Here is a 57,671-nt window from a genome sequence, read left to right as displayed (position 1 = left end):
CCTCCACCGCGTTAGCCACCCAAGTCTCTCGTGTGCGCAGCTCGGAGCCGGGCGTGACACGCATCCGCAAAATCCTGGACAAGCTCTCGCGGAACGTCGAAGGCCTTCCTGATCTGTCCGCCTTCACCTCCTCCCTCTCGTCAGCAGCAGAACCACCGAAGCCCGGCAGCCCAGAGGCGATCGGCGTGTGCGTGGCGTGCTGCTTCCCGCAATTGATCGCCCGGCGCGTCGTAGACAACGCGGCGGAAATGACAGACCGCGTGCTCACCGTCGGCGGCACTGGCGCGGCCTTGAGCCGCGAGCTGCTGGCCGCGACCAGTGGAAACGCGCAACAATGGTTCGCCGTGGCAGACATCGCTCGCGCTCATACTAAGGACGGCACGGGAGCTCGTGTTCGCAGCGCAGTGGAGATCTCGGAGGAGGTAGCGATTGCGGCGGGAGGTGGCGTCGAAAAGGAAAGAACAGCAACCTTTGACCCACAGACCAAGAAAGTGCGCGTGCGGGAGGTACGGCGGCTGGGCGTGATCGAGCTGAGCAGCGCGCCAGCGCAGGCGACAAAGGAGGAGTCCGTGCGAGCCGTCCGGGAGGCTCTGAAGGAGCACGGCGCAGAGCTGTTGCCATTGAGCAACGACGCGCGCAATCTGCTGGCGCGGATGTCATTTCTGCATGCTCACGGGGTGGAGGGCTACCCGGATGTGTCGTCTGACCTGCCGGAAGAGGTTCTGGAATTCGCGGCCAGTGATCTCGCTGCGGGGCGCGCCCCGGACGTGGCGGGTGTGCTGCGCGGGCTCATTCCGTGGGACCGGCCGATTGACCAGTGGGCACCAGAGCGCATGGAGCTGCCAAGCGGCAGGAATGCGGCGGTGACGTATCCGGCGGAGGATCCGCACGCCGCGCCGATCATCGCGACGAAGCTGCAAGACGCCTTTGGCTTGCACGAATCCCCACGAATCGCGGGTGTGCCGGTGCAGTTTCACCTGCTATCTCCCGCGGGTAGGCCGCTGGCCGTCACGGATGACCTGCGGAGTTTCTGGCACGGGCCCTACCAGGGTGTACGCAAGGATATGCGCGGGCGCTACCCCAAGCACAAGTGGCCGGAAAACCCATCTGAACTGGTCTAACCGGTCACTCACAACGCGCTCTAAACGCTAGCAACTCAAAACGCTAGCGCCTATCCACCGTCACTTCGGCCAACCCAGCGCTGACACGCACCGTCACCGTCGGCAGGTCCTTCCGCGCAGCATCCGCAGCACGCTCCTCCCAGTCCGCGCCCCGCACGTCAAAGCTCGTGCCCTGCTGGCACACCGATTCAGACATAAACGTGTCCGTGCACTCTAGTTTCACCTGGTAGCTGGCAGCGGTGGTCATCTCTGGGATGAGCAGTTTCACTCCGGACAGGCGCGCGTTCAATTCCATGTCTTGGAACCCATCCCGCTTGAGCACACCAGATTCGGCAGACAACGTTCCGAGGTCGAGTTCCACGTCGGACATCCAGAACCGGTACTGCGCACTCTGCTTATCCGGGTCTACCGGGAACGTTCCGGACGTCGCAGCGTTGAGGTTGGATTGCTCCGATCCGCCAACCAAGTCAGACCCAACCAATCCCAGCACCGCAGTACCGCTCACGGCAACGAGCACCACCATCGCGATCACGAACCGTCGGATCGCGCGCCCGAATCCTCCCCGCTTCCGCGCCCCCGAGGCACTGGCGTGGCTCTGCGCAGGCGCCTCGTCTGGATCAGGCAAGTTCCACGCGAACGGCGCAGTGCCCAATGGGTCCCAGCTGGGTGGCGTGGGGATGTCCGCCCGCGTCTCAAATCCTTCTGCTGCGGTGTACGGCGCGTCGTGTTCAGTGGTTGACGTGGTGTTTTCCTTCCCGACGCCATACTCACCGCCCGCCGCAGCACCTCCCGCCGCAGCACCTCCCGTGGCATCCGCTGCGTCCGGATCCGGGTATGCCGTGGCGTAGAAATCCTCCGGTGGCTCCGGCATCCGCTGATGCAACAAGTACGCGGCCGCGGCGATGGCCAGCACACCGATGATGTCCTTGGTGCTCAGCGCGCTGCCGGTGCCCAACGCGTTGATGATAAGGATGATGCCCACGATCCAGCCGATCGTCCGCTCTGTACTGTAGCGCGGATCCCGGCGGTTGCGGAATACCACCTCCGCGGGGCTGAGCGGCACGGTGTAGCGCGGCAGGATCACCAGCAGGGTCAGATACAGAAGCAGGCCCATGCCGGCGAAGAAGGTCAGTGCGACGAATCCCAGGCGGATCAGCACTGGGGAGATTTGGTAGCGCACGGCGATGCCCTCGGCGATGCCAGCCAGCCATGCTCCAGAGTTTTGGCGGGAAGGAAAGCGCACGGGGCGGGTGCGCCACATATCGGAAAGAGTGCTGCTGAAGTCTTGCGTGTTGTTCGTCATGCTTGCCAGTGTCTCTTCCCGCTGCCGTGTCCCACATCGGGGAAAACCCCTCATCCTGTGATTTCAGGGTAAACCCTGATGATCCCTGATGTTCTCAGCTGGCACACTACTGTTATGACCCGCTCCACCCCGGAAACTCCGAGCCCAGGACAAAGCCCCGAGCCATCACATCCCGGCCCGAGCCGCGGCCTGTGGCCGTGGGGCCGGAATAAGTCCTCCGGTCGCAAGGCAGGCAGCCAGCAAGTAGGCGCCCCGTACCCGGAATTTCACCGCGTCCGGGAAAACCGGCTGCTCGGCGGCGTATGCACGGGTTTGGCCGCACACCTTGGGGTGGATTTGCGGTGGGTGCGCGTGGCTTTTGTCATCCTGCTGATCGCTCCGAGTTTGGCCATCCCCTTGTACGTCGGTCTGTGGATCTTCACCGATTCGGTAAGTGAAGCGGAAGCCGGCATGGCGGGCACCACAAGGACCAAGATCTACGAGGGATCGCGCTGGATTAAAGGGCCAGAAACCATCAATCGACCTGCGACGATGGCTGATTGGGCGCTGGTCGCCGTGGGCGTGGTGGTGCTGATTGCCGGTAGTGCCCTGACTGCCGAGCGCACCCCGGTGACCGTGGGCTTGGCCGTGGCGGCCGTGGGTGTGTTCTTGGTGTGGCAGACCTTCGGTGTACGCGATGTGGCGAGCGGCGGAACGCTCACGCCGAAGAATCGGTGGCTGCACCTGAGCAGCCTAATTGGTGGTGTGGTGCTGCTGATTTTGGGGCTGGCCGGGACCATTGTGGTGCTGGGAGTTTCGGATTCGCAGCAGTCGCAGTTCTCGCTGCTTGGCCTGGCTTTTCTTACGGTGTTGCTTCTCATCGTGGGTTTTGTGGTGGTCTTAGTGCCGTTGTGGCTTCGCCTGTGGGCAACTGCCAACAAGGCCGCGATGGAACGCGCGGCGGAGGCAGAGCGTGCGGACATCGCCAGCAGAATTCACGATTCCGTGCTGCAGACTCTGACGATGATTCAGAAGAATTCGCAGGAGCCGGAGACGGTCACGTTGGCCCGCAGCCAGGAGCGCCAGCTGCGCCAGTGGCTGTTTGGGGTGGAGGAATCCGTGGCGCCGGAGACGTTGCTGGGCGCGGTTCGAGTAGCCTGCGGCGAGGTCGAGGATCAGTACGGAATCCGCGTGCGACCAGTGTTGATTGGCGAGGATCGCCCCACCAACGATGCCTCTTTGGCGCTGGTACTGGCCGGGCGAGAAGCAATGGTCAATGCCGCCAAGCACTCCGGGTGCGATGAAATCAACGTGTTCGTGGATGCCGAGGATCCCACCGGCCGCATCGAACTTTTCGTCCGCGATCGCGGCCCCGGATTCGCGGTGGATTCTATCCCCGAAGACCGCCAAGGTGTGCGCCAGTCGATTCTGGGGCGAATGGAGCGTGCGGGCGGTAGCGTGGAAATCGATACTGGACCCGGCGGCACGGAAGTCATCTTCACTCTGCCAGCCGCACCCAACTAGCCCTTTTCCGCCCTCTACCTGGAGTTTTCTTTCATGCCCGATGGCACTGCATCCGCGATCCGCGTCTTCCTCGTCGATGACCATTCCATGTTCCGCGCGGGCGTGCGCGCAGAGTTGGGAACCGTGGGCGCCGGCATGATCGAGGTGGTGGGTGATGCGGGTTCTGTGTCCGACGCCATCAGCGGCATCTCTGCCAGTACTCCCGACGTGATTCTGTTGGATGTCCATATGCCAGAGGGCGGGGGCTTGGCCGTGTTGCGAGAGGGCATGCGCTCTGGTGTGAGCGCGCAGTACTTGTGCTTGAGCGTGTCCGATTCCGCCGAAGATGTCATTGCGTTGATCCGGGGCGGAGCGCGCGGGTACGTGACTAAGTCCATCCGGAGTGAAGAGCTGGTGGACGCGATTCGCCGTGTGCACTCGGGCGACGCGGTGTTTTCGCCTCGTCTGGCTGGGTATGTGCTGGACGCGTTTAGCACCGGCCCGGCCGGCAGTTCAATAACTGGCAAGGCGGCGGCTAATAGTTCTGAAACCAACCTCGCGTCCGCTGAGGATCTGCAGAGCCAGGGCGTTCCGGCTTCTGAGGTGGCAGAAGTCCAGGAGGGCGAGAGCTTGCTGGATGATCTCACGCGCCGGGAGCGCGAGGTTTTGCGCTTGCTGGCTCGCGGATATACCTACCGGGAGATGGCGGAAAAGCTCTTCATCAGCGTCAAGACGGTGGAAACTCACGTGTCCAATATTCTGCGGAAGACTCAGCACACCAACCGGCATAGCTTGAGCCGGTGGGTCTCGGATAACCACCTATAGACAGTGACTCGCGCAGCATTCGCACTCCACCCTAAGAAAACCCAGGCATAAGAAAACCCAGCATCGCTGCCGGGTGTGAGGTGGAGACTGGGCGAATGCCCAGTCAGAGGGGAAGGTTTAGCGCTTGCTCATGACCAGCTTGAGGATCCACAGGAGGAGGCAAGCACCGATCAGGCAGGTAATGAAGCTGAAGATCCAGCCACCGCTGCCGATACCGATGAGGGTGAAGATCCAGCCGCCGAGGAAGCCACCGATGATGCCGACGACGATGTTGGCCAGCAGGCCCATCTGGGCGTCGGTGCCCATGATCTTGGAACCGATCCAACCGGCGAGACCACCGATGATGATCCAGCCGAGGAAGCCGAGTGCGGGAACGCCAGAGTCTGAGTTTGCTGCGAGAATGAGAGTATCCATGGCTACTATTTTACCGCAAAACGCAAATTTGTACCCATATCAACCAAATTGTTGCCAAAAATGAACCATGTCGTTACCCATATCGTCCTTGCTAACCACATATATGGGCAGGCAAACGAGCATCCAACGCGCCACTCGCTGGCACAGGCACCAGGAAGAACTAGAACAACGCGCGGTTCAGCAACAGGCGTGCTTCGTCGGCCATCTGTTCAATAACGGCTCCGGCCGGCTGTTCTGACTTCAGCAAGTCGAGCCCCTGACCTGCATGAAGCTTCAGATCCTCCGCAAAGTCACCACCTGCCGCTCGCGCATCCACCAGCTCCGCATCGGTCACTTCACCCCGCTCGGACATCTCGGCGTATACGTCGGTAAAGCTATTGGCCACGGTGCGGGTGGGCCACGTTTCCGTATCCCACCCCTGCCGCTCGGCGCGGTCGTAGATATCTGTCAGCAGTGTCGATTTTCCGGTGGCCTTTACCGCGGCGGCCCGCAGTTCGTCGGATCCCAGCGCTTCTGGGCTGCCCAGCAGCGCGGTGCCCACCCATGCCGCATCAGCGCCTGCCGCTAGGGCCGCCGCCACTCCGCGTCCGGATCCAATTCCGCCTGCCACGGCCGCGGGGATGCCCGGCGCGGAGCGCATCAGGTAGTCCAAGATGGTCTGCATCAGGGGCATAGTGCCCATGCGCCCGGTGTGCCCGCCAGCGTCCGTGCCCTGAATGCACACCACATCCACTTCGGCATCCAGCGCTTGGCGGAGCTGCGCGATGTCATTAACTGGCGCCACCACGGAAATTCCGTGGTCATGCGCCTGTTCTACATATCCGTTGGCATCGCCGAACCCAAGGCTGATGACCTTCGGGCGGGCATCCAACACGGCTTGCCATACGTCTGGCTGGTCCTTGATTGCCCACAGCATCACGCCGATGCCGAAGTTCCCCAGGTCCGTAGCCTCGGCACTAGCGGCCGCGCCTCCAGCACTCTCCGCGGAATCCTTTTGGCCCAGCATCCTGCGCGCAAAGCTGCCCATCGCATTCCCCTGTGCTCCGTATCCGGCTTGTGCGCCCGTGCCCTGTGTTGCCTCGCGGGCGATGCGGGCGTTTTCGGTGACCCACTCCACGCTCGTGTTCGCCCCCACCCCGATCATTCCGAGGCCACCAGCTTGTGAGACAGCGGCGGCGAGTTCGCCTCCAGCGCGTCCGGCCATCGGAGCGCCAATGATAGGAACGTCGATGTCCCAGAGGCGAGTCAGGCGAGTTGTTATGTTCTGACGTTCCTTCGATGCGTCCTCAACCACAGAGCCTGTCTCCTTTCTTATCTTTTGGCTGGTGGCCAGAATACGCTTTCGGTTCGCAGTTCTCATCTTTTTGCGCTTCAATTACTCCATTTTGTTGAGCAAAGTTGGAGCACCCCCGATTCGCCAACCTTCACCCTCGCCAATGTAAAAAACGTGGCTAGGGTGGATCGTATGAGCAACTCGAGCATTTCTCTGAAGCCCGCTAAGGATGTCAACACGGCTGCAGTGGTCGCCACGGGCCTCATCGGCGGTTGGATCACCGCCCGCGAGACCGGCATTCGCCCCCTCGGCGGAGTGATTCTGGCCGCTGCCGGCGGTTACGCTGCCCGTTCGTGGAACGCCAAGGCTGGCGCTGGCGTGGCCGCCGGCCTGGCCACCGGTTACATCGGCGCGTTCGGCCTGTCCCACCCGCTGGCGAAGAAGATGGGCTCCTGGCCTGCGGTGTTGAGCGTTACCGCCGCCACGGCCGGTGCGGCGTACGCCCTTTCGGACGCCAAATAGTTCCTCCCCGCCGTCAGCCCCCATCCCCGTGGGGGCTTTCTTTGGGTTGTTTCTTTTACGACGCCACTTGCCCCACCACAGCTTGAGCCATGACCTTGAGCTCCTCGTGGTGTGGCTCGATGTCGCCGGTGAACTCCACGGGCTCGGCGCACGGCTGCCATTCGTAGCCGGTGGTGATGCTGCGCATGGCCTTGGCCGCGCCGGTGGTGTCGTACCCGCCACGGATCCACCAGCTCATGGGTAGTCCTCGCTTGTCCTGCTGGACTGCGTAGAACGTGGAATCGAAGTAGTGCTTCAGGGCTCCGGAGATATAGCCGAAGTTGGCAGTCGTGCCCAGGATCAGCCCATCGGCTGCGCGCAACTGGTCGATGTCCGGTTCCAGGGCATTGACTTCCACCACGTCAATCCGCTGTTCAGACCCGAGCACTTCGTTGGCCATGTCGGCCGCGTCACGGGTGGCGTCGAGAAGAAAATCGGCGAGACCACGGGTGGCGGGTGTGGGTGAATGATGGACCACAAGAATCGTTGACATGCTTTCTAACATAACGATGAACTGTGGAAACGCCACCAAAACTGGCAAAAAGGTGGGGCCCTTTTGCGCAAGTGCAGAGTGTTAGTTCGGAGATGCGCAGCCCCTACGCCTACGATAGTTCCGTTATGGCCAAATCAGCTGGTACTTCCTTCAGAACAGATATCGAGGGGTTGCGTGGGCTCGCGATCGCCCTCGTTGTTGTATTTCACGTGTTCGTGGGCAAAGTGTCCGCTGGCGTGGACGTCTTCTTGCTGCTGGGCGGAATATTCTTCTTCTCCAGCCAGCTCAACAATGCGAGGCGTAAAGATGGCTTGACGATTGTGCAGTCTTTGCTGCGCATCGTGAGGCGTCTTTTCCCTCTGCTCGCAGTGGTGGTTGCGGCCACCCTGGCGGGCAGTTTATTTGTGATGAGCAAGCTGGTGCACGTCACGATGGCCCAGGACGCGGTGGGGGCGCTGGGTTACTACATCAACTGGGTACTGGCCTTTTCTGGGCGCGAGTACACCAACGTGCGCAATACGGTGAGCCCGTTCCAGCACTTGTGGTCGATGTCTGCGCAGCTGCAGATTTACGTGGCGTCTTTGCTGGTGGTGGTGCTGATTGCCGCCATTTTCCGCAGGTTTGCCAAGGGCGCGTTGCTGGTGGTCCTTACGGCGGGAACGGCGGCCTCGTTCGCGTATGCGTGCTGGTTGAACGTGGACAACCAGGCGCTGAATTACTACTCGACGTTCAGCCGTTTCTGGGAAGTGGGCCTGGGTGGCCTGCTGGGGTTGTGGCTATTGCGCCGACGCAAGGATGGCAGCCTCGCGATTCCACCCATCCCTTCTGTGTGGCGCTGGATCATGGGGCTGGCTGGCCTAGCCGCGATCATCTGCACGGGCTTGTTCCTCAACGGTTCTGAGCAGTTCCCTGGACCGTGGACGCTGGTGCCTCTGGTGGGTGCCGCGCTGGTGGTTATCTCCGGCACAGGTGGCCGCCCCACGGGCGTGACGCGGATGTTGGAATCCAGGGTTTTCCAGTTCTTGGGCCGGATTTCCTACGCGCTATACCTGTGGCACTGGCCACTGTTGGTGTTGGTGGTTGCATGGATGGGCCAGCGTTCCAGCGCAAAGGCCGCTGGTGGCCCTTCCGGTGGCGGAACGATGGTGGATCCGCTGGTGGGTGCTGGCGTGATTGCGGCCAGCTTGGCGCTGGCGTGGCTGTCTTCCCGGCTGATTGAAAAGCCTCTGCGCCAGGGCAAGAAGCCTGCGCGCAGCTGGGTGCTGTGGAGCCCGAAGTACTGGTGGAACTCCATCAAGGTGTGGCCGAAGACCATCTACACGCTGGTGATTTTGTTCATCGCGGGCGCGATCATTGCCAGCCCCACCTACCTGCAAGAGCAAGCAGAGGCCAATACGGAAGACCTCATGGCCCACGCCATGGATCGCAGCACCTACCCGGGTGCGGAGTCCTTCCTGTATGACCGATACGCCCCAGAAGGCCTGCCGTTGATTCCTCCGCTGGAGGATTTCAAGGCCTTGCTGCCGCCTACTCAGCCTGATGGCTGCCAAATCGGCTTCGAGCCTGCCGTGGTCATCACGCACAAGAACTACAACCAGTCCGAGGAAGAGTGCGCCTACGGCGATGTGAATTCTGATCGCACGCTATACGTCATCGGCGGCTCCCACTCAGAGCACTACATGCCAGCCATGGACTTGGTGGGCAAGCAGCGCGGTTTGAAGATCATGCCGTTGCTGAAGATGGGTTGCCCGGTGGGCTCCACTGTTCCGCTGTGGACGGGCGAGGATTATCCGTCCTGTCGCGAGTGGTCTGATGCCGTGATGGATTACATCCTAGAAAACCCGCCCACGGATGGCATTTTCATGACCGGCACCCGCCCGAATGACTACCTGGGCCAAGGTCCTGAGGTGGTTCCGGATGAGTATGTGGATGTGGTGCGCAAGTTCACGGACGCGGGCATCCATTCCTACTTGGTGCGCGATAACCCATGGCACATGCAGCGCAATCCTGAAGAGGGTCAGTTCAACCAGCGCGAGTGCGTCTCCGAGATGATGGAGGGCAACTTCGCGGGTAATGGGGATCCGAATTATGACGGCACCGATTTCCCAGGTGTGGCGGATCAGAATGCGCCGACCCCGGAGGAGATCGAGACCATCAATAGCGTGTGTGGCTCTGCGGTGGAGGAATCTTTGCTGCCGGTGAGCCCGCAGTACGAGGCCTACCAGGGCTTGGATGTCACGCATGTGGATCCCACGCTGGGTTACTGCAAGGACGGTTGGTGCCCGTCGATCATCGGCAACATGGCGGTTTACCGCGATGCGCACCACTTCACCAATGTGTTTGCTGCGTCCTTGGCCCCGGAGATCGAGCGGCAGATGTTCGCTGATCCTCCGCTGGGTCCGCTGCCTCCGCTGAAGCCTTTTGTTGCGTTCCCACCTGCTGATGGTGCGGTTCCGCCCGCTAGCGAGGATGAAGTACCGCCGGCTAATGGGGACGGTAATTCCCGTGCGATTGGGTCGTTGGACAAGGATGAGTTTGCGGCCCTAGAGGGTCAAGGTTCTGATTCTGATGTCGACGCCAACTCGGATGGCACCGGAGCTAATGGCACGGGCCAGGGCATCTCCCCTGCCCCGGGAACCGGTGGCGGTGCGGACAATGGCACGGGTGTCCAGCAGTACGATCCGCAGACGGGCTATCCCATCGAGCCGTCCACGGGTCTGCCCTATGACCCGAACACGGGAGCGGTGGTAACTCCGGGTTATCAGTCGCCATACCCGCCATACGGTGGCGGCTACGGAAATGGTTATGGCTACTGAGCAGCGAGTTCTGCAGTGTCAGCAATAGCTTTCACTACCACTGTCGCTAAAAGTTCTAAAGTTTAACTGTTAACTTGTTAAAACTTTGACAGTTTCAGTTTGTAGATTTACAGTTTGAAACATGAACTGGAATGCGCACCAGGTAGAGGTTGCCCTCGCCGAGCTTAAATCACTTGGCGATGACACCACCCTCATCGAGTGCAAGCTGGCACGTCAGTTGCCGGAAAACCTCCCAGAAACGACGTGTGCTTTCGCAAACCTGCCAGACGGTGGAACCATTTTTCTTGGTGTTGACAGTTCCCTCGAAATTCGAGGGGTAAAAGATGCTGCTGCGCTACAAAATCAAGTCGCTGCGCAAACTAGAAATTCAGTTGTCCCAGCACCGCATCTTGACTTTTGGACTGTGGAGATCAGGGGCAAACGAGTTCTAATCGTACAGGTACAACCGTTGTCACCTAGTCAAAAACCTGCCAGGTATAAGGGCAATGCAATGCTCCGCCAAGGTGACGGCGACCATGTGATGAATGCAAACGATCTTCACATGATGGAGGTCGCAGCGCTCCATGACACGGAGCGGGATGATTACGACCTGAAAACCCTGCCTGGTTCAAGTGTCTCGGATCTCGATGAGTCTGCACTAAAGCAGTACCTAGCAAAATGCCGCAACCAGAGCCGCAGGCTGGGCCAAATCAATGACGACTCGAAAATTCTAGAACTCACAGGAGTGACCTCCAGTTCTGGTGAACTGACGTATGCAGGGCTTTATTCGCTTGGCTTCTACCCACAGGCTAAGTTGCCTGCACTCAGCATCACCGCAGCAGTACAACTTCCCTCTGACGGCACAGGCCGGAGAATCAAGAATCTAAAGCACTTTGATGGCCCGGCTCCCGCACTCCTTGAAGATTCGATGGAATGGGTTCGGGAAAATATTTCTTCTGACCGGACGTACAACGAGAGCGGGCATCTTGTACAGGAATCAGAAATTCCCATGACCGCTATCCGTGAGGTGATTGCCAATGCTCTCATCCACAGAGATCTCGGGCCGGACACCGTGGGAGCCGGAAAACGAGTAGAGATCAGAATTACTCAAGACGCCCTCGTCATCGAAAGCCCAGGTGGACTCAAGGGAGTGTCTGTTTCTCAATTGGAAAGCAGCAACCTTTCCAAGGCCGCAGTGAATCAGCGGCTCTACGAACATGCAAAACGAACAGTCACATCTGACGGCCACGCTGTTGTGGAAGGTGAAGGAGGCGGAATTCTCGAGGTTTTCCAGGCCACGCGGTACGCAAACCTTCGTCAGCCAAAACTCATCAATTCTGGCGTGTCTTTCAAGGTGATTTTCCGCAGGAAGAAGACCGCTGAACACACCTTTTCAAGCCCCCCCGAACCCACTCCCTCTCAAGTATCGGCAAATGCGGATGCAACAAAGACATCTGATCTTCGGCTCCCCCACGGAAAAAACGTCTCCATCGTCTTCGCTTCCGTAGCGGAAGAAAATAAAACTATTCAAGAAATTATGGATGCAACGCAGCTGAGTGAAGGACAGGTCCGTTATGCTCTCAAGCCCCTACTCGCTAGCGGTTGGATCGACATGATCGGAGGGCAAGGTAATGCCAGCACCATTTACAGCTCTACAACACTGCCAAACAACGACTGAGCAGCGGGTTCTGAGCACCAACGTGGCTGTTCCCCAGCCTGATCCCGCAGGGGCGGATCGCGTGAGCGGGATCAATAAGCAGCCGTGCGACTCGATTTCCGTTTTCACTCCGGGGCCCAATTACGGCGATGGCTCGGGCGTGCGTGGCGATGTTATCGGCGATTCCAAGCATCACGGTGGGGCGCAGAAAGCCGTGTACGCCATGGCTCGGGAGGAGTTGGACTACTGGGAGTCTGAGCTGGGCAAATCACTGCACAATGGCGCGTTCGGGGACAACCTCACGACTGTGGGCGTGGACTGGGCATCGGTGGTGATCAACCAGCAGGTGTTCGTTGGCTCTGCCGTGTTGGAGGTCTCCGTTGCCCGCCAGCCATGTCGCACGTTTGGCGCATGGCTGGAGCAAAAGGGCTGGATGAAGTCCTTTGCCCAGCGTGCACAGGCGGGCTGCTATTTCCGGGTGATTCGACCCGGCGAAATCGCTCCCGGCGATGCCATCACTTTTGGCCCGGCTCCCAGCCATGGGGTGACCATGGGCGAGGTATTCCACGCCAAGATGGGCGATAAGGAACTCGCGCGCAAGGCAGTCGACGCGGGTTGCCTCCCCGCGATGTACCACGAGCAGTTGGAGCGCCTGCTCCGCTAAGCACACGTCTGCCTGGTCAAGCGTCGGATAAGGCGGATTATTCTTCCCCGAGTGCTTGAACGATGGCGGGAAGGCCGATTGCTGCCGTCGTTCTTAAAGACCATGTGGCTAGGTCCGTGAGGTCGCTACGCTGCGGACTGACCTCCACGATGGGCACGCCACGTTCGGCGACGATGTTCGGCAACCCGGCCGCGGGCCACACCACGCCGGAGGTTCCCACGATCACCACTAGGTCTGCCTGCTGCATTGAGGTTTCGGCCTGGTCCCATTCTTTTTCCGGCAGCGGTTCGCCGAACCAGACCACGCCTGGTCGCACGGGGTTTCCGCACAATGAGCAGGCTGTGGGCGTGGCGCGTTCTACCTGTTCCTGTGGCAATTCTGGGGTGCGGGCGGGCTTGTGGCAGATCGAGCATCGGTAGGAAAACAGGCTCCCGTGTAGGTGAGCGATGCGGGGGCGAGCTTCGTTGTGGTCATCGAAGGCGCGTTCGTGCAGGTCGTCGATGTTTTGTGTGGTGATATGTAGGTTCGCGCCACTTCTGCCCCACCAGCTCGCGATCGCCCTGTGGCCGAGGTTCGGTTCCGCTCGGCGGCACAGCGTTCCTCGCCACAAATACCAAGCCAGTATGGGTTCGGGGTCGCGAGCCCAGGAGCTCAAACTGGCCATGGCTTGCGGGTCGACCCGAGACCAGATGCCGGTCTGTGCGTCGCGGAAAGTATCCAGTCCGGAGTCTTTGCTCATGCCCGCACCGGTGAAAACCTCCACGTTGCGAGCGGTGCGCGCGGCCTCAACGAGCTCGGCGGGCAGCTCGGCCACATTCCCGCGCGAATCCACGGGATGGCCGTTGGCGCTGAACTCGATGACGTGGCTCATGTCCCCGAGGGTAGCTGGTGATTAGCGGGTGCTGGGGCGAATGATTGCTACGCTGATTGACGTATCGCCTTGAGAGTTCAAGGCGCAGTTATCGAAGAATTAGCAACCTATAATCTGCTAGCTACCGGGAGTTTGCGTGAAGAAGCGAATCAATGTCGTTGGTGCTGTATTGACTAATGGATCGCAGGTATTGGCTGCTCAGCGGGGACCGGACATGTCGCTGACTGGAATGTGGGAATTCCCAGGTGGAAAAATCGAAGAGGGCGAGACGCCCAAGGAAGCTCTATTCCGTGAATTGGAAGAAGAGCTCAACTGCGCCGCGACTATTGGTGATGAGGTGACGACCACCGAATACGAATATGACTTTGGAATCGTTGTCTTGACCACCTTTTTTGCCACTCTTGAAGACCGAAAAATTGAACTCACCGAGCATGCCGAGGCTCGTTGGGTCGATGTAGAAAACCTCGACCAGTTGGACTGGGCTCCTGCTGATATTCCTGCGGTTCAGCGGGTCATGAGCGTTCTCGGTTAACCGGCACCACGGATCAGAGACCCCAACACATGCAGCGTTCTTCCCATCCCTTACTCGCGGATACATCCTTCGGTTTTGTTGACCGCAACACGTCATCTCCGCAAATCTATAACCCGGTGCTCGTTGCCAATCGGGATGACAACCACATGCTCAAGGCCATTTTGCATGAGCTCAAACGATCGCGGTCGTTCACCTTTTCTGTAGCTTTCATAACCACCGGGGCACTTGGCCTTTTGAAGCAAGCATTGATTGACTTCCCCGGCGAGGGCACCATCATCACGTCCAATTACTTGGACTTCAATTCGCCAGAAGTGTTCTCGGAGTTGGTGGATCTTCCCAACGTCCAAGTGACTATTCACGAGGATCGCAACAGCCCTTTCCACACCAAGGCATACGTATTTGAGCAGGCAGGTTCGAGCACAGCAATTGTGGGAAGTTCCAACCTGACCCGCAATGCACTGTTGGTCAATAACGAATGGAATCTGCGCTTCTCTGCGATGCCGGACGGAGACATCGTCGATCAGATTCATTCGACGTTAGAAGATCAGAAGGCCCATGGTCATCCGCTCACTCAAGACTGGATCGATCAGTACGCTGCTCATCGTCGACCAACGATCACCCTGGATGATCTGACAACGGATGACGAAAAAGTCTTGCCCGTCGGTGAGATTGTGCCTAATGACATGCAAGTAGAGGCACTCGATGCCATTGAACGGGTATGGAAGTCCGAGGAAAAGCGAGCCGTGGTCATCTCCGCCACCGGTACGGGAAAGACCATTCTGGCCGCATTAGCCGTCAGACAAGCCGCGCCGAAGCGCTTTCTGTTCATTGTTCACCGAGAACAGATCCTCGATAAGGCTATAGCTGAGTTTCAGAGGGTACTGAACTTCAGCGACGCTGAGTGCGGAAAAATTGCGGGCCGGAATAAAGACTTTGACCCGAAGTACGTCTTTGCGACTATCCAATCTTTGTCACGGCCAGAGACTCTGAACCAACTGGACCCTCATGCCTTCGATTTCATCGTGATTGATGAAGTTCACAGGGCTGGTGCGATGGGGTATCAGAACATCATCAAGCACTTCAACCCTCAGAAATTACTGGGACTCACCGCTACTCCAGAACGCACCGACGGCTTCAACATCTTCGAGCTATTCGACCACAACGTTCCCTTCGAAATTCGCTTGCAAGAGGCCCTGGAGTCTAAAATGCTGGCCCCGTTCAACTATTACGGCGTCACGGATTACACCGATGATCGGGGACAATCCACCACGGATACCTCAGATCTCAGCAAGCTAGTCGAACCAGAGCGAATTCGGCATCTACTGAAGATGATCCGTCAGTACGGTCATAAGGGTGAGGTCCGTGGCCTGATGTTCTGCAGTTCGAAGCGGGAAGCTCACGAAATGAGCAACCTACTCAATCAGGAATCGGTCAATGGAAGGATTCTGCGCACCAAGGCCTTAACCGGTGATTCCTCCATGGATGAACGAGAGCAAACCGTTGGGCTATTGAAAGCTGGAGATATTGACTACATTCTGACGGTCGACATCTTTAACGAGGGAATCGATATTCCCTCCGTCAACCAAGTGGTAATGCTCCGCAACACGCAGTCCAGCATCATTTTTACTCAACAGCTGGGCCGCGGGCTGCGCAAGCACGCTGGCAAAGACCATCTTCGCGTGATCGACTTCATCGGCAATTATTCGAATAACTTCCTCATTCCGATCGCACTGTTTGGCGATAACTCTCGCAACAAACACAGCATAAAGAAGCGAGTTATCGAGGCTCAAAACAGCGGCGCAATCGCGGGCGTTTCTAGCGTGAACTTCGATGCCATCGCAAAGGAACGAATCTTTGCATCGCTTGACCAGGTGAAATTGGACAGTTTTGCGAACCTGAAGTCTGCTTTCCAGGAGTTGGAATTCCGACTGGGCACTACACCCAAGCGGATCGATTTCGCACGCTTCGACACCATCGATCCTGTTCTTCTTTGCACTTCATCCAATCTGAAGGGCAAAGACAGGAACTACTGGGGATTCATTCAAAAACTAGGGAAAGTAAAAGTTCTGCCCACGGTTGATGAAGGCAATATGTTGCGCTTCCTCGACACGGAAATCCTCAACGGAATGCGCCCACATGAATTGATACTTGTCCGCGAATTGCTTAGAAAAAACATGCTTAGTAAGAAACAGTTCAAGGATATTCTCGAGCAAGAGGGATTGACCAATTCTGACTTTGTCATAAATTCCGTTCGTCAAGTCCTGACTCTCGACTTCTACACTGAGCCGGATCGCATCAAGTTTCATCCGATCCTCGACCCACAAAGTTCAGGACTGTCGCCTCATCCAGAATTTTTAAATGCCTATCAGGCATCTTCGACCTTCACAGAGCATGTTGATGATGTGATTGAAACCGGTCTCTATCTCGCTCGGCACAAGTATGACTGGGCTTCTGACATGAAGGTCGGCAAAATTTACTCCCGTAAGGATGTCACACGCCTTCTCAACTGGAATAAGTCTGATATTCCGCAGAATATCGGCGGATACAAGCTCGACAAGGCAACGATGACTTGCCCAATTTTCGTCACTTATCACAAAGATGAGGCGATCTCAGAAACCACGAAATATGAGGATGCGTTTCTCGACCCGTCGCTCATGCGCTGGTTCACAAAATCAAAGCGAACCATGGGCAGCCCAACAGAGAGCAAGATCATCCATGGAGAAGCTGACCTCCACCTACTTGTGAAAAAGTCAGACAAGGACAACACGGCATTCTTTTATCTCGGGAAGGTTTCCCCTTCGTCTTCCCGCGATACCCAAATGCCTGGGAAAGATGCGAAGCCTGTAAATGTGGTTGAGATGAAGCTTCACCTCGAACAACCAGTCAGCGATGGTTTATTCGATTTCTTCGTCGGTGATCCGTCCATGTACCTCGAACACCGCAGAGCCGTGCCCGCTGAACCGCAAGCCTCACTCCACTCAACCAAGTAACATCGCGCCAGAAGCCCGAACTCCAAGCAACCACAGAAAGGCCACCACCATGATCGTCACCACCACCAACACCGTCGAAGGCCACACCATCGATCAGTACATCCGCATCGTTGCAGGTGAGACCGTTGTGGGCATCAACATGTTCAAGGACATCGGCGCCGGCATCCGCAACATCGTCGGCGGCCGCTCCGGCAACTACGAGGGCGAGATCATGCAGGCCCGCGAGATGGCTCTCGGCGAAATGGTCCAGCGCGCCATCGAGCTGGGCGCTCACGGAGTGGTTGGCGTGGACATCGATTACGAGTCCCTCGGCCAGGGCGGCATGATCATGGTCACCGCCTCCGGCACCGCCGTCACCCTCAAATAACCAACATCACACCTGGTCAAGCGGCTTGATCAAGATCGTCTCCACGTCCATGTGGCGTGGCCGCGAAGCCAACCAGCGCACCGTTTCCGCCATGTCCTCGGCGGTCAGGTTCAGGTTGTCTTCGTAGACCTTGTTTGCCTTTTCGACGTCACCCTTGAACCGATTCACCGAGAAATCCGTGGCCACTCGGCCCGGATCTAGCTGGCACACGCGCACGCCGTGTTCAGCGAATTCCATACGCATCACGTCAGTCAGTGCCGTTTCGCCGAACTTCGCCGCGTTATAGCCTGCCCCGCCGCGGTAGGCCGCGCGGCCCGCCATGGACACCACATTGATGATCTGTGGGGCATCCGTGTCCTTGAGCTGGCCGAATAGCGCGCGGGTGACCTGCAAGGTGCCCATGACGTTGGACTCATACATCCAGCGCCAGTCCGCCGGGTCAGCCTCGAGTACCGAGTCCAGTCCACGAGCGCCACCTGCATTGTTCACCAGAAGATCAATACCCCGCCCAGCGGTGACCTCTTCCAAGTTCTGGGCAAATTCATCGATGGATTGTTGATTGGTGACGTCGAGAACAAGAACGCTGGACTTCCCACCATCCGCTGCGATGCGCGCCTCCACCTCGCGCAACTTCTCCTCCCGGCGCGCGGCAAGTACAACGTGCCACCCGTCCGCGGCTAGAAACTCGGCGGTAGCAGCACCAATACCTGCGCTCGCGCCGGTGACAACGGCAAAACGGCCGTCCGTGGAAAGGGACTTGTACTTCTTCAGTGCGCTCATGCCACGCAATCCTACGTGCCTCCGCTGGCCACGAGGCACCCCTTGCTCCCCTTTCAGAGGGGTGTTTTGCACTTTGTAAAGCGAACCTGAGAATCGGCCTATATCGTTAGGTACCAATAAGTTTTTCAATTTTTATTTTCACGCGCGCCACACAGTGCCGTGAATCTGACCGTGACGTTTCCACTGGCTTGGTCGTCTCCCCTGCACATTCTGCCCTGATGGACACCCAATAAAGGAGAAGTAATGTCCGATAATCCATACGGTCCTACCTCGAATGGCAATGGCGATAACTCCGCCAATGGCAACGGTTCTCAGGGCAACGAGAACTCGCAGTCCGGCTTCGGCCAGCAGCAGCCCGGTCAGCATCCTGGCCAGCAGTCCTATGGGCAGGGCGATCAGGGTCAGCAGGGTTACGGGCAGGCAGGTTACGGCCAGCCTCAGCAACCACAGCCGGGCCAGGGCAGTTTCGGTCAGCCGGGTCAACAACAAGGTCAGCCACACTTCGGGCAGCCAGGCCAACAGGGTTTCGCTGGCGGCCCGCAAGGCTACCCAAATCAGCCGAACCAACCCGGACAACCGAACCAGCCCGGCCAGAACCCACAGTTCGGAGGCCCACAGAATCAGAACTTTGGCCAGCAGGGCCAGTACCCCTACGGCCAGCCCGGTGGCGCCCAGCCGTATGGCGCGATGAACAACAATTCCGGCGGTAGCGGCAAGAGCGTGGGCCTGATCATCGGCGCCCTGATCCTGGTCATTGCCCTCATCGTGGGTGCGTACTTCCTGTTCGTTGGTAACGACGACAACACTGACCCCTCCGCTTCCGAATCCAGTTCTTCCTCTTCTGAATCCTCGGAGGAGTCCGGCAACTGGGAGGACAGCCTGACCTCCGATTCCAGCGCTAGTAGCTCCAGCGACAGCGGCTACGAGGGCTACGGATCAGCAGATGATTCCCTTCCCGCTAAGTTCAAGACCGATCTTCCAAAGGATGTTTCGGACTGGGTTTACGGATGTGAAGAGGTCAGCTTCACCCTGCAGTACGAAGATGATTCGTCCGCTGATCGCGATATGGACGGCTACAGCTGCAAGGGTGCGACGAACCACGAGTGGGCTTTCCGCAGCATCGATTTCATCGACGATGCCGAGTACGCCGCAAACGTGGTGGAGCGGACGAAGTCTTCCGAGTACCAGCAAATCATCGAGGATGAACCGTCCAGCTTCGTGGCGATGGACGGCGATTACAACACCGATACGCTGATTATTTCCAACCCAGACAAGGGTGTAGTCCTGGAAGTGGAATACATGACCGAGGACACCATGAAGAAGGTCCTCAATGAGTTGGGCTACTCCGTCAACTAAACGGATTGCCCGCCCAGGAGGTACGCAAGTGAACCACAATCCCCACGGATATCACCATCATGGTTCCACGCCCCCTGGGCAGGGTCAGCCTTTCCCTCAACAGCCCGCCAACATCGATCCCCGGCAGAATCAATATGGCCTGCCACCAGGCGGTACCGCGCACAAGGCCAACATTCCCGCGCTGATCACGTTCATCGTTCTGGCGGTGATCGTGGTGATGATTTATGTGGGAGCTTTCGTTTTCTCCATCGTCGCCCAAAGCGAAGGCGATACCAGCCCTGGTAGCTCTGAAAGCAGTTCGGAATCTACGCAAGGCTTGGCGCCGAACAGCGACGATTCACCGCAGTTTCCCAGCGCGCAGCTACGCACCAACGCGGCGGATGACTCTCTGCCGGATTACTTCCGCAAGAATCTGCCAGTCAACCTCGATGGGTGGCTCGCGGAGTGCGAGGAATCTGGGTTCACGCTGGAACAGCCTGGCGACGATGAGGAATCAGGCGACTACCTGCGCGGTGTGAACTGCACGGGAGCGGCAGATTCCGCTTGGGCGTTAGAGTCCATCGATGTGCTGGATGTCGCGAACTACACCAACAGTGTGGTCAGTGATGCCAAGGACAGCGCGCATCACAGCATCGTTTCGGATACTCCAGATAACTTCGCCGCGATGGTGGGCAACGAGTCAGGCATGCAGACGCTGATCATCGCCAATCCGAGCCAGGCAGTGAGTCTGCGGATCGAATATGTCCAAGGTGGCGAGTATCAGATGACCCAGATTTTCGACCAGCTGGGCTACAACTAACGCTTAGAGTGCAGCTTCGAATGCCTCTGGGTACGTCACCGTGCCGGAGGTCAGTTCATCCTCGGTAAGATTCAGGATCTGCAGCTTGGCGGAATCACCGGCGGGGAACTCGAGGCCTTCGGCCTGGGTGAATCCGAAGCGGGAGAAGAAATCTTCGTAACCATAGGCCACAACTGCCTTGGCACCGAGGCCGTGCAGTGCTCCCACAGCGTGGTTGACCAGCGCAGCGCCCTGGCCGGCATCCTGCAGATCAGGAAGAACTGCCACGGGGCCGATGGCATAGACGTCAGAGATTTCCGTCTTGCCCTGATCGGTGGTGACAGTGACGGGCAGCACGGAGACGTGTCCCACTGGGCGACCTTCGTTGATGGACACGAAGCTAAAGGTCAGCTGACCTGCATCGCGGAGCTTTTCCACCATGAAGCTCTGGTGTCCGTCTCCACCGGGATTATCGGCGAAGGCCTGCATCACCAGAGCATTGATAACCCCTACTTCCGCCGGGCGCTCCGGGCGGATGTGGGTAACGCGGTTCGGATCATAAGACGAGGACTGGTTTTCAGTGTTGTCAGACATGTACCCGAGGTTACCCGCAAATGGCTACAGCTTCTTCAGTGCAGCTTCAATATCCTCCAGCAGATCCTCAATATTTTCGATACCCACAGACAGTCGCACCAAGTCGCGAGGGACCTCCAGCTGGGAGCCGGCCACGGACTGGTGGGTCATCGTCGCAGGATGCTCCAGCAGTGATTCCACGCCACCCAAGGATTCCGCCAGGCAGAACAGTTCCGTGGACTGACAGAACTTAAGCGCAGCGTCCTCGCTGCCCATCCGCACGGAGATCATTCCACCGAAGCCCTTACCCGTGCCCTGACGTGCAGCGATCTCATGATCCGGGTGCGATTCAAGTCCTGGGTACAGCACCTCGGCAACTTCCTCGCGTGCTTCTAGGAACTCCGCGATGGTCTGCGCGTTCTGGCAATGCCGGTCCATGCGCACGCCCAGGGTCTTGACTCCACGTGCGTTCAGGTAGGCGTCGAAAGGAGAGGCGATGGGCCCCGCACCACCGAGGAGGAAATCGACCGCCTCATCCAACTCGGCGCTGTTGTGCACGACTGCCCCGCCGACCACGTCCGAATGCCCACCGATGTACTTGGTGGTCGAGTGCACCACCACGTCCGCGCCGAGCTCGAGGGGGCGCTGCAGGTAGGGGCTGCAGAATGTGTTGTCCACGATGAGTGTGGCGTCGGATCCCTTGATCTTGCGCGCCACCTCGGCCACATCAGTAATGGCCAGCAGCGGATTGGTGGGGGTCTCCAACCAGACGACCTTGGTGTTGTCCCGCAGTGCGTCTGCCACCTGCTGCGGCTTAGTGGTGTCCACCACGCTGAACTCGATACCCCATTGGGTAAAGACGGAATCGATGAGGCGATAGGTGCCACCGTAGGCATCGTGGCCCATGATCAGGTGATCGCCGGGGCGCAGGATCGCGCGCAAGATAATGTCCGTGGCGGCCATGCCGGAGGCGAAGACCTTGCCGAACTCCGCGCCCTCAAGTGCAGCGATGGTCTTGGCCAGGCTCGCGACGGTGGGGTTGGCCACACGGCCGTATTCGAAACCTCCGCGCAGATCGTTGGGAGCGTTCTGCGCAAACGTGGTGGAGGCGTAGATGGGAACGTTGATGGATCCCATGGCCTGGTCTGGCTCGTAGCCCGCGTGAATTGCTGCGGTATCGAAGCCCGAGTTGTTCGCCTGAGAGTTGTCCGTTGCCATGGCGGCTCCTTTGGTGCGTATCGGAGTGCATCTCGAGCGATGGTGCGCGTCGAGTGCAAGGTTGCAAGGTATCGTGCCCCAGAATAGACCAAGCTGTCCACTTTTAGGACATTTTGGCCGACGCGCCCCCCTACCCACCACTTCTACGCCCGCATAGTGCGGGAACTATAGTTCGATCTATGTTGTTGGTCGCGTGCGGAATCCTCGTCGGTTGCCTTCTCCCCATCCAAACTGCGGCGAACACCAGGCTGAAGTTGAGCGTCGGCGCCCCACTTTCCGCCATCTTCTACTCGTTTTCCATCGGGTTTACCCTGCTGACGGTCGCTTCTTTGGTGGCGACGGGCGCGGTACTTCCCGGGATCATCGACCTGCACGGCGGCACCGGTCCGGACTACGGCTCTGCGCCATGGTGGATCTGGTTGGGCGGTGTGGCGGGCGTGGCCATGCTCCTGGGAAATATCCTGCTCTTCCCGCGCCTCGGCGCGCTGCAGACGGTGGTGTTGCCGATCGCCGGGCAGATCATATCTGGCCTGCTCATCGACCACTTTGGCCTGTTCCATGCTCCGCAATCTTCCCTCACTGCACCGCGCATTCTGGGTGCTGTGCTGGTGATTCTGGGCGTGCTCATCGCCGTGGGTGTGGTTCGTCCACGCCGCGCCACTTCCTCGTCTTCTATTACGACGCCAAACTCGCCCGAATCACACGCCATGCGCGGGCCCGAGGTGTGGCTGTGGAGACTCCTCGGCGTGTGCATCGGCGGCTTCGTTGCAGCACAGGCGACGATCAATTCTCACCTCGGCCAGCTGTTGAACTCACCCGTGCGTGCCGCGACGGTCAGCTTCGCGGTGGGCGTGGCAGTGCTTGCCGTGCTGGTGATTGTTGGCAGACAACCGCTGAAGGTCAAGCGTCTTCCGGCTTCACATGAAAAGGATGCGCAGAGCGAAAAGAACCCGCCGTGGATGTGGATTGGCGGCTTCATCGGCGCGATTTTTGTCACCACTCAAGCCATCTTGGTGGCTCAGATCGGCACGGGGATGACAGTCATCGCCACACTGATGGGCACGATGGTGGGCTCCCTGCTGGTGGATCGCTTTGGGCTGATGGGAGCGCCGCGCGTGCCGGTGACCAAGGCCAAAATCGCCGGACTGCTGGTGATGCTGGTGGGCGTGGCGATGGTTCGGCTGGTGGGCTAGTCAGTGATCGACTTCAATCAGCCAGCCGATATCGTCGCCCCACAGCTTCTCGGGGCGGTGCTCCGCCACGGACCCGTGGCCGTGCAACTCACTGAGGTGGAGGCCTACCTGGGGGAGGCGGATCCGGCGTCGCACGCATACAAAGGTCTCACCCCACGGTGCGCAACCATGTTCGGCCCACCCAGCCACCTATACGTGTATGCCAGCTACGGCATCCACCGAGCGGGCAACCTCGTGTGCAGTCCAGACGGCACCGCAGGCGGAGTGCTGCTGCGCGGCGCACGGGTGCTCGCAGGGATGGACGTGGTGCGCGAGCGAAGGGGCACAAAGCCTGTTGACGAAGCACTCGCGCGCGGACCAGGGAATCTCGGCAGTACGATGGGGTTTGACCTGAACCTCAATGGGCTTGAGGTGGGGCAGGTGGAGGAGCCTTTTGATCTTGATCAGCCCGTTTCGGACAATGCCCTCTATCTCCACGAGGGTGTCAGCGTGCCCGAGTTTCGAGTGGGTCCACGCATTGGCATCACCAAAAATGCGGACGCGCCACTGCGGTTCTGGATCCCCGGGGATAAGACGGTCACCACCCCGCGGAGATAGACCAGCCAAAGCGCACAAGCGTTTTTCACGCGGCGCCGGATGCGTGTACGTGAACAAGCTCGAGGACATTGATATGAACGTCCTCGAGGAGCTAGTCCGCCATTCCTGGGAGTCAGATCCGCAGAGCTGCTAGCAGCGCCCTAACTCCCGATCCATGGCATCGTACTCAGCGGGCGTGACCCACAGTTGATACTCCGCCTTCACCTGGATTTGAATGCTCACGTACTGGCACCGAAACGCCTTGTTCGCCGGTAGCCAGGTGGCCGCATCTCCCGCACCCTTTTGCTGGTTTGCTGGACCATCCACCGCCAGGAGGTTCAGCGGATCATTGGCGAACTGCTCGCGACGCTCCGCCGAGAGCTGCTGGGCGCCCTTTTGCCACGCATCAGCCATGGCCACCACGTGATCAATCTGCACCATCGCAGAGGTGTCCTGCCCGCGCAGGAAGTTGATCGTAGTGCCGGTGTACGGATCCTCCAGCACACCGCTGAGCACCTTGCACCCCTTCGGCGCATCAATGTTGTGCAGGTCCCGCTGCAGCACGTCATTGCGCTGGTCACAGCCGTTTCTGTCGATGTCTTTCCACCGCTGTCCAAACTGGTCGCGAGAGTAGCCCGTCTTCGGCGCCCTCCCCTTAACCTCCAAGGTGGCCAGGAGGTTGCGCATCGCGGTGGCGTGATCGCCCTGATTCCCGACGCCTAACTCGCCCTCATCCAGCTCCTCTTCCACCGGGGCGGGGGAAGGTTCTGGGGTATCCACTGAGCTAGGCGAGGGAGAAGCATTCGGATCCTCTAGGCCGCCCTCCTGCTGGGGCTCGGAATTGGGCAGGGTGGTGATGGAGCTTGGCGTCGAATATCCAAGCTCATCAAGCACGGCCGAGCAACCAGACACGAGGACACAACTCACCGCGACCAGCCCGGCAAGCACACCTGCCCGCACCCAGCGGAGACGATCAATCACAACACGAGAAAACTGCATACCTTATTTCTATCGGCGCCTGAGACAAACTAGGCGCTGGTGGTGGGACTAATCGAACGCCCGCTGTGCGCGCCGTCTCGCGGACCAGCCTGGGACGGTGTCTTGAGCGCAGTGAAGAACAACGCGAAGAACAACAGCACGCCAGTGATGCCCTGCGCATTAGCCAGGAAGTACTCCGGGAACACTAATCCTTGCAGGTCAACGGCCTCGTAGTAATCGTCACCGTAGATCGTGTACCACCCGAAGAAGTGCGCCACGATGGATAGCACCAGCGCGCCAAACACCCACTTGTTCAACGGGCGGAAAAGCAGCACGAACATCAACACCACGCCAGCCCAGTGGTGCGTCACCGCCAATGGCGAAGCCACCACGATGCCCAGCACCACCAGCAGCAATGAATCCACCGGGCGACCAGCCTTTTCCAACTTCCAAGCACCAATGATGCTCAGCACCGCGAATACCAGGAACCCGGGCCCCATGATGGTGTGCGCCAGATCCTCATTCATGCCACCGCGGGAAAGCAACCCGGTCAGCGCCTGATTGCGGACATACGGTGGCGCACCGCCACGATCCGGATTGAAGAACTCAACCGTCCAGAAGTACCAAGAATCCTGAGTGCGAACTGCAAAGCCTATCACCGCCGTGACCAGGAAGAAACCAGCCGAACGCGCCAGCGACCACCAGTCCTTACGCACCAGGAAAATCAACGCGTACGCGGCAGGGGTGATCTTGATACCCGCAGCGATACCGATGCCCAGCCCATGTACCTTGCGCGGCATAAAGCCCAGGACGTCCGCGGTCACCAACAGCACCAGGAAAATGTTGATCTGGCCGTACATCACGTGGGAGGTGATCGGCTCCAAGCTAATGGCGCAACCAGTCAAAGCCAGCGCCCACATCCACCACGTGCCACGAGTCAGAATCGATGCCTTTTCCTGCACAGATGCCGGTGCATCCACCCCACGCCCCAGACCTGCGCGGTAGGTAGCCATCGCAATCACGCCGAACACCGCGGCAAACGTGCCCAGCGTCCACAGCCACTCCATCAGACCCTCGGTCAACCACGCCAGCGGAGCGAACAGCAACGCAGCAAACGGCGGGTAGATGAAACGGAAGCCACTGCGGGTGGGGAAGTCATCGGAATACAGCGGATTGCCATCCAGCAAAGCCCGCCCAGCGTCGCGGAATACGCCCACATCCAGCAAGAATGAGTGCTGGGTGTGATCGAAGCCCTGGTACATATTGACGGCCAGGGAAATAAGGCCAACGATCCAAACCACGGGCGCCAACCGCTGAACCAACAGTGGCAGGCGCGGGGACATTTGTGGATCGTTCAGAACGCGCGCGTCCGCCGCAGAGTCATGCTGCAGAGTATGAGACATGCGTCCTGATTCTAGTCCAGCTGTGCTGCCAACCAATCAGAGACAATCGGCCACAGCGCGCTATTTGCCGAACGGTAGAAGCCCATGTGCCCCACCGGGCCGTTTTCCGTGGACTTTCCGCAGGGCACGTCCACCTTTTCCACCTGCGCTTGTGTGGCCTGGTCCGTCAGCACGTCCACGGCGGCGCGATTGGCCCAGAGATCATCGGTGAAGACAAGCGAGAGCAGCGGACCCGTGGCTTGGTGGAAGCGCTGGGTGAGGTCAAGGGTGTCGTCGTCAAAGAAATAGCCACGCTTTCGCGACCACCCGGACCACTGATGCATGACGCCGGCGGGGATGGATCTACCTATGCCGAGCTTTTCCACGGGCACGTAACCCAGGAAGCGGTAGGTCAGCGGCGTGACCACGTTGAACACCGCGCCGATCCGCAGGCGCTCTGCAAACGTACTGATCAGACGGGTGATGCCCGCGTGTGCAGCGACCATCACCATCGCGTCCACGTGGGTATCGCGCTGGGTGGCGATCATGCCGTGCGCGCCCACCGAGTGGCCCACGGCAAGGATCTTCCGATCTGGGTAGCGCTCCTGCAGCCAGCGTGTGGCCGAGGGGACGTCGTGAAGAATCCAATCGGACATCTTCATGTCCTTGTTCTTCGCATCGCCAGGTTGCTCACTGAGCCCGGAACCACGCAGATCGTAGATGAGCGTGGGCCAACCGCGGACGATGAGGTGCTCAGCGAACTTGCGGTAGAGGTGCTGGTTAACACCCGTTGCTGGGTGGAGAACCACGGCCGCGCGCGTATCTTCAGAGTCTGTCTCTGGGAGGAGCAACTGGCCTACCAGTTGGTGGCCGTCGTCCGTGGTGATGGTTACCGTGTCCATGGGCGCAAGGTTACATTTTTATATCCGACGCCACCGCCAAAAAGGTAGACTCGTGCAAATGAAGTTGCTTCAAAATCCCCGCGCTGCACTGCGCGACGCACAGAAGTCGATCGCCCGATTGCCAACCACCATCACCGCATGGGCCATGCAATCGCCGGACCGCCTACGCCACACTATGAACGCTTGGCCTCCGCTGGCTGGTTCCGGCGTGCGCATCATGGACATTAGCCAGGACTGGCGCGCCGCCCGCGTGGAGCTGAAATTAGCGCCGTGGAATGCGAATATGCACGGCGCTGCCTTCGGTGGAACCCTGTATGCGATGACCGATTTCCTCTTCGGCACCATCATCGCTCGCGTGTTGGGCAAGGACTATGAGGTGTGGACCCGCACGGGCACGTTCCAGTACTTGGCCCCTGGCCGCAATGGCGCATATATGGACGTGGAGTTCACCCGCGAGCTAGAAAAGTGGGTCCGAGATACTGTTGCCGAGGACGGTTATTGCAACGTGCCTTATACCTGCGTGATTAAGAACCGCGATGGATCCGTGGTAGGCATCGGGCAGCAGTCTTTGCACGCGCGCCCTCGTGGTGGCGGCAAGCGTGTCGACGCCCCGCAACAGGCAAAGCACGCCAATGGCCTAGTCCTAGAATCTCTCGCCACCACGTTGGTGTGGCACGTATTCAAGGACCGGCCGGATGTTTTGACGGTGCTGATGTCTGAACAGCGCCGGATCCCTGATCCGCGGGATCAGATGCGCTTTGTGTGCCAGCAGGTGCTGGAGAAGTCCGATAGGACGCGGGAGGATCTACTAGCGCTGGATATTCCGGAGGAGTACCTGGGCTAGTTGGAAACATGGCAAAAGCCCTTCATCTCAGCAATCAGGATCTGAGGTGAAGGGCTTTAGTGCTAAACGATGCCGCTTAGTAGCGTCCTCCGCGCACGTCGGCAGCCTCGATACGCTGCCGGGAAGCGTAGGCCGTCATCGCCGTGGCGATGATCCCGGTGAGAGTAATGAGCGTGCGCCAGTCGCCGTCGAGCAATCCCCCGAGGAGCACCCACACGATCGCGGCCACCACGGCCAGCGCAATCACCGCGAGGCCATAGAGGTGCTCATTGCCGGTGCCCACCACGGGGATGTACAGCAGACCAGCGAGAACACCGACGATGCCAGCGATGACACCAGTGACAATCGCCGTGCCCACGCCGCCGGAGCTCACTCCGGTGAACTGGCTCAGCAGTAGATCCACCACAAACACAGCCGCGAAGGTCACTGCTGCCGCGAGCACACCGAGGACGATCAGGTTGACGATGACCTTGGTGGCATCGAAACGGCCTGCGATGAGGCCAGACTTCTGGTTCTTGCCCCAGTCCGGATCACCTTGCTGCTGATAAGCAGCTTGCTGAGGCGGAGCCTGTTGATGTCCCTGTGCGTGATTGTCTTGGGGATAACCGCCGTAGCCGTCCTGCGGGTAGCCGCGCTGGTCTGAGTACCCGTCCTGAGATGGCCGGAACTGTCGCGTTTGGTCATCGTTGTAGTTGTGTGGGTTGCTCATGAGAGTTTCCTTTCGTGTGCGATTTTCTCGCGCTTTACGTACCGATGCTACAGATTAGCCAAGCATGGTTGGAGAAAGTTGTGGTAATCCCATGAGCCCCACTGGCCACAAACTGCAGGCAGAAAGCCTGTCATTCGTGGCAATAGCGGGCGGATTTACCCGAGTGGGCCGCCGCAGTTAGGCCATGCACCTGGGCCCTGCTGTGCCAGAACTTGCTCGGCAACGGCAATTTGCTGTTCCTTGGTTGCCTGGTCAGCGGATGGCGCATACTGCTGGCCGCCAAAGCCGTCCCACGTCTGCTGGGAGAACTGCAAACCGCCGTAGTAGCCGTTGCCCGTGTTGATGGACCAGTCTCCACCGGACTCACAAGCGGCCACCTGATCCCACTGCGCGACCGTCGCCGCGCCTGCCTGTGGGGCTGCGGCCAAAGCGAGTCCAGCTGCGATGCCAGATCCGACGAAAAGGTTACGTACTGTCTTTGCGGTCTTGTTCTGCATGAGTGTTGTGCACTCCTTCGAATAATTTCGCATTGAACGTGCGGGGCACTGCCGGGAAGGTCCTCGGCGACCCATGGCGAGCCAAACTACGGGAGCTCCCCCGCGCCCTGTCAAGCCAATTTGCGCTTCAGAACCCTCATTTAGCTGGCCTTTTCGGCCTTTCCGACGTTCGTTTCCCCAGCGCACGACGGTTACAACTTGATAAAATCGTTATATTCCTAAAATTTTTAGAAAGGGAGCTTGCGGCCATGGAAAACACTCCGGAAATGCGCATCGGCGACCCTGAGCGCTCCCGCGCCATCGATCTACTCTCAGAGCGCTTTGCTAGTGGCTATTTAAACGTCCAGGAGTTTGAAGATCGGACAGGCCAAGCTGCCCAGGCCATGTACAAATCTGAACTTGATGCGCTGATCGCAGACTTGCCTGCCGCAACAGCGCCAGAATCACAGTCGGCCCAGGACGTTTCTCCCCTCGAGGCCGAGCATGAGCTCCAAGAAGTTCGCCGTAAGGGGAAGCTGGTCAACACGATTGACGCTGCCCTGTGGGGTATCGCGATCATCATCATGTTCGTGGGCATCTTCACGGAAATCACTGATAAATGGTGGATCGTGTTCCCAGTCGCCGCCATTGGTTCATGGGTCGCTCGCGAAATCATCGGCCTCGACGATTCAGAAGAAGAAATCTACGAAGAGCTGGAGGAAAAGCACAAGGCAGAGCGCCAGAAGCGCATCCAGCAGGCCTACGAACGCAAGAGGGAACTCGGCCAGTAGCGCGCCATCGCTGCTCAGTTGCTCTTGCCGGACTTCTCTGACTGTTCTCACCAACTCTTCCCCATCACCCTCGTATTGGAATCTGTATTCAATACGGGGGTTCATTGCACTATTCTCCCTTTCTAATTGAACATTGATGTCACTAAGGGAGATAACCTCATGACCTTGACCTCGCGCCCATCGCGCACCCCAATCCGCCTCATAGCAGCACTCGCGGCCACCGGTCTGACCCTGACCGCCTGCTCCACGGACCCCAACAACAGCAATTCCGCAGGTGAAAGTAACACCGGAAGCGCAGAAGTGGCGTCGGAACAAAAAACACAAACCCCACCATCCGAAGCCGCAGGACCCACCCCGCGCCTAGTCACCACCTACGACGGCGGCCTGCTGACCCTCGACGCCAAAACCCTCGAAGTCCTCGATGACTCGAAACTCGACGGCTTCAACCGCCTCAACCCCTTGGGCGATGGCCGCAGTCTGCTTGACTCCACGAAGGAAGGATTTCGTGTTTTCGACGCCAGCTCCTGGACCGAACCACATGGCGACCACACCCACAGCTACACCACCGAACCGCTGCTGACAGACACCGTCTATTCCGCGACCAAGCCAGGTCACGTGGTGAATGAAGGCAAGCGCACGCTCATTTTCGGTGACGGTGACGGATCTATCCAGGAGTTGGACGCCCCCCTCGCGTCACGCTGACCGATACGAAGACCTCGACCATGCACGTGGTGGACGTGAAGGCCTCCTACAGCTTCCGGTCATTAGGCCGCGGGCCAGAAGGTGAGGCGCTGGTGCTGGGCACCGACGGCACGCTGCGCAAACTCGACCCAACCTCCGGTGAAATAACCGGCGAATACCCCGTGGCCAAGGAGTGGAAAGAATCCGAGACCTGGCAAGACCCCCGCCCGACCCTCTTCGTCCAAGACAAGTACGCCTACGTGACAGAACCCGCGACGAACAAGATCCACAAGGTGGATATCGCCACGGGCAAGGTGGTGAAGACAGTGGAGCTGCCGGAAACGTCGAATGAGCTCAACGGGGTGAAGGGCTAACTACTTCTTACGGGTATCGCCTGGCCACTGCGTGGTGGGGGCATTGGGATCTACCTTGTGAGCAGCATTGTTGGCGATGCCGTGGCCATCGGAGTTCCCGGTCTGAGGACGCTCAAACGCGGTGGTCTTAGCATCGCTGTAATCCTCTTGGGCAAAGTTGCGATCCGTCGCCGCGCCGAAGCTGCCGGTGTTTTTGCCATGCGCCACGTGATTGTTGCCCATGGCTCCGTTGCCAGCTCCCGCTGCCGCGCCCGTTCCGGCGACCGCACCGTTGCCAGCTCCTGCATATGCAGAATTCCCCGTACCGGACGCCGGATCGACATAACCGTGAGCCTCGGCATTCTTCTTTGCCAGCTTGGACTCCTTGCGTCGACGAAAAGGGGTCGCCAACAGGTAATCCAAGGAGATACGGCCAGCACCCGCGCCTGCCAACGCCAGACCCGCAGCGCCGATCACGGCAACCAGTTCCCAGCCACCGTCGGCCACGAAGATGCCGCCGTCGCGGTGCGCGAACCACGCCGCCGCAGCCATCTCCACGAACAGAATCGGGCCGACCAGCCGCACCAGCAGACCGATGATCAGCAGTGCGCCGCCCGCGATCTCAAAGTAGGTCGCGAACTGCGCAGCCAGCTCCGGGCTGGGCACACCCATCTTGTCGAAGTTCTGGCCGGTGCCCTCCACGGTCCAGTCATTGTATTTTTGCCAACCATGCGCAATAAGCACCACGCCGAGAATGACGCGCGCAACCAACAGTGAAATATCCCTAAGTGCAGTCATGCCGCCAGACTACCGGCGATCCACCGCGCGCGAATTTTGCACGCTCCGGCATCACGCGAAAAGCCGCTCCCACTTGTCCAGCCCCACCCGCTGCACCAGGTCGCGGTACATCATCGTCTGCCGCAGCCCGGAGAGCAGCCGCGGCGACTTCACCATGCCATCCCACCCCGCCGACCATGTCATTTTCGACGCCATACTCCACACGCTCACAGCTTCCCCCTTTTCATTCTGCGAGAGAATGTTCTGCACTTCGCGAGCGCGCCGCAGCACGTGCTGGGCAGTTTCCTCGATGCGGGCGGGGAGATCAGTGAAGCAGTAGCCGTGGCCGGACAGGACGCGATAATCGTCGAATTCGCTGATGCGCACAAGAGAGTCCAAGTACTGCTCAATAGGATTGCCCGGCGCGGGTGCCACAGACAGGCCAATTCCGGGGAAGATCGTGGGGATGATCTGATCAGCGGCGATGAGGATTTTCTGCGCGCGGTCGATCAAGCACATGTGGCCGTCGGTGTGCCCGGGCGTGATGACGACCTCCCAAGGCAGGTCGCTGAGCTCTGGGATGTCGAGCTGATCCAGGCGGTCGCCGTCTTCGAGCAAGACATCGGGGCGCTGCTTTGGGAAGAACCAGCGGTCACGGGTGGTGGAAGTGTTGGCGTCTTTAGCACCTTTGGTCTCCTTGGCGCCGGGGAGTTTGTCCAGGTCAAGGGCGCCTGCGGGCGCGCCGATGCTTTCCTCCGTCAGCGCGAATCTGTCTGGGTTGGCGGGCCGATCACCGCGCGCCTGCTCGACGGATGTCCATTCGCGGGAGCTCATCACGAGCTTGGCGTTCGCGAGCTGCGCTAGCGGACCGGCGGCACCCAGGTGATCGGGGTGCGCATGGGTGGCGATAACTGCCTTGATGTCCTGAATGCTGCGCCCACGTTGGATGAGGAAATCGTTGAGGGGTTGGGCGATGCTTGCACGAAAATCATCGCGATCCGGCCATCCGGGGTCAACCACCGTAACGCCGTGCTCGGTGATGAAGACCATGGAATACACGTACTGAGGGCCTTCGCCACCTGGCATCGGTACTGATCGGACCCACAATTCGCGGTTCTTGTGGGTGATCTGGTTAGGCTCCTCGGATTCGGCAAACTCATCGAACTGATCGAGGGGGATGCGGACAGGTTCAGGCAGGCGCTCGCCGAGCGCGGCCTGATATTGATCCGGAAACAGCGGTGTACACACAGTTGTCCACTGTAGCGATGACCTGCGGCGGTTCACTGTGGGCGGCGGCATGGAGGTCGGTGGGTCGGTTCGCCTCGTGCTGTGGCGGGTTGGTTCGCGCGGCCACCCGGCACAGTTCGCGGCTCGGCTCGGTTCATGCTTTGGCGGATCGGCTCGTGCGGCACGCGGCTCGGGTCGGGTTGCGCGGCACGTGGATCGGTACGCGATTCGGGTCGCGCGGGTCGGTTCACTCGACCAGATTCACAATTCTTCCCCAACTGGTCGCGCCAATTCCCACCCGTCACATTCACCTGGGGAAATGCAAAGTGCCGAAACACGTTGGGGAAAGATTGTGAATCTGATCCTGGAGGCTTGGCCCCAGCGGCGCCCTAAGCAGAATCTCGGCTCCTGGAAGTATTTAGCTATTGGACTTCCGGATCGTCACGATCGTGAACGCAACCAAAAAGCTTGCAGCCAGCGAGAACATCGCAACATAGATCATGCCAACGCCCCAGAGTCCGGTGATATCTGTCGATGATCCGTACAGACCAAAACAAACGCCAACCCCCAGTGCTGAATAGAACCCTGAGATCAAAGCCACTACCAGCCAAGACTCAATCCGCTTAAGCCCCCACCACACCAACAAGTACATTCCGGCGATGCCCGATAGACCCGCCCCGATGATGTGCCCCGGGCCAAATTGCCCAGCATGCGCCACGGAACAGACCAGCCACATCCACACAGCAGGAATTGCCACCGCCGCAAGCACATCAGCCGAAAATCGCTAAGCTGTACGTCATGTTTCTCGCAGAAGCTCTTGCAAAACGTGCCGAGCGCGAAGGCCGCCAAGCGCCTCAAGTCTTGGCATATGGCACCGATTGGCGGATCGGCAGGAGCGTTCAATTCGCTCGTCCTACAGGGAACCCGCCCCGTACGACTCACAATTGGTACTACGGCCCGTAAAACGGCTGAACAGGTTATTGATTATTACCGCCGCGCTGGGAATCAGCCGTTGAATGAGGGTTGGGAACGGGGACACATACTTTAAAGTCTTGCGGCTTTTGATGGCGCTGGGGGGAGCGCCGGTTTTGGCGTGCGCAGGGAGCGTTTTAGTGCGCTCTGCTCAATGTTTCGTTTTTTGTTTTCTTTATTTCCCGACGCCAAGCTCACCCCCGCCAAACTTAAGTACCAAAACTCAACGGGCGCGTTCTATTTCCGCAAGAGAATGTGGCGCACGTGACTAACTGAATCGAGTTTTGGTACAGAACTATGAACAGTTCAACGGCGCAACGGAATAACAGCACCAGGGGCATTGGTACCGCCGAAGCGAGGCCACGTCGGAACTGTTAGCAATGACAACCCACCACCACCCAGTGAAAACCGGCGGCCCGCACCTTATGAGTGAGAGACCGCCGGTCTGCTTGTGAACCTCAGCTTCTGAAGCTCTTCTGTGGGCGAAGGGGGACTTGAACCCCCACGTCCCGAAGGACACTGGCACCTGAAGCCAGCGCGTCTGCCATTCCGCCACTCGCCCGAGTGGTTTCATCGCGTGAGCGACAAGGAAAAACTATAGCACCGGGTTCAGAAACTAACAAAAACGTGCCGTGCGCTGCAGTATCCTGGACACACCGCTTACTAGTTCTTCGCCAGATTCCTTGCCGAATCCGACACAGCGAAACCCCAACGAATACCGCCTCACCCCCAGTGCTAGTCGCCCAGCGAACACCGGCACACTCCCCGCCGCATCCCAAAATTCCGAATATCAAACGTCTGGAACGCGCCGTCCGTTACGCTTCCTGAATCGACCTTCACTAAGGTTTTTGAGAGTTCTTGAGTATCCTATGCAGTAACCGTGCAGCCGGATCGCAGCTTTTTGCAAGCCCCGCCTTGCCCAAGCTCGCAATGGCCTTGGAACCTCAACCTTGGGAAAAATAGCCCGATACCAGCCCAAACGTGATGCTGACAGTTGGCTGCACCGAGAACGAAAGGAAGTCCCCACATGGACCTCTTTGGCAAATTTAGGAAGCTGGACAGTTCGCTTCAGCGCGGCCTGGATAACGGCTTCGCGCGCGTATTCGGCGGCGAGGTAGTCCCCGCAGAGATCGACGAAACTCTCAAGCAGCAAGTCGAGAACTCCGTGATGATGGACCCGGACGGCAACCGTTGGGCGCCGTGCCACTTTGTTGTCAACATCTCTCAGCGCGATTTCGATTCGCTCAATGAGAAGCACAGCGATGTGGAGGACGATCTCTCCGATCGCCTCCAGCGCTTCATCCGCAATTCCGGATGGCGCACCAATTCCCCAGTTCAGGTGATCATTCAGCCCCGCGAGGGCATGCATTCCGGCCAGCTGAAGGCCGATTCGATGTTCAACGCACCGCCTCGTTCTGAGTCCCGTTCAGAAGCTCGTTCCGAGTCCCGCCCGGATTCCAGCCGCGAGCAGGATCGCCGCGATGAGTGGGAAACTCACCGTAGTGATGAGTCCGGGGAGAATTGGGACGACGCAAACTCCGCGCCCTCCAGCGAGGGTTACCACGGCGCTGGTTATGACCAGCCGCACGATAGCTCTGAGCGCAACCAGCAAAGCTACGATTCCCTGAAGTCCGCTCACGATGAGCAGCAGGAGCGCGACCGCCAGGTCCACGCCGAAGCAGCAGGCACGGCAGGTGCCGACGCCGCAGGAGCAACAGCAGCCGCCGCCGGCGCAGCTTCAGCAGCAGCAAGCTCCGCATCACCGGAGCTCTCGGACATCGTCAAGCCCGCTCCAAGCTCCAACTACGTGTGGGATAACCCAGCGGCTTCCCAGGCTCATAGCGCAGAGGGCGCAGAGTTGGCGTCGGAAGAAAAGGGGGCAGACCAGCACCCCGGTGAGAGCGCCTACGCCACCGATCCACTCACCAACCCGCCCGCACAGCCCACCAGCTACCCGGGCACGGAAGTCCTCGCGCACAACGTTTACAAGGAAGATCCACGCACCGGCGCCTCCAGCGACCGCAACGAAACGCACGCGGAGGTTACGTTGATCCTGCGCGATGGCTCGGACCGTCGGCACGTGCTGCGCGAAGGCTCCAATGTGATCGGGCGCGGCAACGGCGTGGACTTGCGCATCCCGGACACGGGCGTATCTCGCCAGCACGCGGAGATCTCCTGGGATGGATACGATGCCGTGCTCACGGACCTGCAATCCACCAACGGCACCTCAGTGAATGACACCCCCATTGAAAACTGGTTGCTGGCGGATGGGGACCTCATTGTCATGGGGCATTCCGAAATTGAGGTCCAATTCCGCTAAGGGCACTCCCTCTTGTCTCGCTCGTCTACTAGGCTGTTCACGGTAACTATCTAAAATCCCTTCGCGAGGAGTTGAGTACCGTGCAGACCACACTGCTTCTAGTGGCCAAGATCGGCCTCCTGGTGCTGCTGTGGTTCTTCATTTGGATGACCCTGCGCGCCTTGCGTTCTGATGCTGACCGCGCGTCCGGTCTGCAGGCTGCCGCTCCGGTTGTGGCTGCGGCACCGTTTGTCCAGGGTAGCGAGCCTTCCCAGGGCTCCCGCGGCTTTGCTCCTTTTAAGCGCACCAAGGCGCCCACGGCCCTGACTCTGGTGTCCGGCCCGCTGATGGGCACCCACCTGGAGCTGCAGGGATACAACGAGGTCACCATTGGTCGCTCCCAGAGCGCCACGCTGGTTTTGGAGGATGACTTCGCTTCCGGCCGTCATGCACGCCTGATCAAGCGCGGTCCGGAGTGGTTCCTGGAGGATCTGGATTCCCGCAACGGCACGTTCATCGGTTCACAGCGCATCGACCAGCCGGAAAAACTTTCCGCTGGTCAGGAAGTTCGCGTTGGACAGACCCTGGTCCGGATGGAAGGTTAGGCGAATGTCTCTGGTGTACACTCACCACCTCATCCCCGAGTCCCCACTAAGGATCCCCGCATGAGCCCACAATTGACGCTGAATTACGCGGCTTGCTCTGACCGGGGTCTGGTCCGCGGTAACAACGAGGATTCCGCGTACGCCGGTCCGCGCCTGCTGGCGCTGGCCGATGGCATGGGTGGGCACGCTGCTGGTGAGGTGGCCAGCACGTTCATGATTGATGCCCTCAAGCCGCTGGATTCCCCGCTGATTGAGGATCCAGAGCACTCCGAGCGTTTGGAAACCCTCCTGGCCACGGCCATGGACGAGGGTAACCAGAACATTGCGATGCACGTCCAGGAGAACCCCACGCTCGCGGGCATGGGCTGCACGTTGACCTCCCTGTTGTTCCGCGGCAATGAAATTGGTTTGTGCCACGTGGGCGATTCCCGCGGCTACCGCCTGCGCGATGGCGAGCTGGAGCAGATCACCACGGATGACACGTTCGTCCAATCCCTCGTGGAGCAGGGCAAACTGAATCCCGCGGACGTTTCCAGCCACCCGCAGCGCTCCCTGATCCTCAAGGCGTTGACGGGCCGGCCGGTGGAGCCGACGCTGAGCATTTTGGAAGCCCAGCCGGGCGATCGCTACATGCTGTGCTCCGATGGCCTATCCGATCCCGTGAGTTTCGACACGATGGTCGAGATCCTGCGCGCTTTCCCGCCTGCTCAGGCCGCTCGCAAGTTGGTGGAGATGGCGCTGCGTGGCGGTGGGCCGGACAACGTCACCGTGGTGGTTGCCGATGTAGTTGATTTCGACGCCAACTCGGATGCTCCCGTGGATTCGAAGATCAAACTACCGAGTTCTCCCGTGCTCGTCGGCGCAGTTGGTGGCGAGGCTGCGGACGAAGACCGGCCGGATTCTCCTGCGTCTCGCGCGGCGGCACTTTCCAACCTGCGGACCACAAATTCACAGTCCGCTCCTAGCGCTCCTGCCGCCGCAGACACAGCAGCACACAAGGAAGAGCCCACTGCAGCTCGCCCACAGAAGAAGCCTCGTTCCAAGAAGCTGTGGGCTGCGCTGGGGGCGGTGTTAGTCATCCTCGCGCTGGTGGGTGCCGCCGGGTTTCTGGGGTACAAGAAGGTCCAGAACACCTACTACGTCGCCGAGCAAGACTCGCGGATCGTCATCAACCGCGGGCTGCCGGAACCGGTCCTAGGAATCCAGCTGTCCAGCCATTTTCAGGATGTCTGCCTGACAGAGAATTCCACTTTGCTGTTGCTGGATGAGGGCTCCACGGACAACTGTCACCGCTTTGCCACCACAGATCTGACTCCCGCGGCTCGCGGCGCGCTGGAGAGCCTGCCGGAAGATAACTATGACGCGGTGGTGCAGCAGGTGCAGCGCCTCTCCGAGCAGACCTTGCCGGTCTGCGTGACGCGTAGCCCTGCTGCATCCAACAGTTCTGATAGCTCCAAGACCAGCTCCCCATCCGCCAGCGGTTCGGCCGAAGCAACGTCGGAATCGGAAGCGAATAGTGACCGGAACACGAGCGAATCGGAAACGTCCGCTCCAAACACCACGGCTCGCGCCACCGATACCTCTACTAGCCAGTCCACGCACTCGGCTGCTCCGGAAGATCTGACCACTCCGGGGGTTTCCTGCCGGGAGGTGAAGTAGACAATGGCTCTGCTACGGAGAAAGACAGAGGCCGCACTGCTGGTGCTGGCTGCGCTGGTAGTGATGGTCGCCTTGATCTCGCTGGAGATTTCCCAGGGCAACGAGCTCACTGGAAGCGTGTTCCTGCTGATCGGCGGGTTCATCGGCATCTTCCTGATCGCCCACATCGCGATTTCCATCGTGGCCCCGGACGCGGACCAGATCATGCTGCCCTTGGCCGCATTGGTCAATGGCATTGGTCTGGTGATGATCTACCGCTTGGATCTGGATTCCGGCCTCACCCTGGCAAATTCGCAGATCATGTGGACCGTCATCGGCGTGGGCCTGCTGATCGGCACCCTGGTGTTTCTGCGGGATCACCGCAACTTGGAGAACTATTCCTACGTGCTGGGTCTAGCCGGGCTTATCCTGACCGCGCTGCCTATCGTCTGGCCTAGCGCAACAAACTCAGATGCCGCAGTGTGGATCAGCATTGGCCCATTCTCCATCCAGCCGGGTGAGTTCGCCAAGATCCTGCTGCTGTTGTTCTTCGCAGCGTTGCTGATGAACAAGCGCAAGCTGTTCTCCGTGGCGGGCAGGAGCTTTTTAGGCCTGCAGTTTCCTCGCCTGCGCGATCTGGGACCCATCTTCCTCGTGTGGGGCTTGGCGCTGCTGATCATGGCCTTCCAGAATGACTTCGGCCCCGCGCTGTTGCTGTTCGGCACCGTGCTGGGCATGCTCTACATCGCCACGGGACGCGCCTCCTGGCTGGTCATCGGACTGGGTCTGGCCGTCATTGGCGCCGTGGGTGTTTACCAGGTCTCCTCTAAGATCCAGGACCGCGTGGCCAACTTCGTGGATCCTGTGGGCAACTACGATGTCAACGGCTTCCAGCTCTCCCAAGCACTGTTCGGCATGTCCTACGGTGGCGTGACCGGCACCGGCCTCGGCGAGGGCTACCCGTACCTCGTGCCCGTGGCCCACTCGGACTTCATCCTGGCCGCCATCGGCGAGGAGCTGGGCCTGATCGGCCTGGCAGCCGTACTGGTTTTCTACTTGATCTTGGCCTCCCGTGGCTTCAAGACCGCCATGCTCACCCGCGATAGCTACGGCAAGCTCGTGGCCGCGGGGCTATCCCTGACCTTGATCATTCAGGTGTTCGTGGTCACCGGAGGTGTCTCCCGCCTGCTGCCGATGACCGGCCTGACCACACCGTTCCTCGCCCACGGCGGTTCTTCCCTGTTGGCGAACTACATCCTCCTGGCAATCCTGCTGCGTATTTCCCACTCCGCCCGCGCGGCCATGGAGGTCAGCGCGGATGGGGCGAGGGGCTCGAAGGCGGCGGCGCTGGCATCGAAAAGAAAACAACCAGCACCCGCTGAAGGCGAAGGAGACCAGGCATGAACAAGGCAATCCGTGGAGTGACCACGTTCTCCTTCATCCTGGTGATCATCCTGGTGGCCAACCTCATGTTCATCCAGGCCTTCCAGACGGAATCCCTGGCGCATAACGCGCTGAACTCGCGCCAATTCTTGGAAGCCAAGTCCGTGGAGCGCGGGCAGATCACCGCCGGTGGTCAGGTGCTGGCCGAATCTGAAGCCGACGACGACGGCCTCTATTACCGCACCTACCCAGAAACCACGAACGCCTACGGCGCCGTCACCGGCTACTTGTCCGATCGCTACGGCGCTGCCGGCATCGAAGCCAGCCAGAACAGTATCCTGACCGGCGACGATGAGTCTATGTTCGCGACCAAGATTTGGGACCAACTCACCGGCAAGAAGCCCGCCGGCGCCAACGTGGAACTGACGCTGCAGCCCAACGTCCAGCAGACTGCCTACGATCAGCTGGCCTCCAACGGCTACTCCGGTTCCGTGGTGGCACTGCGCCCATCCACGGGTGAGGTTCTCGCGATGGCATCCACTCCGGGTTATGACCCGTCGCAGATCGTGCAGCCAGACGCCGATGCCGCCCAGGCAGCTTTCGAAAGCTACTCCAATGATCCGAATTCGCCGCTGATCAACCGCGCCACGCAGCAGACCCAGCCCCCGGGATCCACGTTCAAGGTGATCACCACCGCTGCAGCGCTGGAAGCTGGCGATAGCGCGGACACGATGGTGGACGGCTCCAGCGAGGTCACTCTGCCGAACACCAACACCACGCTGGAAAATTACAACGGCACGGTGTGTGGCGGTGGCGGACAAGTGACGTTGCGCGAGGCGTTCCGTCGGTCCTGCAACACCGCGTTCGTGGACCTGTCCACCCGCCACGGCGCCGATGCCTTCCGCGATACGGCCAAGGCCTTCGGCGTGGGCGAGGGACTCGACGACCTCGGCCTGCCCGTCACCCCATCCCGCTTGGGTGAGATCCCTGACGATGCTGCCTTGGCACAGTCCGCCATCGGCCAGCGCGACGTGGCACTGACCCCACTGCAAAACGCCGCGATCGCCGCCACCGTGGCTAACGGTGGTGTACGCATGGAGCCGCACCTGATCAGCAAAATCACCGGATCCGACCTGGAAACCCTGCGCACGATCAAGCCCAACCAAGCCGGACGTGCGGTGGACCAAAACATCGCCGAGCAGCTGACGGACCTGATGAAGGAAGCCGAGCAGCACGCTGGCGGCGAGGCCACGATCGCCTCCAAGACGGGCACCGCCGAGCACGGCGAGGATTCCCGCAACTCCAACCCGCACGCCTGGTACATCGCCTTCTCCACCGAAGCAGATGTGGCCGTGGCGGTGCTGGTGGAAAACGGCGGTAACGCGGGACAGGATGCCACCGGCGGATCCGTGGCAGCGCCCATCGGCCGCGCAGTCATCCACGCAGCGGAGCAGGAGCAGAAATGAGCCAGCCAGACCGCACAGACATCGATAGAGTCCAGCGGCTGATCGGACAACGCTACAAGCTCAGCTGGATCATCGGCCGCGGTGGCATGTCCACCGTCTGGCTGGCGTTGGATAGCCGCGACGAGCACGACGTGGCCATCAAGGTACTCAAGCCCGAGTACACCGACAGCCCGGAGTTCCGCTCCCGCTTCCGCAATGAGGCGGAGACCTCGGAGAAGTTCCGCTCGGACAACGTAGTGGAGACCTACGATTACGCCGAGGTCGAGGACCCTGACAGCGGCACCACTTTCTGCTTCATGGTGATGGAGTACGTACAGGGCGAATCGCTTTCGGACGTGCTCTCCCGCGAGCGCATGCTCCCGGCGCGACTAGCGCTGGACGTGATGGCGCAGGTGGCACTGGGTCTGAGCACCATCCACCAGCATCATTTGATCCACCGCGATATCAAGCCGGGTAATCTGTTGATCACGCCGGATGGGCTGGTCAAGGTCACAGATTTCGGCATTGCCAAGGCCGCCGCCGCGGTGCCGCTGACCCAGACGGGCATGGTGGTGGGCACCGCCCAGTATGTCTCCCCGGAGCAGGCGCAGGGTTCCCAGGTGGAGGCGTCCTCGGACATCTACTCGTTGGGCGTGGTGGCCTACGAGATGTTGTCTGGTTCCCGGCCGTTCATTGGTGAGTCCACGGTCAGCGTGGCCATCAAGCACATTTCCGACGCCCCTCCTCCGCTTCCGGCAGAAATCCCCGCTCCTATCCGAGAGCTGGTGGGGATCTGCCTGCGCAAGGATCCTCGCTCCCGCTATGCGGACGGCGCGGAACTCGCAGCGGCAATCCAGTGTGTGGCGGACGGTCAGCGTCCTCCACAACCTAATTCCGTTCCGCCTTTGGACGTGGATTCTCAGCCGTTCACGGAGCAGCTGGGTCAGGTGGCCACCGGTTCCGGCACGGCGGTGCCTCCGCGGCAGGGGCCGGTGAAGCCGGCCGCCGGTGCGGCTGGGGTGGCCGGTGCGGGAGCTCCGCGAGCCGGCGCTACCGTCGCACGAACTAGTTCCCGGCCTGCTGGCGCGAACTCGCAACCTGCGTGGAAGAAGAATTCCAACGGTGCTGGGCCACTGATTGCCTTGGGCGCGGTAGCGCTGGCGGCATTGGGCGTTATTGCTTACCTGTTGCTATCTAACAGCGATCAGCCAGCACCGAATCCGGAAACGTTGACCGTGACCAACGAGGTGACATCCGAATCGACGCCCACACAGGATCCAGAAACCCAGAACACCTACGAGCCTCCGTCGAGCACCACCAGTACCACCACGGAAACCACCACCGAACCAGAGTCTTCGTCCTCCAGTTCCACCTCCACACCAGGAAACTCTGGGAACTCGGGAAACTCGGGCAATTCCAATTCCACGCAGTCCACCAATGGAAATGACGACGGAAACGGGAATAGCAACGGTGCCTCTAACGGCAATGGGAATGGTAATGAAACCGGCGCTGATGACAGCGGACTGGAAGATCTGATCAATGGCCTCAGCGGGACCGAAACCACCGTCGGCGAAGGAACGGCAGAGGGCGAATCGACTGTGGAATCGACACAGGTTCCACAGGTATAGTCCTACATTTACTATCCTTTAACAGCAGTACATATTTCCACCCCATGCGCTTCAAACAAAGCATGGCGACGATTTCCCTGACCATCGATTCCAGAACTACGTACACAAGGAGACTTCAGACGTGGACCGACGCGGCACTCTCTTGGGCGGACGCTACCGCCTAGACGCCAAAATCGGCACCGGCGGCATGTCCGACGTGTACGCCGCGACCGATGAGCTCCTCACCCGCGACGTGGCCGTCAAGATGATGCGGCCGGATCTGGCCCGCGATACGACATTCTTGGAGCGCTTCCGTCGCGAGGCTCAGAACGCCGCCAAACTCAACCAGCCGAACATCGTGGCTGTGTATGACACGGGCGAAACCCCGGAATCCGATGGCTCGGTGCCCTACATCGTCATGGAGCGCGTGCATGGCGAAACGCTGCGGGGCATCATCCAAGAGCACGGCAAGATGAGTCTCACGGATGCGGCGAAGGTGATGTCGCAGGTGGCAGAGGCGCTGCACTTCAGCCACGAGGCCGGCATCATCCACCGCGATATCAAGCCTGCGAACATCATGATCACCAACACGGGTGCCGTGAAGGTGATGGACTTCGGTATCGCGCGCGCCCTGTCTGATTCTTCGGCGGCGATGACCCAGACCGCTGCCGTGATCGGCACCGCACAGTACCTCTCCCCGGAGCAGGCGCGCGGCAAGTCCGCGGATTCCCGCTCCGATATCTACGCGCTGGGTTGTGTGTTCTACGAGTTGGCCACCGGCCGCCCACCCTTTGAGGGCGAGTCCCCGTTCTCCGTGGCATTCCAGCACGTCAAGGATGATCCGCGCCCTCCTAGCACGGTCCAGGGGATGCATCTTTCCAACCGCGAGGCGCTCTCGTTGGATTCCATCATCCTCACGGCCATGGCTAAGCGCCCGGAGGATCGCTATGACGATTCCCGGCAGCTTGCCTTTGATCTTCGACGCCTGAGCGAGGATCAACTCCCACTAGTGGCTCAGGCCTATGCTCATGACGCGGACGAGCCCTCCACCACCGTGATGCCCGCAGCCAATAACCAGTTGCCGGAAGAGTATGCGGACGATGACTTTGCGGGAGGTTCCCGCCACCGTGCCGCTGGCCTCGCCGGGGCTGCTGGCGCAGGTGCAGCGGGTGCCGCAATGAGCGCGGGTGCCGCTGCTGCTGGCACCGGCGGCAACGGGCAACCGCCGGCCGGTTACCCCGCCGATGGGTACGGCGATTCCGGCGATTACGCCGATGATGACGAGTACTACGACGATGATGACTACGAGGACGAAGATCGCCAGCGCAGCCGCTGGGTTCCTATCCTCTGGACGTTGCTGGTGCTCGCACTGCTCGGTGGTGGTGGTTGGGCTGCCTACAACTTCCTCTCCAATGAGGAAACCCCACAGGCAGCACCGCAGGAGACTCGCGTATCCGTGCCAGATGTGGCGAATAAGTCCCGCGAAGAGGCCGAGAGTGCCTTGGAATCCGCAGGGCTTTCCTATGACGTCACCGAGCGCACGCACGAGTCCATCCCCCGCGGTTCCGCTATTGCCACCGAACCTGCGGCGGGCTCGTCTGTACCGTCTGGGACCAACGTCAAACTGGTGATTTCCTCCGGTAAGGAGATCACCGAAGTGCCGGATCTGACGGGCATGAACACTTCGGATGCACGCGCTGCGCTGGACAAAGCTGGCTTGACCCTGAACTCTCAGGTTCAGGAGGAAGCTAGCGATGACCAGCCTGCCGGTGCGGTGATCACGCAGTCTCCTGCGCAGGGTTCTCAGGTGTCCAAGGGGACCAAGGTATCCATCACTGTCTCGACTGGTCCGGAAAACGTTCGCGTGCCGATCGTCAGTGGCCAGTCCGAGGAAGATGCCCGCTCCAACCTGGAGTCCGCTGGCTTCACCGTGGTGGTCAACCGGGTGGATTCCACTGAGCCGGAAGGCCAGGTCATCTCCGCAAGTAACGAGGGCGAATCTCTAGCACCGGGCTCGGAGATCACGCTGGAAGTCTCCAAGGGCAACCAGTTCGTGATGCCTAGCTTGCAGGGCAAGAGCTACGATTCCGCGTTCCGCTTGCTGCAGGAAGCTGGATGGCGCGGCAGCGCTAGCCAGATTTCCCGCAAGGACGTGAAGACAAACGATATCGCCCGCGTGGACCAAATCGCCCAGCAGTCCATCCACGCAGGTGACAAGGTGGATCGCAATAGCGATGTGGTCCTGGACGTCTACACGTTCAGCCTGCTGCCCTAGCAATGAAAAGAGGGGTCACGCCTCACATCGCGTGACCCCTAAAGCGTTGCAGCCCTAAAGCATATCTGCGGTGGCGGAGATCGCTCCAGTCACCGCGAGGTGCTCCTCTTCTAAGCGCCCCACCAACTCCGCATCCACGGGATTACCCGCCTCTGCCAACCAGTTGGCCAGCATCCGGTGACCGTACTGCGTCATCACAGATTCCGGGTGGAACTGCACCGAGTGGATCGGCAGCTCCCGGTGGCGCATCGCCATGATCATTCCGGAATCGCTGTGCGCCGTGACGATCAGCTCATCCGGCACGGTTGCCGGATCCACCGTCAGAGAGTGATAGCGGGTCACGCGGAACGGGTTAGGTACGTCCACCAACACACCGGTTCTGTCATGCTGCACAGGCGAAGTCTTGCCATGGAAAAGCTCGTTGGCTCGCACCACCGTGCCACCGAAGAACTGCCCGATGGCCTGGTGGCCCAAACACACTCCAAACAAAGGCTTACGCAGTTCCGCAGCCACCTCGATCACCTCGAGGGTTCGCCCCGCAGAGGATGGGTCGCCGGGCCCAGGAGAGACGAGGATGGCGTCGAACGAGGAAAGAACCTCTACCAAATCGGACCGAGATTCCCCCAGCTCCGGGGCGTTATTACGCCACACCGTGCATTCCTCGCCCGAAAATCCCAGCTGGCCGATGTACTGAACCAGGTTGTAGACGAAGCTATCGAAGTTATCGATGACGAGGATGCGCATGCCAATAGATTCTAGCGGGAGGATTCCGCAGGCCCACCACGCAGGCTGCTAAGATCCCGGTAGAAGACAACGGAAGGTGCGCAACGTCAATGCCAAAGTCAAAGGTCAACTCAACCGAAGACAACTTCGCCAGCCCAGCTAGCAGCGTAGACCGTCGCTCGCCAGTGAAGCTGAACTCCAGCGGCACCCCGCGCTGGTACCTCGTGATCATGTTCGGCCTCATGTTGCTGGGCCTGGCCTGGCTGGTGGTCAACTACCTCGCAGGCAACCAGATCCCACTGTTCCAGGAGCTGGGCGCGTGGAACTACCTGATCGGGTTTGGCCTGTTCATCGTTGGTTTGTTGATGACGATGGGCTGGAAGTAGCGCTCCCCTTCGCGGCGTGCGCGAGCACACACAAAAACCCGCTGCCTTGGACGTAAATGAGTCCAAACTGCAGCGGGTTTTAGCATGTCCGGGCGCACAAAGCGCCGGACGCTGAAGTGATTCCCGAAGAGGAATTACTCCTGGATCTCGATGGACTCGATGACCACGTCATCCTGTGGGCGATCCATGCGGTCGGTAGCCACACGTCCGATCTTTGCCACAACCTTCTGGGACTCCTTGTCCGTGACCTCTCCGAAAATGGTGTGGCGGTTGTTCAGGTGTGGGGTGGCGGTGGTGGTGATGAAGAACTGAGAACCGTTGGTTCCTGGGCCGGCATTTGCCATGGCCAGCAGGAATGGGCGGTCGAACTGCAGCTCTGGGTGGAACTCGTCGCCGAACTGGTAGCCCGGGCCGCCACGGCCGGTGCCGGTTGGGTCGCCGCCCTGGATCATGAAGTTATCGATGATGCGGTGGAAGATAGCGCCATCGTAGAAAGGGCCTTCGTTGGTGCCGGAGGCGTTGGGCTCGCTGTAATCCTTGGTGCCCTGCGCCAAGCCAACGAAGTTGGCGACGGTCTCAGGAGCGTGGTTGCCGAAGAGGTCAACGGCAATATCGCCCTGGTTCGTGTGGAAAATTGCGGTAGCAGTCTTATTAGCCATGCGTTCGATTGTACCGATGCGTGCTGTGGCGTGTTTTTATCCCCGACGCCACCTCGCCTCTTTTCCACTCCTTCCCAAGAGTTGCCCGCAGGTGGCGTGTCGTGCTTATCCACCTGAACTGGGGTTTTGCGCGTACCGCTCCCTCGTGCCTTGGTTTTGCATAGTATGGGAAGACAGTTGTGGGTATATATCCACCCGCGCGATAAAACTCTCAGTTTTGTAATGCACACCATGCGACGCTTAAGGAGCCCGCACCTCATGAATACCGCCAGCGTGAAGCTCGTGTTGAACGGCGCTAAGCAGACCCAAGCGCTGCTCAAGAAGTACAAGCAGGATCAGGAGCGCAAGGACTTCGATGCCATTGATGCTCTGCGCCGCAGCCAGCTCACGGATGCTGAGCGCGATGAGCTGATCGCTAACTCTCCAGCGCACATCCGCGCCGTTGCGGAGCACATGCGCAAGGAAGAGGGCGCAGCGAAGGCTCTGGAGAAGGCTCGTGCTTTGGCTCTGGCTTACGACGAGCCCGGCCGTCATGGTGTGTCCACCTCTGACGCTACTGTGCACGAAGACCACCCCTACGTGGATATCGCCGCTGCTCGCGAAGCTGCGGCTCAAGAAAAGGACAATCGAGTGAACAACAAGAAGAAGCCCAAGAAGCAGACCGATAAGCTGCGCAAGCGCGCACTGAAGGCCACCAAGAGCGAGCGCAAGGCACTGAAGAAGAACTTCAAGGCTGGTCGCGATGCTGTGGCTGGCAGCACTTTCGCCGCTACCGCAGCCAAGGCCTTCGACGAGGCCAAGGATCGTGGCACCGACGTGGCAGACACCGCCCGCACCCGTGGCGCCGGTTTCGCTGAGGTTGCCCAGACCCGCGGCAATGATCTGCTGAGCACCGCGAAGGATTACAGCAACGAGACTCTGGAGACCGCCAAGGAGCGCGGTGCTGGCGTCGAAAAGAAGGTACAGGAACGTGCCGCCGAGGCCCGCAAGCGTGCGAAGGCTGCACAGAAGAAGGCTCGCAAGCAGGCCAAGAAGAACGCGAAGAAGAACCAGAAGGCCTTCGCTAAGAACCAGAAGCAGTTCGCCAAGGACGTGGATCGTCGCAAGGCTAAGGCTGGCAAGAAGGCCGATAAGATCCTGACCCAGAAGGGTCTGAAGAAGCAGAAGAAGTCCAACAAGCTGGGCGTGGTGGTTACTGTCATCGCACTGGCCGCTGCTGTGGCTGCTGCGCTGAAGTTCTTGGGCGGCAACAAGAAGCCAGCTCCTTCTACCTCTCCAAAGGTGCAGGATTTCGCTCCTGCGAACACCGGCGCTGCGGCGAAGTCCAAGGCTGCGGAGGCTGCCAAGACTGAGCAGGCCGAGGGCGCTAACACTGGCGACGGCGCTCCAGATACCGCTGCTAAGACCCAGGAAACTGCTACCCCAGGCGCTCCCGGCAGCTTTGTAGCACCGGGTGTGGAAAAGTCCGCCGAGGCTCCTGAAGCTCCTGCTGTGCACCACGCCGAGGGCGCGGATGCAGAGACCAAGGACGCGGAGGCCACCACCGAGCACGGCACCGATTCCGAGTTCCCTGCTGCTGGTGACGACCAGGATCCAGAGGGTGGCAAGCACCGCCTTTAAGCTGTATTCATGGCTGAGCTTGTCCCGGTAGAAAATCCTCGCTGTTTCTGGCGAGGCGCACTGCGCCCATGAGCAATGCATGGCGCGTGAAATTGCGCGAAGTAGACGCCGCTGCACCTGGTGTGGCGGCGTTTCGCCGTATCGTCGGCAATGGTGGCGAATCAGCAGCTCAGGAGGGCATTTGGCTGGATTCCTCCCTCCAGCAATCCGAGCACTACGGTCGCACGTTCTCCATCCTTTGCCCCGCCGACGGCCCGCTGAACTCCCTGGTTCGTCTGTGGATCACCGATGCGCCCGCCTCTGACGTTGCCGCCGGTCGTTCTTCTTTTTCTTCCGACGCCACCAGCTGGTCAATCACCGGCAATAGTCCCGTGGCCGAGCACTTGCGATCGTGCGTGAACGCCCCCAGTAGCGTGTTCCATGTTCTGCGGGCTGGCCTGGAGCTGGTGGGTTCTGGTTCCGGGGAGGCGCAGGGTGCGAACCCCTCGGGCTTCAACCTGGGGTGGATCGGCGCGTTCGGCTACGAGCTCAAGCACCACTGCGAGGTCATCCGCCAGTCCCCCACGGCAGTTCCACGTCCGCACCGCAGCGAGTATCCGGACGCGATGCTGATGCTCGCGGACCGGGCGGTGATCACAGACCATGCGGAAAGCCGCAGCTATATTCTTGCTCTGACCAGCAATGATCCTGCGCACTCGGAAGTGGCGGCACAGCAACGGGAGTGGATGAACTGGGTGGAGACTGTGATTCGGGAGCTGGCTTCTGCGGGTTCTGCGGAGCAGCCGGACGCGCATGCATCAGCGGCAGAAGCCACACCTTCATCTTCGTCTGCCGTTTATCGCTTTGATCATTCCCGCGAGGAGTACTTCGAGTGCGTGCGCTCGGCACAGGCCTCGATTGCCGCCGGGGATACTTATGAGCTGTGCCTAACCACCACCGCGGAGGGGCCCGCGCTGGAGGATCCGTTCGCCACGTATCAGCAGCTCCGCGCAACCAGCCCGGTTCCGTACGGCGCGTATATGAATCTCGCGGGGACGCACGTGCTCTCGGCGTCTCCGGAGCGCTTCCTCAAAGTCACAGAGGAGGGAACCATCAGCGCCAAGCCCATCAAGGGAACGCGAGGGCGTTCGGATGATGCGGTATTGGATGGAGCTTGGCGTCGAGATTTGGAAACGAACCCGAAGGACCGCGCCGAAAATCTCATGATCGTGGACCTGCTGCGCAACGACCTATCCGTGGTTGCCGCACCTGGCAGCGTGCGGGTGCCCACCCTATTCGGCGTGGAAAGCTACTCTCACGTGCACCAACTCGTCAGCACGGTGGAGGCGCAGCTGGCCGAAGGATACTCGGCGGTAGATGTACTTGCCGCAGCGTTCCCTGGCGGATCGATGACCGGAGCGCCGAAGGTTCGGACGATGGAGCTGATCGAGGCGCTGGAGCGGCGCGCCCGGGGGTTGTACTCCGGATGCATTGGCTGGATGAGCTTCGCGGGCGCGGCCGATTTGTCCATCACTATCCGCACGGTGGTGGGCAATGAGCGGGCTTCCACCTTCGGCGTGGGCGGGGCAATTGTGGCGGATTCCACGCCCGAGGGGGAATGGGACGAGGTCGTGGTGAAGTCTCAGGCGCTATTGCAGGGATTGCACGCTACGCGCTAGCAACGGTGACGCCAGATTTGCTAACCTGACTAATAGCAGCTGCCTTTCACAACTAGCCAGCTCATAGACTGCACTTATTAAACGACGAAACGGAGACAATCATGACTGATGTCGATGACAGCAAGAAGGTACCCGCAGGCGAAACCCAGGGTTCCGCCGCGGAAGGCCAGTGCCCATTCGGACAGGGCCACACTACGCCTCCCACCGCCGGTGACCAGAACCAGCGCTGGTTCCCCGAGCGCCTCAATCTGCACCTGCTGAACTGGGATGCCCCAGAGCGCAGCCCACTAGACAAGGACTTCGACTACGCCGCAGCGTTCGAGTCCCTGAACTTGGACGAGGTTAAGCAGGACATCGTCACCGCGATGAAGACCTCCAAGGACTGGTACCCAGCAGACTTCGGTACCTACGGTGGCGCTTACATCCGCATGGCATGGCACGCAGCCGGCACCTACCGTGCATTCGACGGCCGCGGTGGCGCCTCCACCGGCCAGCAGCGCTTCGCTCCCCTGAACTCCTGGCCAGACAACGTGCTGCTGGACCGCGCACGCCGCACCCTGTGGCCAGTGAAGAAGAAGTACGGCAAGAACCTCTCCTGGGCTGACCTCATCACCCTCGCCGGCAACGTTGCCCTCGAGGACATGGGCTTTCCTACCTTTGGATTCTCCGGCGGCCGTGTGGACGCCTTCGAGGCCGAGGAAGTGTACTGGGGACCAGAGACCGAGTGGCTGGCCAACGATCGCTACCAAGGCGACCGCGAGCTGGACAACCCACTGGCAGCAGTACAGATGGGTCTGATCTACGTCAACCCTGAAGGTCCAGACGGCAACCCAGATCCAGTGCTGTCCGCCAAGGACGTCCGCGACACCTTCGGTCGCATGGGCATGAACGATGAAGAGACCGTGGCCCTGATCGCCGGTGGACACACCTTCGGTAAGACCCACGGCGCGTCCACCCCAGACAAGATCGGCCCAAGCCCTGAGGAATCCGGCCTGGAAAACCAGGGCATCGGCTGGGTAGGCCCCACCGGCAATGACACCCTCGGCGGCGGCCCAGAAGTGACCTGGACCTACCACCCAACTCGCTGGGACGGCGAATTCTTCCACATCCTCTACGCCTACGAGTGGGAGCAAATGGAATCCCCAGCAGGCGCTATCCAGTGGCGTCCTGTCAACGGCGGCGGCGATGACATGGTGCCAGAAGCCCACGGTGAAGGACGCCGCGAACCACGCATGCTGACTTCCGACCTCGCCCTGCGCTTCGACCCTGAGTACGACAAGATCTGCCGTCGTTTCAAGGACGACCAGGAAGCCTTCACGGATGCCTTCGCTCGCGCATGGTTCAAGCTCATCCACCGGGACCTGGGGCCAAAGACCCGCTACGTGGGTCCAGAGGCTCCTTCCGAGGACCTGATCTGGCAGGATCCGGTAGATGCGCCTGCACACGTGGTCACCGATTCTGAGATCGAGACCCTGAAGAAGGCCATCGCTGAGTCCGACCTGACGGTCGCCGAGCTGGTCTCCACCGCATGGGCTTCCGCCTCCACCTACCGCAACTCCGATTTCCGCGGTGGTGCCAACGGTGCGCACATTGCCCTGGAGCCACAGAAGAACTGGGAGGTCAACAACCCGGCTCAGCTGTCCCGCGTTCTGGACAAGCTGAACGAGATCAAGTCCTCCACCGGAATCGATGTCACCTTGGCTGACCTCATCGTTCTGGCCGGTGGCGTGGGCGTGGAGAAGGCTGCTGAGGCAGCTGGCAACTCCATCTCCGTGCCATTCACCCCAGGCCGCGGCGATGCGCGCCAGGAGCAGGTGGATACCGAGTCCTTCAACTACCTGGAGCCACTGGCTGACGGCTTCCGCAACTACGATTCCGGCAAGCACGTCCTGCCAGCCGAGCACGTACTCGTGGACCGCGCCAACCTGCTGGGCCTGACCGCTCCAGAGCTGACCGTGCTAGTCGCTGGCCTGCGCGTACTGGGCGCCAACTGGGATGGCAACAACGACGGCGTGCTCACCGACCGTCCGGGCGAGCTGACCAACGACTTCCTGGTCAACCTGCTGGACATCGACAACGAGTGGACCAAGGCTGACGAGAAGGCCACCCGCTACAACGGCACCAACCCACACACCGGCAAGAGCTTCTCCGGAACCCGCGCTGACCTGGTCTTCGGTGCGAACTCCGAGCTGCGTGCCGTGGCTGAAGTCTACGCCGCAGATGACGCTGCTGAGAAGTTCATCCAGGACTTCGTTGATGCATGGGTCAAGGTCATGGAAGCTGACCGCTTCGACCTACACCGCTAGTTTCTTCTAGCGGTGGCTGGCTGGTGGCTGCCGGCGGCCAGCTAGCAACTGAAGCCAGCGGCCAACGCCACCGGCTGCCAGCTAGCAGCTCGTCAGCCCCGGGCTCCCTGTCGCGGTTGCCTCCGCGATATGAGGCGCCCGGGGCCCATTGCTATGCTTCAAATCCATGGTGAATCGCATCGGCTTCGACCGGGAAAAGTACATTGAGCTCCAATCCGCGCACATCCAAAAGCGCAGACAGGAGCTCGGGGGCAAGCTCTACTTGGAGATGGGCGGCAAGCTCTTCGATGATCACCACGCCTCCCGCGTCCTTCCTGGATTCACCCCTGATAATAAGATCGCGATGCTGGATCACATCAAAGACGATGTGGAGATCCTCATCTGCATTAACGCCAAGGACCTCGAGCGTCACAAGGTGCGCGCGGATCTGGGCATCACCTACGAAGATGACGTGCTGCGCCTCATCGATGTTTTCCGGGACCGGGGCTTCCTCGCGGAAAATGTTGTGCTGACCCAGATGGAGGACGATAACCGCCTGGCTGCCGCGTTCGTGGACAGGTTGGAGCGCCTGGGCCTCAAGGTGGCCCGCCACCGCGTGATCCCGGGATACCCCACCAATATGGATCTGATCGTTTCCGAGGAAGGCCTGGGCCGCAATGAGTTCGCAGAAACCACCCGCGACCTGGTAGTGGTCACTGCTCCCGGACCTGGTTCCGGCAAGCTGGCCACGTGCCTGTCCCAAGTCTTCCACGAGCATCAGCGTGGAGTGAACGCCGGTTACGCCAAGTTTGAGACCTTCCCCATTTGGAACTTGCCGCTGGAGCACCCCGTGAACTTGGCTTATGAGGCTGCCACGGTAGATCTCAACGATGCCAACGTCATCGACCACTTCCACCTCACGGCTTACGGCGAATCCACGGTCAATTACAACCGCGATGTAGAAGCGTTTCCCCTGCTCAAGACGTTGTTGCAGCGCCTCACCGGCACCACGCCGTATGAATCCCCCACGGACATGGGCGTGAACATGGCCGGTGCCTGCATCACCGACGACGAGGCCTGCCGAGAAGCCTCCCGTCAGGAGATCATCCGTCGTTACTTCAAGGCACTGGTGGACGAGTCTCGCGGCGGTTTGGACAGCACCCAGTCCGACCGTGCCGCTGTGGTGATGACGAAGGCGGGCATCACCGCTGATCACCGCGCTGTGGTTGCCCCGGCCCGCGAGGTGGAGCAGCGCACGGAACAGCCCGGCGCGGCCATCGAGTTGCCAGACGGCACGATCATCACGGGTCGCACCAGCGAGTTGTTGGGTTGCTCGTCATCGATGTTGCTCAACGCCCTGAAGTATCTTGCGGGCATTCCCGACGACATGCACCTGCTCTCCCCCGGCTCCATCGCCCCGATCCAACGCCTCAAGACCAAGCACTTGGGCAGCTTGAATCCGCGTCTACACACGGACGAAGTGCTCATTGCGTTGAGCGTGTCCGCGGAGACCAGTCCGGAGGCCGAGCAGGCGCTCAAGCAGCTAAAGTCCCTCCGTGGCTGCGATGTGCACGTCACGACCATTCTCGGTTCCGTGGACGAGCAGGTCTTCCGCAACCTCGGGGCGCAGGTCACCTGCGATCCGAAGTTCGCGCGGAAGACGCTGTATCAGAAGTAGGTCTTGCCATTCCCAAAGCGGTTTTCCATTGCCCATTTATACTTTTTTTATCTGCGCGATCTTCAATTAGTCGATGTGTGCAACTTGCTACATACGATCGCTAATTTTTAATTTTGCGTAACCCAAAGTTGTTAGGAAAAGAAACGGATCAGGGCGGTTTGTATACCGGGTTTGACTCGTATCGGATACACGGAAAAGCAGAGATAGAGGAGGCACTCCGCGCTGGCATTGTTTCTGTTGACACCAACGTGCTCTCGAATTTGTACCGCTATAACGAAGCTACCGTAGATGATCTACTAGAAGTGTTAGGTGCGGTGACAAATCGTCTCTTCTTGCCACATCAGGTGATACGAGAATTCTGGCGTAATCGTCAATCAGTCATATCTGGGTTGGGAGGTACGTCCAAAGAAGCACGAAACGCATTGTCCAAAAATTAAGGTTCCACAAAGGACGCTATCTCCCGCTGGGCCAAAAGTATTGCATTGCCCAGAACAGAGCGCGATTCTCTCATGCTAGAAACCGACGCATTCTACGATTCTCTGCTTGAACGAGTGGAAGAACAGCCATCAAACATCCTGGCCTCTTCTCCGACCTCTGACGATAAACTACTCGAGAGGTTAGCGAACTTACTTGAAGGTTCAGTAGGTTCAGCCCTTGCCGAAAAAGATTGGGCAGACGCTGTCAGCGAAGGCGAAAGGCGCGTGGAAGCCTCCATCCCGCCTGGTTACATTGACCGCGATAAGCTGGAATCTGAACTTCCTGAGCGAGCCTCAGGGGACTACATAGTCAGTTGAAGACATAGTACGAGTTCGGGACGAAGGTGCTATCTATATACCTTGGACCCTAGATGCTGTCCTCGAAGTATTAGATGAGCTGGATTTCCATGGATACACTCAGGCAGAAGTGATACGAGAAGGTGCTGTTGCAAAGTTCGGGCGACAGGAAGACCTGCGTGAAATAATCACAGCCATGGGCATCTTCTCCGGTCGTCATTTCCCCCGTGAAATCATCCTGTGGGCAGTGCGGTGGTACTGCCGCTACGGGCTCAGCTACCGCGATCTGGAAGAAATGATGACCGAACGCGGCGTACCGGTCGATCACAGCACCATCTACCGCTGGGTCCAGAAATATGCTCCTGAGCTGGACAAGCAAACACGGTGGTACCGGCAGGTACCTGACTGGCAGGCCAGTTCCTGGCGAGTGGATGAGACCTATATCCGGGTCGGCGGTAGGTGGTGCTACCTCTATCGGGCGATCACCGCCGGTGGCCAGACCCTGGACTTTTACCTCTCTCCGAAGCGTAACGTCGCCGCAGCGAAGCGTTTCCTGGCCAAGACCCTGAGGTCGAACACGATAACCGGGTCCCCGCGGGTGATCAACACCGATAAAGCACCCTCCCTGGCCAGGGCAATCGCCGAGTTGAAGTCAGAGGGAATCTGCCCGCAGACCGTGGAACACCGGCAGGTGAAATACCTCAATAACGTCATTGAAGGAGATCATGGGCGGCTGAAACGGATCCTCGGACCGAAGGGGGCGTTCAAAAACCGGACCTCGGCGTACCGGACGTTGAAAGGGATGGAAGCGATGCACTCATTGCGGAAAGGGCAAGGCACGATGTTTGACCTCACGGGCAACCGAACCCGGATGCGGTGATCGTCAGCCGGGTGTTCGAGGCTGCCTGAGAACGCCGACCCGCAGCGAGCATCAGAGGATGAAGACTGGGTCGTCACGGCTCTCCGCCTGAAGTTTGCAACAGCACCCTCTTCCGCGGGGACGACGGGCATCGCAGAAATAAATGTATCAAGCCGTAAGCAATATACGGTTCCCCTGCCGTTAGGCAGTGAGTAATAACCTCTTTGAAGAAAAGCTTGTAGCGCAAGGCTACTTATTATTTGGGGCTATGCGTTCTTCTCTATTCCAGAACTTATTCAAACCCCAGCGTTCATAATGTCGTCAGCATCTTCGTATTGTCGCCCGCGAGGCTTTCTAAAAGCTCGGATGTAGTGCAATCAGTGACTGACTGCAAGGCTCCAGAGCCTACCTCTGTCAAACGAATCAGAACACTTTGTCTTCTCATAAAGTGGAATACTTTGATTTTTACGTTTAGCTTTGTCCGCTCGCCCCATTAAGGTAGATGTCAACAGCAAATAAAAGGCGGAGTTATGGCTGAACACATTGATTCTATCGACGATTTAAAGCGTGCCCTTAGCATCGAGGATCTCCGAAATATGAGCAGCGAAAAAGTCCTTGAACTAGTCAAGTTGATTCAAAACGGCCAGGTAGGCGAAATTGTCCTACCTACCCTCTTTGCTGCTGCGCCAGACACTATGGCGAAAGTGTCTCAAGCAATGGCCGATTCTTTCCAACAGGCCCTATCTAGCAATAAATACAGCTCAGATAGGCTTTATGACAGTTTTGATAAGACGAAAAGCATACTTACGCAAGTTATTGACGACCCTAATTCATCAGAAGAAAGTCGCCGAGATGCCCTCGATCGGTTAGAACGCCTTGACGACAAGCTCATGGAGCATGACGTCAACAACAAAAGATTTAATCTGCAATCACTGCAGGTAAGTAAAGAAACAATTCTTATAGGCTCAGTTTTGGTTGCGAGTGCTGTGGTGACAACTGTCGGTCCAGAGGCCAAGAAGCTTTTGGCTCAAAATGCACCAAAGGTATTATCCTCAACCGCCAAAATGTTACTTCCAGGTAAGAAATAGTCCCTATTTATAGATAGCTCCTGGCGGTTAATCCTGTCATCCTGGCTCTCGTCGAGCTGCAACTCTCGCATAGCGTGGTTGCTAAGGAGGTGTGCCCAATTGGATTACAAGTACCTACACACTTGATCGGTGCTGCACGTTTCAGGGTCCGGGTGCGCGGCGTCCTGTCTGAGGTCCGCGATAGTGTCGCGCAGCACGGAGAGCTGCGCGATCTGCTGCTCGATCTCAGCGAGGCGCACGTCAAGCAGGTCGCGCACGTGCTCGCAGGGCGCCTGGCCGCCGTCGCGGATGTCGAGGATCTGGCGGATCTGGGCGAGGGTGAGGCCCGCGGCCTGGCCGCGGTGGACGAAGTCGATCCGAGCGACCGTCTCGGGCGCGTAGTCGCGGTATCCGGACGGCGTGCGCTCGGTCGGGGGCAGAAGGCCCTGTTCCTCGTAGAAGCGAAGGGTCTTCGCGGTAGTGCCCGCCCTCTCGGCGAGTTCTCCGATCCGCATTGCTGTCTCCCTCCGTGGCCGCGCTTGACCTTCCCCTGCACTGGAAGGTCCAGTATGGCTGAGACAGAGCAGAAAGCCAAGAGTTGACAGGAGCAGCGATGCCTACGAAGTACGATCTCGCCATCATCGGATCGGGAGGCGGCGCGTTCGCCGCTGCGATCCGCGCCAGCACGCTCGGAAAGTCGGTGGTGATGATCGAGCGCGGGACGCTCGGCGGCACCTGCGTGAACACGGGCTGCGTCCCGTCGAAGGCGCTCGCTATACGCCGGATCACAGATGATG

Annotated in this window: 50 protein-coding genes, 1 tRNA gene and 3 pseudogenes (1 of these 54 running past the window's edge); 34 read left to right on the top strand and 20 right to left on the bottom strand. The window is 59.6% G+C overall.

All coding sequences use genetic code 11. The features are described from left to right. Positions 1-1,121, top strand: the final stretch of a protein-coding gene (locus CS919_RS09790) for an ATP-dependent RNA helicase (protein WP_099299303.1). 1,513 nt of this gene lie to the left of the window's left edge; the window shows 1,121 of its 2,634 coding nt (coding positions 1,514-2,634); its start codon lies beyond the left edge, outside the window; its stop codon occupies positions 1,119-1,121. A gap of 43 nt (positions 1,122-1,164) precedes the next feature. Here CS919_RS09790 and CS919_RS09785 read toward each other — a convergent pair whose 3' ends face one another. Beyond that, a complete protein-coding gene (locus tag CS919_RS09785) occupies positions 1,165-2,424 on the bottom strand; it encodes a PspC domain-containing protein (RefSeq protein WP_159460976.1) in 1,260 nt (419 codons plus the stop codon). A gap of 114 nt (positions 2,425-2,538) precedes the next feature. On the opposite strand from CS919_RS09785, the gene CS919_RS09780 reads away from it, so the two are divergent. Together CS919_RS09780 and CS919_RS09775 are read left to right on the top strand one after the other, a co-directional pair. After that, on the top strand, positions 2,539-3,927 hold the full coding sequence (locus CS919_RS09780; protein WP_159460975.1) for an ATP-binding protein: 1,389 nt from the start codon (positions 2,539-2,541) through the stop codon (positions 3,925-3,927). A gap of 57 nt (positions 3,928-3,984) precedes the next feature. Beyond that, entirely contained in the window at positions 3,985-4,731 is a 747-nt protein-coding gene (locus CS919_RS09775; protein WP_099299325.1) for a response regulator, read from the top strand. A gap of 117 nt (positions 4,732-4,848) precedes the next feature. On the opposite strand, the gene CS919_RS09770 is transcribed toward CS919_RS09775, so the two are convergent. Both CS919_RS09770 and CS919_RS09765 read right to left on the bottom strand, forming a co-directional pair. Continuing rightward, the gene (locus CS919_RS09770) at positions 4,849-5,145 is read right to left on the bottom strand and encodes a GlsB/YeaQ/YmgE family stress response membrane protein (RefSeq protein WP_099299300.1); all 297 of its coding nucleotides are present in this window, start codon (positions 5,143-5,145) and stop codon (positions 4,849-4,851) included. A 160-nt stretch (positions 5,146-5,305) separates the two neighbouring features. Next, complete coding sequence (locus CS919_RS09765; protein WP_268803901.1) at positions 5,306-6,439, bottom strand: NAD(P)H-dependent flavin oxidoreductase; 1,134 nt, start codon at positions 6,437-6,439, stop codon at positions 5,306-5,308. Positions 6,440-6,610: 171 nt separating this feature from the next. On the opposite strand from CS919_RS09765, the gene CS919_RS09760 reads away from it, so the two are divergent. Continuing rightward, positions 6,611-6,940, top strand: a complete 330-nt coding sequence (locus CS919_RS09760; RefSeq protein ID WP_099299299.1) for a hypothetical protein — start codon at positions 6,611-6,613, stop codon at positions 6,938-6,940. A gap of 55 nt (positions 6,941-6,995) precedes the next feature. Here the strand turns inward: CS919_RS09760 and CS919_RS09755 are convergent, their stop codons facing one another. Next, positions 6,996-7,472: a flavodoxin family protein gene (locus CS919_RS09755; RefSeq protein WP_228073716.1), complete on the bottom strand. Its 477-nt coding sequence runs from the start codon at positions 7,470-7,472 to the stop codon at positions 6,996-6,998. Positions 7,473-7,597: 125 nt separating this feature from the next. Between CS919_RS09755 and CS919_RS09750 the strand changes: the two genes are divergently transcribed. The 3 genes from CS919_RS09750 to CS919_RS09740 all read left to right on the top strand — a co-directional run bounded on the left by CS919_RS09750 (position 7,598) and on the right by CS919_RS09740 (position 12,588). Further along, positions 7,598-10,288 (top strand): acyltransferase family protein, encoded by a 2,691-nt coding sequence (locus CS919_RS09750; protein ID WP_099299298.1) that lies wholly within the window; start codon positions 7,598-7,600, stop codon positions 10,286-10,288. Between the two features lie 121 nt (positions 10,289-10,409). After that, on the top strand, positions 10,410-11,945 hold the full coding sequence (locus CS919_RS09745) for an RNA/DNA-binding domain-containing protein (protein WP_099299297.1): 1,536 nt from the start codon (positions 10,410-10,412) through the stop codon (positions 11,943-11,945). Continuing rightward, a complete protein-coding gene (locus CS919_RS09740) occupies positions 11,899-12,588 on the top strand; it encodes an MOSC domain-containing protein (RefSeq protein WP_099299296.1) in 690 nt (229 codons plus the stop codon). Before CS919_RS09745 ends, CS919_RS09740 begins: the two co-directional genes overlap by 47 nt. Before the next feature lie 37 nt (positions 12,589-12,625). Here CS919_RS09740 and CS919_RS09735 read toward each other — a convergent pair whose 3' ends face one another. Beyond that, positions 12,626-13,459 carry an NAD-dependent deacylase gene (locus CS919_RS09735; protein WP_099299295.1) on the bottom strand — a complete coding sequence of 278 codons (834 nt, stop codon included), beginning with the start codon at positions 13,457-13,459 and terminating at the stop codon, positions 12,626-12,628. 136 nt (positions 13,460-13,595) lie between these two features. On the opposite strand from CS919_RS09735, the gene CS919_RS09730 reads away from it, so the two are divergent. Genes CS919_RS09730 through CS919_RS09720 form a run of 3 tightly spaced genes read left to right on the top strand, consistent with a single transcriptional unit; the run spans position 13,596 to position 17,348 of the window. Beyond that, positions 13,596-13,991, top strand: coding sequence for a (deoxy)nucleoside triphosphate pyrophosphohydrolase (locus CS919_RS09730; RefSeq protein WP_099299294.1), 396 nt, complete (start codon positions 13,596-13,598; stop codon positions 13,989-13,991). A 29-nt stretch (positions 13,992-14,020) separates the two neighbouring features. Further along, positions 14,021-16,981 (top strand): DUF3427 domain-containing protein, encoded by a 2,961-nt coding sequence (locus CS919_RS09725; RefSeq protein ID WP_099299293.1) that lies wholly within the window; start codon positions 14,021-14,023, stop codon positions 16,979-16,981. Positions 16,982-17,030: 49 nt separating this feature from the next. Beyond that, positions 17,031-17,348, top strand: coding sequence for a YbjQ family protein (locus CS919_RS09720; RefSeq protein WP_099299292.1), 318 nt, complete (start codon positions 17,031-17,033; stop codon positions 17,346-17,348). 6 nt (positions 17,349-17,354) lie between these two features. Here the strand turns inward: CS919_RS09720 and CS919_RS09715 are convergent, their stop codons facing one another. After that, on the bottom strand, positions 17,355-18,128 hold the full coding sequence (locus CS919_RS09715; RefSeq protein WP_099299291.1) for an SDR family oxidoreductase: 774 nt from the start codon (positions 18,126-18,128) through the stop codon (positions 17,355-17,357). Positions 18,129-18,371: 243 nt separating this feature from the next. On the opposite strand from CS919_RS09715, the gene CS919_RS09710 reads away from it, so the two are divergent. Next, positions 18,372-19,484: a hypothetical protein gene (locus CS919_RS09710; RefSeq protein WP_099299290.1), complete on the top strand. Its 1,113-nt coding sequence runs from the start codon at positions 18,372-18,374 to the stop codon at positions 19,482-19,484. A 28-nt stretch (positions 19,485-19,512) separates the two neighbouring features. Next, complete coding sequence (locus tag CS919_RS09705) at positions 19,513-20,283, top strand: hypothetical protein (protein ID WP_099299289.1); 771 nt, start codon at positions 19,513-19,515, stop codon at positions 20,281-20,283. A gap of 3 nt (positions 20,284-20,286) precedes the next feature. Here the strand turns inward: CS919_RS09705 and CS919_RS09700 are convergent, their stop codons facing one another. Beyond that, positions 20,287-20,856: a GNAT family N-acetyltransferase gene (locus CS919_RS09700; protein ID WP_099299288.1), complete on the bottom strand. Its 570-nt coding sequence runs from the start codon at positions 20,854-20,856 to the stop codon at positions 20,287-20,289. A 24-nt stretch (positions 20,857-20,880) separates the two neighbouring features. Then, on the bottom strand, positions 20,881-22,053 hold the full coding sequence (locus CS919_RS09695; protein WP_099299287.1) for a cystathionine gamma-synthase: 1,173 nt from the start codon (positions 22,051-22,053) through the stop codon (positions 20,881-20,883). Between the two features lie 179 nt (positions 22,054-22,232). Here CS919_RS09695 and CS919_RS09690 point away from each other — a divergent pair, with 179 nt between their 5' ends. Both CS919_RS09690 and CS919_RS09685 read left to right on the top strand, forming a co-directional pair. Continuing rightward, complete coding sequence (locus tag CS919_RS09690; protein WP_099299286.1) at positions 22,233-23,246, top strand: DMT family transporter; 1,014 nt, start codon at positions 22,233-22,235, stop codon at positions 23,244-23,246. A 3-nt stretch (positions 23,247-23,249) separates the two neighbouring features. Further along, a complete protein-coding gene (locus CS919_RS09685; RefSeq protein ID WP_099299285.1) occupies positions 23,250-23,843 on the top strand; it encodes a DNA-3-methyladenine glycosylase in 594 nt (197 codons plus the stop codon). Between the two features lie 132 nt (positions 23,844-23,975). Here CS919_RS09685 and CS919_RS09675 read toward each other — a convergent pair. The 3 genes and pseudogenes from CS919_RS09675 to CS919_RS09665 all read right to left on the bottom strand — a co-directional run. Further along, a pseudogene (locus CS919_RS09675) lies at positions 23,976-24,602 on the bottom strand (HNH endonuclease family protein); the annotation flags it as partial. Between the two features lie 248 nt (positions 24,603-24,850). After that, on the bottom strand, positions 24,851-26,203 hold the full coding sequence (locus CS919_RS09670; protein ID WP_099299283.1) for a glycosyltransferase 87 family protein: 1,353 nt from the start codon (positions 26,201-26,203) through the stop codon (positions 24,851-24,853). 11 nt (positions 26,204-26,214) lie between these two features. Next, the gene (locus CS919_RS09665) at positions 26,215-27,084 is read right to left on the bottom strand and encodes an alpha/beta hydrolase family protein (protein ID WP_099299282.1); all 870 of its coding nucleotides are present in this window, start codon (positions 27,082-27,084) and stop codon (positions 26,215-26,217) included. A 145-nt stretch (positions 27,085-27,229) separates the two neighbouring features. Here CS919_RS09665 and CS919_RS09660 point away from each other — a divergent pair, with 145 nt between their 5' ends. Further along, positions 27,230-27,928 (top strand): PaaI family thioesterase, encoded by a 699-nt coding sequence (locus CS919_RS09660; protein ID WP_200818374.1) that lies wholly within the window; start codon positions 27,230-27,232, stop codon positions 27,926-27,928. A 76-nt stretch (positions 27,929-28,004) separates the two neighbouring features. Here CS919_RS09660 and CS919_RS09655 read toward each other — a convergent pair whose 3' ends face one another. Both CS919_RS09655 and CS919_RS09650 read right to left on the bottom strand, forming a co-directional pair. Then, positions 28,005-28,637 (bottom strand): hypothetical protein, encoded by a 633-nt coding sequence (locus CS919_RS09655; protein WP_099299280.1) that lies wholly within the window; start codon positions 28,635-28,637, stop codon positions 28,005-28,007. 155 nt (positions 28,638-28,792) lie between these two features. Beyond that, complete coding sequence (locus tag CS919_RS09650; RefSeq protein ID WP_099299279.1) at positions 28,793-29,134, bottom strand: transglycosylase family protein; 342 nt, start codon at positions 29,132-29,134, stop codon at positions 28,793-28,795. Positions 29,135-29,382: 248 nt separating this feature from the next. On the opposite strand from CS919_RS09650, the gene CS919_RS09645 reads away from it, so the two are divergent. The 3 genes from CS919_RS09645 (at position 29,383) to CS919_RS10900 (ending at position 30,959) form a co-directional block, all read left to right on the top strand. Beyond that, the gene (locus tag CS919_RS09645) at positions 29,383-29,904 is read left to right on the top strand and encodes a DUF1707 SHOCT-like domain-containing protein (RefSeq protein ID WP_099299278.1); all 522 of its coding nucleotides are present in this window, start codon (positions 29,383-29,385) and stop codon (positions 29,902-29,904) included. 159 nt (positions 29,905-30,063) lie between these two features. Next, on the top strand, positions 30,064-30,606 hold the full coding sequence (locus CS919_RS10905; protein ID WP_234990901.1) for a hypothetical protein: 543 nt from the start codon (positions 30,064-30,066) through the stop codon (positions 30,604-30,606). 20 nt (positions 30,607-30,626) lie between these two features. Further along, a complete protein-coding gene (locus tag CS919_RS10900; RefSeq protein WP_234990900.1) occupies positions 30,627-30,959 on the top strand; it encodes a hypothetical protein in 333 nt (110 codons plus the stop codon). On the opposite strand, the gene CS919_RS10895 is transcribed toward CS919_RS10900, so the two are convergent. The 4 genes from CS919_RS10895 to CS919_RS09620 all read right to left on the bottom strand — a co-directional run bounded on the left by CS919_RS10895 (position 30,960) and on the right by CS919_RS09620 (position 34,476). Beyond that, positions 30,960-31,736, bottom strand: coding sequence for a DoxX family protein (locus CS919_RS10895; protein WP_234990899.1), 777 nt, complete (start codon positions 31,734-31,736; stop codon positions 30,960-30,962). It abuts the gene before it with no gap. 51 nt (positions 31,737-31,787) lie between these two features. Next, positions 31,788-32,963: an MBL fold metallo-hydrolase gene (locus CS919_RS09630; RefSeq protein ID WP_159460974.1), complete on the bottom strand. Its 1,176-nt coding sequence runs from the start codon at positions 32,961-32,963 to the stop codon at positions 31,788-31,790. Positions 32,964-33,360: 397 nt separating this feature from the next. Then, on the bottom strand, positions 33,361-33,699 hold the full coding sequence (locus CS919_RS09625) for a hypothetical protein (protein WP_143341788.1): 339 nt from the start codon (positions 33,697-33,699) through the stop codon (positions 33,361-33,363). 694 nt (positions 33,700-34,393) lie between these two features. Next, positions 34,394-34,476: transfer RNA gene (locus tag CS919_RS09620), tRNA-Leu, on the bottom strand. 465 nt (positions 34,477-34,941) lie between these two features. Here CS919_RS09620 and CS919_RS09615 point away from each other — a divergent pair. From CS919_RS09615 to pknB, 7 genes are all read left to right on the top strand, one after another. Continuing rightward, positions 34,942-36,234 (top strand): FHA domain-containing protein, encoded by a 1,293-nt coding sequence (locus CS919_RS09615; RefSeq protein WP_099299275.1) that lies wholly within the window; start codon positions 34,942-34,944, stop codon positions 36,232-36,234. Between the two features lie 80 nt (positions 36,235-36,314). Next, entirely contained in the window at positions 36,315-36,818 is a 504-nt protein-coding gene (locus tag CS919_RS09610) for an FHA domain-containing protein FhaB/FipA (RefSeq protein WP_099299274.1), read from the top strand. Positions 36,819-36,878: 60 nt separating this feature from the next. Continuing rightward, positions 36,879-38,477, top strand: a complete 1,599-nt coding sequence (locus tag CS919_RS09605) for a PP2C family protein-serine/threonine phosphatase (protein ID WP_099299273.1) — start codon at positions 36,879-36,881, stop codon at positions 38,475-38,477. Positions 38,478-38,480: 3 nt separating this feature from the next. Continuing rightward, positions 38,481-39,860, top strand: a complete 1,380-nt coding sequence (locus tag CS919_RS09600; protein WP_099299272.1) for an FtsW/RodA/SpoVE family cell cycle protein — start codon at positions 38,481-38,483, stop codon at positions 39,858-39,860. Next, positions 39,857-41,305, top strand: coding sequence for a peptidoglycan D,D-transpeptidase FtsI family protein (locus CS919_RS09595; RefSeq protein WP_099299271.1), 1,449 nt, complete (start codon positions 39,857-39,859; stop codon positions 41,303-41,305). The genes CS919_RS09600 and CS919_RS09595 overlap by 4 nt, the downstream gene beginning before the upstream one ends. Continuing rightward, on the top strand, positions 41,302-42,912 hold the full coding sequence (locus tag CS919_RS09590) for a serine/threonine-protein kinase (protein WP_099299270.1): 1,611 nt from the start codon (positions 41,302-41,304) through the stop codon (positions 42,910-42,912). The genes CS919_RS09595 and CS919_RS09590 overlap by 4 nt, the downstream gene beginning before the upstream one ends. 121 nt (positions 42,913-43,033) lie before the next feature. Beyond that, positions 43,034-45,166, top strand: a complete 2,133-nt coding sequence (pknB, locus tag CS919_RS09585) for a Stk1 family PASTA domain-containing Ser/Thr kinase (RefSeq protein WP_099299269.1) — start codon at positions 43,034-43,036, stop codon at positions 45,164-45,166. A 54-nt stretch (positions 45,167-45,220) separates the two neighbouring features. Here pknB and CS919_RS09580 read toward each other — a convergent pair whose 3' ends face one another. Continuing rightward, a complete protein-coding gene (locus CS919_RS09580; RefSeq protein WP_099299268.1) occupies positions 45,221-45,910 on the bottom strand; it encodes an aminodeoxychorismate/anthranilate synthase component II in 690 nt (229 codons plus the stop codon). A gap of 89 nt (positions 45,911-45,999) precedes the next feature. Here CS919_RS09580 and crgA point away from each other — a divergent pair, with 89 nt between their 5' ends. After that, positions 46,000-46,275, top strand: coding sequence for a cell division protein CrgA (gene crgA / locus CS919_RS09575; RefSeq protein WP_099299267.1), 276 nt, complete (start codon positions 46,000-46,002; stop codon positions 46,273-46,275). Between the two features lie 134 nt (positions 46,276-46,409). Here crgA and CS919_RS09570 read toward each other — a convergent pair whose 3' ends face one another. Beyond that, positions 46,410-46,934 (bottom strand): peptidylprolyl isomerase, encoded by a 525-nt coding sequence (locus tag CS919_RS09570; RefSeq protein ID WP_099299266.1) that lies wholly within the window; start codon positions 46,932-46,934, stop codon positions 46,410-46,412. A 258-nt stretch (positions 46,935-47,192) separates the two neighbouring features. On the opposite strand from CS919_RS09570, the gene CS919_RS09565 reads away from it, so the two are divergent. The 7 genes and pseudogenes from CS919_RS09565 to CS919_RS09540 all read left to right on the top strand — a co-directional run bounded on the left by CS919_RS09565 (position 47,193) and on the right by CS919_RS09540 (position 56,895). After that, complete coding sequence (locus CS919_RS09565) at positions 47,193-48,554, top strand: hypothetical protein (RefSeq protein WP_099299265.1); 1,362 nt, start codon at positions 47,193-47,195, stop codon at positions 48,552-48,554. A 68-nt stretch (positions 48,555-48,622) separates the two neighbouring features. After that, on the top strand, positions 48,623-50,212 hold the full coding sequence (gene pabB, locus CS919_RS09560) for an aminodeoxychorismate synthase component I (protein WP_099299264.1): 1,590 nt from the start codon (positions 48,623-48,625) through the stop codon (positions 50,210-50,212). Between the two features lie 101 nt (positions 50,213-50,313). After that, a complete protein-coding gene (gene katG / locus CS919_RS09555) occupies positions 50,314-52,518 on the top strand; it encodes a catalase/peroxidase HPI (RefSeq protein WP_099299263.1) in 2,205 nt (734 codons plus the stop codon). 166 nt (positions 52,519-52,684) lie between these two features. Then, positions 52,685-54,175, top strand: coding sequence for a DUF1846 domain-containing protein (locus CS919_RS09550; protein WP_099299262.1), 1,491 nt, complete (start codon positions 52,685-52,687; stop codon positions 54,173-54,175). 113 nt (positions 54,176-54,288) lie between these two features. Further along, a pseudogene (locus CS919_RS11040) lies at positions 54,289-54,969 on the top strand (PIN-like domain-containing protein). Between the two features lie 175 nt (positions 54,970-55,144). Beyond that, positions 55,145-55,857: pseudogene (locus CS919_RS09545) on the top strand (IS6 family transposase). A 480-nt stretch (positions 55,858-56,337) separates the two neighbouring features. After that, positions 56,338-56,895 (top strand): hypothetical protein, encoded by a 558-nt coding sequence (locus tag CS919_RS09540; protein WP_234990898.1) that lies wholly within the window; start codon positions 56,338-56,340, stop codon positions 56,893-56,895. 104 nt (positions 56,896-56,999) lie between these two features. On the opposite strand, the gene CS919_RS09535 is transcribed toward CS919_RS09540, so the two are convergent. Beyond that, positions 57,000-57,389 carry a heavy metal-responsive transcriptional regulator gene (locus tag CS919_RS09535; protein WP_003847964.1) on the bottom strand — a complete coding sequence of 130 codons (390 nt, stop codon included), beginning with the start codon at positions 57,387-57,389 and terminating at the stop codon, positions 57,000-57,002. 98 nt (positions 57,390-57,487) lie between these two features. On the opposite strand from CS919_RS09535, the gene CS919_RS09530 reads away from it, so the two are divergent. Then, the coding region (locus tag CS919_RS09530) for an FAD-dependent oxidoreductase (protein WP_143341786.1) at positions 57,488-57,671 on the top strand (184 nt) is incomplete at its 3' end.

Origin of the sequence: Corynebacterium dentalis, assembly GCF_900232865.1 — a bacterium.
Taxonomy (GTDB): Bacteria; Actinomycetota; Actinomycetes; order Mycobacteriales; family Mycobacteriaceae; genus Corynebacterium; species Corynebacterium dentalis.
The sequence above is the reverse complement of the archived record's forward strand: the minus strand, read 5'-3'. Positions and strand labels throughout refer to the sequence as shown.

Bases quoted from the DNA above. Each gene is read 5' to 3' on its own strand.
- CS919_RS09695 (WP_099299287.1), bottom strand. From the start codon at position 22,053: ATGGCAACGGACAACTCTCAGGCGAACAACTCGGGCTTCGATACCGCA.
- CS919_RS09770 (WP_099299300.1), bottom strand. From the start codon at position 5,145: ATGGATACTCTCATTCTCGCAGCAAACTCAGACTCTGGCGTTCCCGCA.
- CS919_RS09655 (WP_099299280.1), bottom strand. From the start codon at position 28,637: ATGAGCAACCCACACAACTACAACGATGACCAAACGCGACAGTTCCGG.
- CS919_RS09700 (WP_099299288.1), bottom strand. From the start codon at position 20,856: ATGTCTGACAACACTGAAAACCAGTCCTCGTCTTATGATCCGAACCGC.
- CS919_RS09760 (WP_099299299.1), top strand. From the start codon at position 6,611: ATGAGCAACTCGAGCATTTCTCTGAAGCCCGCTAAGGATGTCAACACG.
- CS919_RS09715 (WP_099299291.1), bottom strand. From the start codon at position 18,128: ATGAGCGCACTGAAGAAGTACAAGTCCCTTTCCACGGACGGCCGTTTT.
- CS919_RS09540 (WP_234990898.1), top strand. From the start codon at position 56,338: ATGGCTGAACACATTGATTCTATCGACGATTTAAAGCGTGCCCTTAGC.
- CS919_RS09550 (WP_099299262.1), top strand. From the start codon at position 52,685: ATGGTGAATCGCATCGGCTTCGACCGGGAAAAGTACATTGAGCTCCAA.
- CS919_RS09725 (WP_099299293.1), top strand. From the start codon at position 14,021: ATGCAGCGTTCTTCCCATCCCTTACTCGCGGATACATCCTTCGGTTTT.
- CS919_RS09785 (WP_159460976.1), bottom strand. From the start codon at position 2,424: ATGACGAACAACACGCAAGACTTCAGCAGCACTCTTTCCGATATGTGG.
- CS919_RS09710 (WP_099299290.1), top strand. From the start codon at position 18,372: ATGTCCGATAATCCATACGGTCCTACCTCGAATGGCAATGGCGATAAC.
- CS919_RS09780 (WP_159460975.1), top strand. From the start codon at position 2,539: ATGACCCGCTCCACCCCGGAAACTCCGAGCCCAGGACAAAGCCCCGAG.
- CS919_RS09615 (WP_099299275.1), top strand. From the start codon at position 34,942: ATGGACCTCTTTGGCAAATTTAGGAAGCTGGACAGTTCGCTTCAGCGC.
- CS919_RS09745 (WP_099299297.1), top strand. From the start codon at position 10,410: ATGAACTGGAATGCGCACCAGGTAGAGGTTGCCCTCGCCGAGCTTAAA.
- CS919_RS09720 (WP_099299292.1), top strand. From the start codon at position 17,031: ATGATCGTCACCACCACCAACACCGTCGAAGGCCACACCATCGATCAG.
- CS919_RS09750 (WP_099299298.1), top strand. From the start codon at position 7,598: ATGGCCAAATCAGCTGGTACTTCCTTCAGAACAGATATCGAGGGGTTG.
- CS919_RS10905 (WP_234990901.1), top strand. From the start codon at position 30,064: ATGACCTTGACCTCGCGCCCATCGCGCACCCCAATCCGCCTCATAGCA.
- CS919_RS09580 (WP_099299268.1), bottom strand. From the start codon at position 45,910: ATGCGCATCCTCGTCATCGATAACTTCGATAGCTTCGTCTACAACCTG.
- CS919_RS10900 (WP_234990900.1), top strand. From the start codon at position 30,627: ATGCACGTGGTGGACGTGAAGGCCTCCTACAGCTTCCGGTCATTAGGC.
- CS919_RS09565 (WP_099299265.1), top strand. From the start codon at position 47,193: ATGAATACCGCCAGCGTGAAGCTCGTGTTGAACGGCGCTAAGCAGACC.
- CS919_RS09670 (WP_099299283.1), bottom strand. From the start codon at position 26,203: ATGTCTCATACTCTGCAGCATGACTCTGCGGCGGACGCGCGCGTTCTG.
- crgA (WP_099299267.1), top strand. From the start codon at position 46,000: ATGCCAAAGTCAAAGGTCAACTCAACCGAAGACAACTTCGCCAGCCCA.
- CS919_RS09660 (WP_200818374.1), top strand. From the start codon at position 27,230: ATGCAATCGCCGGACCGCCTACGCCACACTATGAACGCTTGGCCTCCG.
- CS919_RS09735 (WP_099299295.1), bottom strand. From the start codon at position 13,459: ATGAGCCACGTCATCGAGTTCAGCGCCAACGGCCATCCCGTGGATTCG.
- CS919_RS09645 (WP_099299278.1), top strand. From the start codon at position 29,383: ATGGAAAACACTCCGGAAATGCGCATCGGCGACCCTGAGCGCTCCCGC.
- katG (WP_099299263.1), top strand. From the start codon at position 50,314: ATGACTGATGTCGATGACAGCAAGAAGGTACCCGCAGGCGAAACCCAG.
- CS919_RS09690 (WP_099299286.1), top strand. From the start codon at position 22,233: ATGTTGTTGGTCGCGTGCGGAATCCTCGTCGGTTGCCTTCTCCCCATC.
- CS919_RS10895 (WP_234990899.1), bottom strand. From the start codon at position 31,736: ATGACTGCACTTAGGGATATTTCACTGTTGGTTGCGCGCGTCATTCTC.
- pabB (WP_099299264.1), top strand. From the start codon at position 48,623: ATGAGCAATGCATGGCGCGTGAAATTGCGCGAAGTAGACGCCGCTGCA.
- CS919_RS09740 (WP_099299296.1), top strand. From the start codon at position 11,899: ATGCCAGCACCATTTACAGCTCTACAACACTGCCAAACAACGACTGAG.
- CS919_RS09755 (WP_228073716.1), bottom strand. From the start codon at position 7,472: ATGTCAACGATTCTTGTGGTCCATCATTCACCCACACCCGCCACCCGT.
- CS919_RS09665 (WP_099299282.1), bottom strand. From the start codon at position 27,084: ATGGACACGGTAACCATCACCACGGACGACGGCCACCAACTGGTAGGC.
- CS919_RS09535 (WP_003847964.1), bottom strand. From the start codon at position 57,389: ATGCGGATCGGAGAACTCGCCGAGAGGGCGGGCACTACCGCGAAGACC.
- CS919_RS09600 (WP_099299272.1), top strand. From the start codon at position 38,481: ATGGCTCTGCTACGGAGAAAGACAGAGGCCGCACTGCTGGTGCTGGCT.
- CS919_RS09570 (WP_099299266.1), bottom strand. From the start codon at position 46,934: ATGGCTAATAAGACTGCTACCGCAATTTTCCACACGAACCAGGGCGAT.
- CS919_RS09590 (WP_099299270.1), top strand. From the start codon at position 41,302: ATGAGCCAGCCAGACCGCACAGACATCGATAGAGTCCAGCGGCTGATC.
- CS919_RS09650 (WP_099299279.1), bottom strand. From the start codon at position 29,134: ATGCAGAACAAGACCGCAAAGACAGTACGTAACCTTTTCGTCGGATCT.
- CS919_RS09595 (WP_099299271.1), top strand. From the start codon at position 39,857: ATGAACAAGGCAATCCGTGGAGTGACCACGTTCTCCTTCATCCTGGTG.
- CS919_RS09605 (WP_099299273.1), top strand. From the start codon at position 36,879: ATGAGCCCACAATTGACGCTGAATTACGCGGCTTGCTCTGACCGGGGT.